This window comes from Streptomyces sp. NPDC032745 (genome assembly GCF_055579465.1).
Genome location: NZ_JBVING010000012.1, coordinates 115,150 through 172,820 on the forward strand (window position 1 = coordinate 115,150; position 57,671 = coordinate 172,820).

At 71.5% G+C, this 57,671-nt stretch carries 42 protein-coding genes, 2 pseudogenes and 1 riboswitch (1 of these 45 running past the window's edge); of the genes and pseudogenes, 27 read left to right on the forward strand and 17 right to left on the reverse strand.

The features are described 5' to 3' along the window. From ACZ5WG_RS28215 to ACZ5WG_RS28235, 5 genes and pseudogenes are all read right to left on the reverse strand, one after another. Positions 1 to 694 (reverse strand): annotated as a pseudogene (locus ACZ5WG_RS28215) (hypothetical protein); the annotation flags it as partial. Between the two features lie 199 nt (positions 695 to 893). Continuing rightward, positions 894 to 1,052 (reverse strand): DUF6760 family protein, encoded by a 159-nt coding sequence (locus ACZ5WG_RS28220; RefSeq protein WP_376011571.1) that lies wholly within the window; start codon positions 1,050 to 1,052, stop codon positions 894 to 896. Beyond that, a complete protein-coding gene (locus ACZ5WG_RS28225) occupies positions 1,049 to 1,555 on the reverse strand; it encodes a hypothetical protein (RefSeq protein ID WP_468726775.1) in 507 nt (168 codons plus the stop codon). Before ACZ5WG_RS28225 ends, ACZ5WG_RS28220 begins: the two co-directional genes overlap by 4 nt. Continuing rightward, the gene (locus ACZ5WG_RS28230) at positions 1,555 to 1,998 is read right to left on the reverse strand and encodes a phage tail protein (RefSeq protein ID WP_468726777.1); all 444 of its coding nucleotides are present in this window, start codon (positions 1,996 to 1,998) and stop codon (positions 1,555 to 1,557) included. Before ACZ5WG_RS28230 ends, ACZ5WG_RS28225 begins: the two co-directional genes overlap by 1 nt. An 80-nt stretch (positions 1,999 to 2,078) precedes the next feature. Further along, entirely contained in the window at positions 2,079 to 3,665 is a 1,587-nt protein-coding gene (locus ACZ5WG_RS28235; protein ID WP_468726778.1) for a phage tail sheath subtilisin-like domain-containing protein, read from the reverse strand. Positions 3,666 to 3,835: 170 nt separating this feature from the next. Here ACZ5WG_RS28235 and ACZ5WG_RS28240 point away from each other — a divergent pair, with 170 nt between their 5' ends. Next, the gene (locus ACZ5WG_RS28240) at positions 3,836 to 5,284 is read left to right on the forward strand and encodes an RICIN domain-containing protein (protein WP_468726780.1); all 1,449 of its coding nucleotides are present in this window, start codon (positions 3,836 to 3,838) and stop codon (positions 5,282 to 5,284) included. 80 nt (positions 5,285 to 5,364) lie between these two features. On the opposite strand, the gene ACZ5WG_RS28245 is transcribed toward ACZ5WG_RS28240, so the two are convergent. From ACZ5WG_RS28245 to ACZ5WG_RS28255, 3 genes are all read right to left on the reverse strand, one after another. Next, positions 5,365 to 7,440, reverse strand: coding sequence for an ATP-binding protein (locus ACZ5WG_RS28245; protein WP_468726781.1), 2,076 nt, complete (start codon positions 7,438 to 7,440; stop codon positions 5,365 to 5,367). Next, entirely contained in the window at positions 7,437 to 8,111 is a 675-nt protein-coding gene (locus tag ACZ5WG_RS28250) for a Pvc16 family protein (RefSeq protein ID WP_468726782.1), read from the reverse strand. The genes ACZ5WG_RS28245 and ACZ5WG_RS28250 overlap by 4 nt, the downstream gene beginning before the upstream one ends. 238 nt (positions 8,112 to 8,349) lie before the next feature. Further along, positions 8,350 to 9,027 (reverse strand): helix-turn-helix transcriptional regulator, encoded by a 678-nt coding sequence (locus ACZ5WG_RS28255; protein ID WP_468726783.1) that lies wholly within the window; start codon positions 9,025 to 9,027, stop codon positions 8,350 to 8,352. Between the two features lie 176 nt (positions 9,028 to 9,203). On the opposite strand from ACZ5WG_RS28255, the gene ACZ5WG_RS28260 reads away from it, so the two are divergent. The 8 genes from ACZ5WG_RS28260 to ACZ5WG_RS28295 all read left to right on the forward strand — a co-directional run bounded on the left by ACZ5WG_RS28260 (position 9,204) and on the right by ACZ5WG_RS28295 (position 22,997). Next, a complete protein-coding gene (locus ACZ5WG_RS28260; protein WP_468726784.1) occupies positions 9,204 to 12,047 on the forward strand; it encodes an AAA family ATPase in 2,844 nt (947 codons plus the stop codon). A gap of 153 nt (positions 12,048 to 12,200) precedes the next feature. Beyond that, on the forward strand, positions 12,201 to 13,466 hold the full coding sequence (locus tag ACZ5WG_RS28265; protein WP_468726786.1) for a DUF4192 domain-containing protein: 1,266 nt from the start codon (positions 12,201 to 12,203) through the stop codon (positions 13,464 to 13,466). Positions 13,467 to 13,759: 293 nt separating this feature from the next. Further along, positions 13,760 to 15,727, forward strand: a complete 1,968-nt coding sequence (locus tag ACZ5WG_RS28270; protein WP_468726787.1) for a glycogen debranching N-terminal domain-containing protein — start codon at positions 13,760 to 13,762, stop codon at positions 15,725 to 15,727. A 257-nt stretch (positions 15,728 to 15,984) separates the two neighbouring features. Then, positions 15,985 to 16,731, forward strand: coding sequence for an NUDIX hydrolase (locus ACZ5WG_RS28275; protein ID WP_468726788.1), 747 nt, complete (start codon positions 15,985 to 15,987; stop codon positions 16,729 to 16,731). A gap of 194 nt (positions 16,732 to 16,925) precedes the next feature. Further along, the gene (locus tag ACZ5WG_RS28280; protein ID WP_468726789.1) at positions 16,926 to 18,731 is read left to right on the forward strand and encodes an ATP-binding cassette domain-containing protein; all 1,806 of its coding nucleotides are present in this window, start codon (positions 16,926 to 16,928) and stop codon (positions 18,729 to 18,731) included. A 151-nt stretch (positions 18,732 to 18,882) separates the two neighbouring features. Continuing rightward, positions 18,883 to 19,824, forward strand: coding sequence for a FadR/GntR family transcriptional regulator (locus ACZ5WG_RS28285; protein ID WP_468726790.1), 942 nt, complete (start codon positions 18,883 to 18,885; stop codon positions 19,822 to 19,824). Positions 19,825 to 20,341: 517 nt separating this feature from the next. Continuing rightward, complete coding sequence (locus ACZ5WG_RS28290; protein ID WP_468726791.1) at positions 20,342 to 21,916, forward strand: RNA polymerase sigma factor; 1,575 nt, start codon at positions 20,342 to 20,344, stop codon at positions 21,914 to 21,916. A gap of 100 nt (positions 21,917 to 22,016) precedes the next feature. After that, on the forward strand, positions 22,017 to 22,997 hold the full coding sequence (locus tag ACZ5WG_RS28295; RefSeq protein WP_468726793.1) for a S1 family peptidase: 981 nt from the start codon (positions 22,017 to 22,019) through the stop codon (positions 22,995 to 22,997). A gap of 132 nt (positions 22,998 to 23,129) precedes the next feature. Here the strand turns inward: ACZ5WG_RS28295 and ACZ5WG_RS28300 are convergent, their stop codons facing one another. Continuing rightward, entirely contained in the window at positions 23,130 to 23,363 is a 234-nt protein-coding gene (locus ACZ5WG_RS28300) for a DUF7455 domain-containing protein (protein WP_030154305.1), read from the reverse strand. A 444-nt stretch (positions 23,364 to 23,807) separates the two neighbouring features. Here ACZ5WG_RS28300 and ACZ5WG_RS28305 point away from each other — a divergent pair, with 444 nt between their 5' ends. From ACZ5WG_RS28305 to ACZ5WG_RS28315, 3 genes are all read left to right on the forward strand, one after another. Further along, positions 23,808 to 25,928: a DNA gyrase/topoisomerase IV subunit B gene (locus tag ACZ5WG_RS28305; protein WP_468726795.1), complete on the forward strand. Its 2,121-nt coding sequence runs from the start codon at positions 23,808 to 23,810 to the stop codon at positions 25,926 to 25,928. A gap of 137 nt (positions 25,929 to 26,065) precedes the next feature. After that, complete coding sequence (locus ACZ5WG_RS28310) at positions 26,066 to 26,557, forward strand: DUF485 domain-containing protein (protein WP_468726796.1); 492 nt, start codon at positions 26,066 to 26,068, stop codon at positions 26,555 to 26,557. Continuing rightward, on the forward strand, positions 26,554 to 28,146 hold the full coding sequence (locus tag ACZ5WG_RS28315) for a solute symporter family protein (RefSeq protein WP_468726798.1): 1,593 nt from the start codon (positions 26,554 to 26,556) through the stop codon (positions 28,144 to 28,146). Before ACZ5WG_RS28310 ends, ACZ5WG_RS28315 begins: the two co-directional genes overlap by 4 nt. A 19-nt stretch (positions 28,147 to 28,165) precedes the next feature. Here the strand turns inward: ACZ5WG_RS28315 and ACZ5WG_RS28320 are convergent, their stop codons facing one another. The 3 genes from ACZ5WG_RS28320 to ACZ5WG_RS28330 form a co-directional block, all read right to left on the reverse strand. Continuing rightward, positions 28,166 to 28,873 carry a DUF7342 family protein gene (locus tag ACZ5WG_RS28320; RefSeq protein ID WP_468726799.1) on the reverse strand — a complete coding sequence of 236 codons (708 nt, stop codon included), beginning with the start codon at positions 28,871 to 28,873 and terminating at the stop codon, positions 28,166 to 28,168. Then, positions 28,870 to 30,486 carry a sensor histidine kinase gene (locus ACZ5WG_RS28325; protein ID WP_468726801.1) on the reverse strand — a complete coding sequence of 539 codons (1,617 nt, stop codon included), beginning with the start codon at positions 30,484 to 30,486 and terminating at the stop codon, positions 28,870 to 28,872. Before ACZ5WG_RS28325 ends, ACZ5WG_RS28320 begins: the two co-directional genes overlap by 4 nt. 175 nt (positions 30,487 to 30,661) lie before the next feature. Next, entirely contained in the window at positions 30,662 to 31,903 is a 1,242-nt protein-coding gene (locus ACZ5WG_RS28330; protein WP_468726802.1) for a citrate synthase, read from the reverse strand. A 55-nt stretch (positions 31,904 to 31,958) separates the two neighbouring features. Here ACZ5WG_RS28330 and ACZ5WG_RS28335 point away from each other — a divergent pair, with 55 nt between their 5' ends. Then, complete coding sequence (locus ACZ5WG_RS28335) at positions 31,959 to 33,125, forward strand: citrate synthase/methylcitrate synthase (protein ID WP_468726804.1); 1,167 nt, start codon at positions 31,959 to 31,961, stop codon at positions 33,123 to 33,125. A gap of 80 nt (positions 33,126 to 33,205) precedes the next feature. Beyond that, a complete protein-coding gene (locus ACZ5WG_RS28340; protein WP_468726910.1) occupies positions 33,206 to 34,372 on the forward strand; it encodes a CobW family GTP-binding protein in 1,167 nt (388 codons plus the stop codon). A 24-nt stretch (positions 34,373 to 34,396) separates the two neighbouring features. Here the strand turns inward: ACZ5WG_RS28340 and ACZ5WG_RS28345 are convergent, their stop codons facing one another. Next, complete coding sequence (locus ACZ5WG_RS28345) at positions 34,397 to 36,478, reverse strand: restriction endonuclease (protein WP_468726806.1); 2,082 nt, start codon at positions 36,476 to 36,478, stop codon at positions 34,397 to 34,399. 101 nt (positions 36,479 to 36,579) lie between these two features. Next, on the reverse strand, positions 36,580 to 39,036 hold the full coding sequence (locus tag ACZ5WG_RS28350) for a DNA gyrase/topoisomerase IV subunit A (protein WP_468726808.1): 2,457 nt from the start codon (positions 39,034 to 39,036) through the stop codon (positions 36,580 to 36,582). Between the two features lie 266 nt (positions 39,037 to 39,302). Between ACZ5WG_RS28350 and ACZ5WG_RS28355 the strand changes: the two genes are divergently transcribed. The 4 genes from ACZ5WG_RS28355 to ACZ5WG_RS28370 all read left to right on the forward strand — a co-directional run bounded on the left by ACZ5WG_RS28355 (position 39,303) and on the right by ACZ5WG_RS28370 (position 44,057). Then, the gene (locus ACZ5WG_RS28355; RefSeq protein WP_468726809.1) at positions 39,303 to 40,652 is read left to right on the forward strand and encodes a M16 family metallopeptidase; all 1,350 of its coding nucleotides are present in this window, start codon (positions 39,303 to 39,305) and stop codon (positions 40,650 to 40,652) included. A 20-nt stretch (positions 40,653 to 40,672) separates the two neighbouring features. Beyond that, positions 40,673 to 42,040, forward strand: coding sequence for a M16 family metallopeptidase (locus tag ACZ5WG_RS28360; RefSeq protein ID WP_468726912.1), 1,368 nt, complete (start codon positions 40,673 to 40,675; stop codon positions 42,038 to 42,040). A 183-nt stretch (positions 42,041 to 42,223) separates the two neighbouring features. After that, positions 42,224 to 42,382, forward strand: a riboswitch (cyclic di-AMP (ydaO/yuaA leader). 13 nt (positions 42,383 to 42,395) lie between these two features. Further along, the gene (locus ACZ5WG_RS28365; RefSeq protein WP_468726811.1) at positions 42,396 to 43,190 is read left to right on the forward strand and encodes a M23 family metallopeptidase; all 795 of its coding nucleotides are present in this window, start codon (positions 42,396 to 42,398) and stop codon (positions 43,188 to 43,190) included. A 201-nt stretch (positions 43,191 to 43,391) separates the two neighbouring features. After that, positions 43,392 to 44,057 carry a GntR family transcriptional regulator gene (locus ACZ5WG_RS28370; protein ID WP_468726813.1) on the forward strand — a complete coding sequence of 222 codons (666 nt, stop codon included), beginning with the start codon at positions 43,392 to 43,394 and terminating at the stop codon, positions 44,055 to 44,057. A gap of 168 nt (positions 44,058 to 44,225) precedes the next feature. On the opposite strand, the gene ACZ5WG_RS28375 is transcribed toward ACZ5WG_RS28370, so the two are convergent. Further along, the gene (locus ACZ5WG_RS28375) at positions 44,226 to 44,507 is read right to left on the reverse strand and encodes an HPr family phosphocarrier protein (protein ID WP_266635998.1); all 282 of its coding nucleotides are present in this window, start codon (positions 44,505 to 44,507) and stop codon (positions 44,226 to 44,228) included. Positions 44,508 to 44,691: 184 nt separating this feature from the next. Here ACZ5WG_RS28375 and ACZ5WG_RS28380 point away from each other — a divergent pair, with 184 nt between their 5' ends. The 4 genes from ACZ5WG_RS28380 (at position 44,692) to ACZ5WG_RS28395 (ending at position 50,228) form a co-directional block, all read left to right on the forward strand. After that, positions 44,692 to 47,517 carry a bifunctional acetate--CoA ligase family protein/GNAT family N-acetyltransferase gene (locus ACZ5WG_RS28380; RefSeq protein ID WP_468726815.1) on the forward strand — a complete coding sequence of 942 codons (2,826 nt, stop codon included), beginning with the start codon at positions 44,692 to 44,694 and terminating at the stop codon, positions 47,515 to 47,517. A 55-nt stretch (positions 47,518 to 47,572) separates the two neighbouring features. Beyond that, entirely contained in the window at positions 47,573 to 48,178 is a 606-nt protein-coding gene (locus ACZ5WG_RS28385; protein WP_078864899.1) for a DUF5998 family protein, read from the forward strand. After that, positions 48,178 to 49,380: an alkaline phosphatase family protein gene (locus ACZ5WG_RS28390; protein ID WP_468726816.1), complete on the forward strand. Its 1,203-nt coding sequence runs from the start codon at positions 48,178 to 48,180 to the stop codon at positions 49,378 to 49,380. The genes ACZ5WG_RS28385 and ACZ5WG_RS28390 overlap by 1 nt, the downstream gene beginning before the upstream one ends. Before the next feature lie 197 nt (positions 49,381 to 49,577). Next, a complete protein-coding gene (locus ACZ5WG_RS28395) occupies positions 49,578 to 50,228 on the forward strand; it encodes a thymidine kinase (protein ID WP_468726817.1) in 651 nt (216 codons plus the stop codon). Positions 50,229 to 50,841: 613 nt separating this feature from the next. Here the strand turns inward: ACZ5WG_RS28395 and ACZ5WG_RS28400 are convergent. Both ACZ5WG_RS28400 and ACZ5WG_RS28405 read right to left on the reverse strand, forming a co-directional pair. Further along, positions 50,842 to 51,822, reverse strand: coding sequence for a response regulator transcription factor (locus ACZ5WG_RS28400; RefSeq protein ID WP_468726819.1), 981 nt, complete (start codon positions 51,820 to 51,822; stop codon positions 50,842 to 50,844). Between the two features lie 6 nt (positions 51,823 to 51,828). After that, positions 51,829 to 52,815: a sensor histidine kinase gene (locus ACZ5WG_RS28405; protein ID WP_468726821.1), complete on the reverse strand. Its 987-nt coding sequence runs from the start codon at positions 52,813 to 52,815 to the stop codon at positions 51,829 to 51,831. Positions 52,816 to 53,205: 390 nt separating this feature from the next. Between ACZ5WG_RS28405 and ACZ5WG_RS28410 the strand changes: the two genes are divergently transcribed. The 5 genes and pseudogenes from ACZ5WG_RS28410 to afsR form a co-directional block, all read left to right on the forward strand. After that, complete coding sequence (locus tag ACZ5WG_RS28410) at positions 53,206 to 53,712, forward strand: GntR family transcriptional regulator (protein ID WP_468726822.1); 507 nt, start codon at positions 53,206 to 53,208, stop codon at positions 53,710 to 53,712. Further along, positions 53,684 to 54,220 (forward strand): annotated as a pseudogene (locus ACZ5WG_RS28415) (HD domain-containing protein). Before ACZ5WG_RS28410 ends, ACZ5WG_RS28415 begins: the two are co-directional and overlap by 29 nt. A 256-nt stretch (positions 54,221 to 54,476) precedes the next feature. Next, positions 54,477 to 54,788 carry a CU044_2847 family protein gene (locus ACZ5WG_RS28420; protein ID WP_031149171.1) on the forward strand — a complete coding sequence of 104 codons (312 nt, stop codon included), beginning with the start codon at positions 54,477 to 54,479 and terminating at the stop codon, positions 54,786 to 54,788. Further along, positions 54,785 to 55,630, forward strand: coding sequence for a S1 family peptidase (locus tag ACZ5WG_RS28425; protein ID WP_468726823.1), 846 nt, complete (start codon positions 54,785 to 54,787; stop codon positions 55,628 to 55,630). The genes ACZ5WG_RS28420 and ACZ5WG_RS28425 overlap by 4 nt, the downstream gene beginning before the upstream one ends. Positions 55,631 to 56,574: 944 nt before the next feature. Further along, positions 56,575 to 57,671, forward strand: the beginning of a protein-coding gene (gene afsR / locus ACZ5WG_RS28430) for an SARP-family global regulator AfsR (RefSeq protein WP_468726914.1). 1,837 nt of this gene lie beyond the right edge of the window; the window shows 1,097 of its 2,934 coding nt (coding positions 1–1,097); its start codon is at positions 56,575 to 56,577; its stop codon lies off the right edge, out of view.

The window sequence follows — 57,671 nt, forward strand, 5'->3', positions numbered from 1 at the left end:
TGTCCCCGGCGGGGCGCGGGCCGGTGGAGGGTGCTCGGCCCGCACCGGAGGCGGGGGCCGTGGGCCTGCTCGGGGTGTGCAGCGGCTTGTCGGCGGCGCTCCGCTGAACCGGAGTTGCCTGAGCGGCCGATGGCGTGTTCGGGGACGGGGGCGCGTCGGCGGCCCGGGCCGGTGCCGGGCGCGGGCCGCCGCCCGTGGACTCCCGGGCCGGACTCGGGGCCGGAGAACCCGAAGCGGCCGGCGCACCCGGAGCGGGAGCGGAGGATGCGGCGGTGGCGGCCGCCGCGTCCTCGGGTGGCACCCGGGGTGTCACCGGAAGGGCTCGCCGCTGCACCGCAGGGGTGTGCGGGGACCTGGTCAGGGAGGTCGAAGACCTGGGTGCCTGCCTGACCGGGGTCACGTCGACGCCCGCCGGGCGGGAGACCGGCACCGGCAGGGCCGCCCGCTGTACCGGCAGCCCCTCGAAGCCCCCGGCGCCCTGGTCCCCGTACGACACGACGGGCAGGGTGAGTGAGGGCAGCTCAAGCCCCGAGCCGGGTCGCGTCGGCGCGCTGAGCACACCCTTGACGAGCCCACCCGGCGCACCGTCGAGCACGGCGTGCGACAGGTTCCCCCGGAAGGAAGGGTTCTGCCACGTGCTCAGGCGTCCGCCGAACCCGGCGTCCGCGACGGGCCCGGCCGCGCCGGCGGTCACGCGCTGAATCGGGGGCAGCGCGGACCACCCGGCGGGCCGGACCCCTGCGGATGCAGGCCGGACCGCACCGGCATCCGATGCGGCACCCGCACCGGCATCCGATGCGGCACCCGCACCGGCATCCGGCTCCGTGGCGGCCGCCCCCTGTCCGCGGCCGCCCGTCAGACCACCCATCAGCCTGCCAAGAAGTCCCATGCCCTCACCCCTCCGCCGCGGCACGGGCGACGAACCCGGCGATCTGTTCGGTGTACCGGCGGCGGTCACGGTGCTCGAGGTCCAGGATTTCCTCCTGGCTCCAGTGGAAGTGGTAGGCGATGTACGCGATCTCCTCGTGCAGACGGTCGTTCGCGTACGTCACGATTCCCCCAGGCGGCTCCCGCCGAGTTCGACCTCGAACGGCTGCTCGCAGTGGGGACAGGTCACGCCCGCGCGGGTGTGCCCCTCGGCGTTGATCTGCCGGTAGAAGTCCTGGAGGAACGCCAGGTCGGAGGCGAACATGTTCTCCACCACCCCGTCGTGCACCAGCGGCAGGCTGCCCAGCCGGGTGATCACCCGGCCGAGCAGCACCACCGACAGATAGGCCGGGTTCTCCTGCACCCGCATGTCCCGCAGCGGGATCAGCTCGTCCCGGGCGGTCGCGAGCCGCATGGTCCCGTCCCGGTGCACGGCTCCGGCTTCGTCGACGTAGCCGCGCGGCAGTTCGAAGGAGAACTCCGTGCGCAGCGGCTGGGCCGCCGGGGCGGCGGCCGGAGCACCGGCGTGCAGCCCCGGTACCGCAGCCCCGGCCTCCGCCGTGGCGTTGCCGATCGCGTCGCCCGCGGCCACCGCCGCTGCGCCCGCCCTGAGAGCCGTACGGCGCATTATTCGATGACCAGTTCTTCGAACGTGATGGTCACGGTCTCGGTGAGCGCGGCGGCCTCGCCGGCCTTCACCGTGCTGGTGTCGACCTTGCTGCACCACGCGTTGCGCATGTTGTAGCGCTTGATCGGGTTGTCCTGGTAGTCCATCACCATGATCGTGGCGTTCTTGCGGGCGCTGCCCATGTTGCCCGCGACCGACTCGCTGATCCACTGGTTGAAGGCGGCGGACTGCGTCATACCGCGGACGACCGTGCAGGTGCCGGCCTTCTTCACGCCCGGCAGCTTCTTCGTCACGGCCTTGCCCTGCGAGGAGACCTGCTGGTACTCGATGACGTCCTGTTCGAGGCTGAGGCCGCTGACCTCCGCGAGGTACTCGACCATCACGCCGTCGATCTGGAGGCCGAAATTATGTGAGGTGAGGGCGTCACCCGGCTGAAGACTCATGTGTGCTGCGTCCTTCCAAGAAGTGTCGACTGGTACGAAGAAGCGGAGAAGCGGAGAAACGGAGAAGGGGGAGGGGAGGACTACTCCTCCAGCTCGCCGCTGCCGCTGGAGAACTGGGCCAGCCGGAAGATCACGAACTCGGCGGGCTTGACCGGCGCGATGCCGATCTCGCAGATGACGCGTCCGAGGTCCACGGACTCCGGCGGGTTGGTCTCCTCGTTGCACTTGACGTAGTACGCCTCTTCGGGCCGGGCGCCGAACAGGGCCCCGTTGCGCCACTCGTTGACCAGGAAGGCCGAGACGTTGCGCCGGATCCGCGCCCACAGGTGGTGGTCGTTCGGCTCGAACACCACCCACTGGGTGCCGATCAGGATCGACTCCTCCAGGTAGTTGAAGTAGCGGCGCACGTTCAGGTAGCGCCACGCCGGGTCGGAGGACATCGTGCGGGCACCCCAGACGCGGATGCCGCGGCCCGGGAAGGCGCGGATGCAGTTGACGCCGATCGGGTTGAGCAGGTCCTGCTCGCCGCGGGTGATCTGGAGCTCCAGGTCGACCGCGCCGCGTACGACCTCGTTGGCGGGCGCCTTGTGCACGCCGCGCTCGGAGTCGTTGCGGGCCCAGATGCCGGCGATGTGGCCGCTCGGCGGGACCAGCCGCGACTGGCCGGTGGCCGGGTCGAAGGCCTTGATCCAGGGGTAGTACAGGGCCGCGTACTTGGAGTCGTAGCCCGCGGTCTCCTGCCGCCAGACCCGGATCTGGCGGGCGTTCATGCCGGGCGGCGGATCGATGACGGCGACGCGGTCGCCCATCAGCTCGCAGTGCGCGATCAGCCCGAGCTGTACGGCCTTGACGGCCTCCAGGTCGATCGCGCCGCGCTGGTAGGCGGCCATCAGGTCGGGTACCGCGACCATCGAGATCTCGTCGACGGCCTCCAGGCCGCCGAAGCCGGTGCGGTCGGCGGAGTCGCCGAGGTACTGGGCGGGGCCGGGGTGGGACGCGTCCGCACCGGACGGAACGGCCGGCACGGGGGCCTGGGCCGGGGCTGCCAGCGCCACGGTCTGGTTCTCGGGGCGCGCCAGCTGCCCGGCGGGGGCGGACTCCTGCAGCGTGATGAGCTTGGAGTGCTCCTTGACCTGCGTCACGACGTAGTTGCGGCCGCCCTTCTTGGCGGTCACGTCGAACGTCTCGGCGACCTTGTCGCCGTCCTTGACGATCAGCTTGAACCGCTCGGGGGGTCCGTCGCCCTCCGGGTCGGCGACCTCCACGCGCAGGGAGCCGGGCGCAGCGGCGGCCACCGTGAAGGTGCCCAGCTGCTTCGGCTCGCCGGGCGGCAGCGCGGCGGGGGCCGCGGCGCCCTTCACCGCGGCGGAGGGGGAGGCGGAATCGGCGGACGCGCCCTCGGCGGCGCCGCCGACCCGGACGACGTAGGCGGCCGAACCGCCGTTGTTGAAGAAGCCGTAGACGCTGTGCGCCAGGTAGTACCCATCGGTGAAGTCACCGAAGGACGCGACGTACTGGGTCCAGTTGGTCACCAGAGTCGGCTCGTTCAGCGGGCCGGTCGGCGCGAGACCGACGAAGGCGGCCACGGAGGTGCCCACCCCCTCGATGGGGCGGGAGCCGCTGGCCACCTCCTCGACATATACGCCCGGCGACAGGTAGGACGGCATGCTCTGCTCTCCTCGGGGTGCGAGACAGTTGCCCCTACCCTCGGCGGAGAACCGGTCCGGCGTAACGGCCTCGGGTACCTGTTCGAGGGCAGCGCTGTTGCCCGCGCGGACAGGAAGGGCTGCCTCGCGGCCTCTGACCCGGCCGCCGGGGGCCGTCGTAGCGTCGTGGCGTGAGCCTTTGGACTTCTTTGGAGCCTGCCTCCGCGACCGTGGACCCCGGCAGCAGTACCACCGTTCGGCTGCGGCTGCGCAACACCGGCGACGTCGTCGACGAGTACCGCTTCGAGCCGGTCGGCGACATCGCACCGTGGACCGTCGTGGAGCCGCCCACGCTCCGGCTCTACCCAGGGACCACGGGCACGGTGGAGCTGACGTTCTCGCCGCCGCGCACCCCCGACGCGACCGCCGGGCCGAACCCGTACGCCGTACGCATCACGCCGACCGAGCATCCCGAGGCGGTGACCGTCCCCGAGGGCAACCTCACCATCACGCCGTTCAGCGAGATGCGCACGGAGCTGGTGCCGCCCACCGTCAAGGGCCGCTTCCGCGGCCGCCCCAAGCTCGCCATCGACAACATCGGCAACACCACGCTCACCGCGTCCATCAGCGGCAGCGACAACGGCGACCAGCTGTCGTACGACATCACCCCGAGCAACGTCCAGATCGCGCCGGGCCGCGCCGCATTCGTGAAGACGAAGCTCAAGCCGCGCGAGATCATCTGGTTCGGCTCGAAGCAGCAGCGGCCGTACACGCTGGCCGTACACCGGTCGGGGACGGCCCCGGTCGACGTCGAAGGCAGGTACGTCCAGCGCGGGTTCCTGCCCGGCTGGCTCGCCACCTTCCTCGGCATACTCCTGGCCCTGATCGTCACGTTCGTGATGCTCTGGATCGCGTACAAGCCCCAGGTCCGCAGCGCGGCGGTGGAGAAGATCCAGGAGGCCGGCGCGACCACGCTCCCGTCGCCGGGTCCGAGCCTGGCCCCGCCGCCCGTCGAGCCCTCCTCCGCGGCCCCGGGCGGCGACCCGATGCCGTCCAAGGCTCCGCAGGGCGGTGGAGGCGGAGGCGGCGGTGGGGGTGGTGGCGGAGCAGGAGCCTCACAGCCCCCCGCGAAGAAGCCCGAGCCGCACTCCGTGAACAACATCCTGCTCAGGCTCAGGGAGGCCAAGGCCTGCGCCGACGTTCCGGGCCGCGACGCGGCCGAGCGGGGCGCCCCCGTCAACACGGGCACCTGCAACCCGAGCCCCGACGAGAACGAGCGGTGGAACCTGGAGCTGGCCGACCCCAAGGCGGGTCCCGGAGGCACGGCCCTCTTCCTGATCCGCGCGGTCAAGGGCGGGCTCTGCATGGACCTTCCGGGGCGGGGCGCCAAGCCCACCGACACCCCGGTGTCCACGTACGGCTGCAACAGCAAGACCGACAACCAGCTGTGGTGGCTGGAGAAGCAGGACAGCGACACCTACTGGATCCGCAACGCCTCCAGCAACAACACCTGCCTGGACAAGGCGCGCACGGGCAGCACGCCGCTGCGGCTCGTCGTCCACGACTGCGTCAAGGGCGAGACCCAGAACTGGCAGCTCGTCAACCCCATCCTGCCCAACTGGCAGATCGTCCACCCGTGAACACCTCGTACGGGTGAGACCCCGGTGCCCCGGCACTCGATGACCGCCGGGGCACCGGGGTCTCACCCGTACGGCGACCGCTACCAGCCGCCCTCGCCCGGCACCAGGCGGCCGGCCTTGCGGTACTCGCGGCGGGCACCCTCCAGCAGATCGGCGGTCGTGACGGCCTCGCCCCGGCCGGCTGCGGCGTAGGCGGCGGTGACGACGGCGCTTCGGATCGACCCGCCGGCCAGTTCGAAGTCGCGGGCGCACGCGCCCGGGTCGGTGTCGTCCGCGCACGGCACGAGGGCGAGGGCGTGCCGCCACAGCGCGAGGCGCTGCTTCGTGTCGGGGAACGGGAAGTCGATCACGAGGTCCAGCCGCCGGGTGAACGCCTCGTCGATGTTGGCCCGCAGATTCGTCGTGAGCAGCGCGATGCCGTCGAAGGACTCCAGGCGCTGGAGCAGGTACGCGCTCTCCATGTTGGCGTACCGGTCGTGCGAGTCCTTGACCTCGGAGCGCTTGCCGAAGACGGCGTCGGCCTCGTCGAACAGGAGCACGGCATCGGTCCGGCCGGCCTCGGTGAAGATCCGTTCCAGGTTCTTCTCGGTCTCGCCCACGTATTTGTCGACGATCGAGGAGAGCTGCACGACGTAGAGGTCGAGGCCCAGTTCGGCGGCGACGACCTCGGCCGACAGTGTCTTTCCGGTACCGGACTCGCCGGCGAAGAGCCCCAGGACGCCATGGCCCCGGCCGCCGCCGGCGCTGAGCCGCCAGTCGCCGAGGACCCGGTCGCGGTGGCGGGCCCGCAGGGCGAGTTCGTGCAGCTGGGCCAGCGGTTCGTCCGGCAGGACCAGGTCCCCCCAGCCCACGTCGGGCCGGATCCGGCGGGCATGGCGCTCCAGGCCGGACGCGGACTGCTGACGGGCGGCGAGCCGCAGATGGGCGGCGGTCGTCGGGATGCCGTCGAAGGCGGCGAGCTCCCGTGCGGCGCGCGCGGCGCGGACGATCCGGTCGGCGCCGAGGTGGTACGGGGCCACGGTCGCCGCCAGGTCGAACCCCGGTGCCCCGCCGAGCGCGGCCGACCAGGCCGGCTCGGCGTCCGCCGGCAGCCGCGGCGCTTCCAGGACCAGCGGGTCCCGGTCGCACCACTGGGGGTCATAGGGCCGCTCGCCGATGAACACCACGGGGACGTCCGCCGTGGCCAGCGCCCGGATCAGCGGGCCCGCCTCGTCCGGCACCTGTGACACGACGAGCGCGCAGCCGCGCAGCCGGGCCTCGCGCAGGAGTTCCGGGTACGGTACGTCGCCGCTCGGGGAGGTGACGTGCAGGGCCTCGAGACCCGCCGCGCGCATGGCCGCCGCGGCGACGGCCAGCCCGTCGCCCTCGCGCTGTTCGCGCAGGTAGACGCAGAGCCGGGAGGCGGCGACCAGCCGTTCGGCGAGCCTGCGGGTGAAGTCCTCGTCGTACGGTCCCGGGGGCGCGGCGAGCGGGCGTACGCGGTGCGCGAGCGCGGCGTCCGGGGCGTCGTCGCCGAGCAGATGGGCGATGAGCCGGTCCGGGACGCGCAGCGGGCGGCTGAGGAAGGGCCGTTCGGGCTCCTCGACCTCGATCAGACCGAGCGCGCACAGGGGCGCCGACGGATGGAACCTGGCCCGTGCCCGCGCCAGGTGTACGGGGAGTCCGCACAGGTCGAGAGCGAGGCCGGTAGTGGCCCTGCGCCGGCTGACGTCGTCGTTCAGGTAGCCGTACAGCGGCTCGAAGGTGCGGTCGACGTCGGGCGCGAGGGCGACGAGGAGCAGGCGGGCGTCCAGCTCGGTGAGTCCGTGCCGGTGCGCGAGTCGCGCCAGGCGGTCGCCGCCTTCCGGCGCCGTGGCCTCGTCGAGGGCCCGCCCCGTTGCCTCCGGCTCGTGGGGCTCGGCGTACGGATCCGGCACCGCGGAGTCCAGCAGGTGCCGTACGGCGTCGGCGGACAGGTACAGCCCCCGCAGCGGGTCGGCGGCCGTGGGATCGGTGGCGCTGCGCTGCTCGACGAGCAGGGCGACCCGCTCGCGGACCCGGTCCAGCCGGGCGAGGAGCGCGGGGGCCGCGTCGGAATCGGTTGTTCCGGGCGCGGGTCCGGGGCCTGGGGAGAGGGGCATCGTGTGTTCCCGGTGGGCGGAGGCGTACGGGCTCATCGCGGCTCACCTGCGACGACGGCGGCGCGGGCCGCGGCAGCCGCGGCCGCCGCCGCGTGCCGTGGCTGGTGCCGCCGCTCCGGAGAGTCCTCCAGGCTGCCGTCGAGCGCCCGTACGCGCACCGCGCCCTCCGATACCGGCGGGCCGACGTCGTACTCGGGGTACGCGGGGAACGGCGCGGTCACCACCACGTCCAGGGACGGCTTGAGTTCACCGCCGAGGGCGGACCAGATCTCGGCCAGGGACCGCGACTCCGTCTGGATGCCGGCGACCGTGATGGGTACCGACAGTCCCAACGCGCGCAGCGATCCGGGAAGTTCCTCGGCGGACAGGATCTCGCGGGGCAGCAGGGTGGCCAGTACCGCGGACAGCAGTCGGTGTTCGTCCTTGGGCTGTTTCGTCCAGGCCGTGACGAGATAGGACAGCCGGAACCAGCGGGGCGGCTGGCGGCGCTTGAGGATCGCTCCGCGGTCGTCACCGACCGGGACGGTGCCGCGGTGACGCCGGTTCACGTCCTCGCGGATGTCGTACAGGTAGGCGTTGACGGCGGTGGCGTTGCGCCTGGCGGACCAGTCGCGGGTCGGGGCATCGAAGGAGACGCCGATGCCGGAACCGGCCAGCGCGCCACCCGTCAGCAGCCGTTCGAGGACTTCGTCCACCTCGTGGATCATCGTCGTGCTCCCGCCTTGCCTGAGGTGCCGCCGCCTGCCGTGATCGCCTGACGGGCGCCGTCGAATTCTTCTTCTCGCCGCATCCGGCCCGCAAGCACTCGGGGGCGGACCGCGGTGTCCGGGCGGCCCTGCGGCGTTGCCCTCGGAGTCGGGTGCGGCCGTCGGGTGCAGCGCTCAGACGCGGCGGTCGGAGGCGGCGGCCGGAGGCAGCGCTCAGACGCAGCCGTCGGAGGCGGGCTCAGATATAGCCCTCGCGCAGGGCGTAGGCCACGGCATGCGCCCGGTTGCGCAGGTGGAGACGGGTGGTCAGCCCGTGCATGACGTTCTTGACGGTGCGTTCGGAGTACGAGAGCTTGTCGGCTATCTCGGCGGTGTCCAGCCCCTCCGCGATCAGCCGCAGCACATCCGCTTCGCGGGTCGTCAGCCCCGTGACAGGCGCACCGGTCCGTCCGGCGGCGGACCGCTGGAGCATGCGCACCTGGCCCAGGAGCCGGCCGAGCAGGTCGGTGGGGAGGTCGCCATCGCCGCGCGAGGCCGCGAGCACGGCCTGCAGCAGACGGTGCGTGGTGGCCTCGTGGCGCCAGATGACGGCTCCGACACCGCACTCGATGACATCGAGGAGTTCGGCCTCCCGCACGGTGTTCACCACGAGGACGGCGCGCGCGCCTTCGCCCCGTACGAGTCGGCGCAGGCGGGCGAAGGTGGCCTCGTCCGGCGTCTCCTCGATCAGCACCGCCACGGTCCCGGGCCCGGTCTCCGCCTCGTCGCGGAGGTCGATCACGGGGTGCTGGCGCAGCTGGCTGACCGCTCCCGCCCGGGAGATCGGATCCGGAGCGTGGACCACGACCCGGATCCGGTGCCCCGGTGCCGCCGCCTGGCCGTCGACCGCTCCGGCCGATCCGGTCTTTGCGGTCACGAATGAGGTGGTCAAAAGGTCCCCTAAGTCGGCGTGACGCCTGCCCTCTTTGTGAGATGCGTGACAGACGGACGGCCATCACACTCGTGCACTCGCGGTACGTCGGACAATCGTGGAGAACCACGAGCCACACCACAGGGCCGACCACGAGATGTCCACGAGATCGGGAGTCAGCCATGTCCGTACCGGGACCGCTCCACGAGCGTCACCGGGCCATGGCGATGATCGCTTCCGAGTGCGAGCGCGCCCGGTCGGGCTCCGGCGGCCTGGTGTTGCTGAAGGGGACCACGGGCAGCGGGCGCACCGCGCTCCTGGAGGCCGTCGCCGAGCAGGCGGCGGCGCACGGCATGTGGGTGCTGCGGGCACGTTGTTCACCCGGGCCTGTTACGCCGTTCGCTGCCGTTAAACAACTGTTCGACGACGGACCGGAGTTGGCGTGTCCCACGGTGGAGGTCCCGACCGAGGCCGACCCCACCGCCGCTGTCCATCGCGAACGGGCTGCGTGGTTGTGGCGCGCGCTGCTCGAATGGACGGAAGAGGCCCCGCTGTTCCTGGCCGTGGACGACGTCCACCTCGCCGATCCGCTCTCGCGCGGCTGGCTCGTCGAGGCCGCGCGGCTGGTGGCCCGCCTGCCGGTGCTGCTCGTGGCAACCGAGCGCAGTCAGTACGACGTCGAGCCGCCGGAGCCGGGCTTGGCCCACGCGCTCCCGCCGCACCTCGTCCGCACCCACACCCTGAGCCCGCTCAGCCCGGCCGGGTCGGTGGAGCTGGTCCGTTCGGTCATCGGTGAGGTGCCCTCGCAGGCATGGGTGGACGAGGTGGTGCGGGCCGGGGGCGGCCATCCGCTGCTCCTGCGCGCCCTGCTGGACGACCTGGGGGCGCAGGCGCAGGATCCGGGCCCTGCGGGCACCTCGGCGGTGCCGGACAGCTGCGCGGCGCTGTACCCGGGGGCCTATCCGGCCGCCGTCTCGTGGTGGCTGGACGGCGCGGGGACCGCCACCGTCGAGGTCGCCCGCGCGCTCGCCGTGGTGAGCGACGGCCGCGGCGGCGCCGCCGCCGGGGGCGGGCATCGGGAGGTCCGCGAGGACGGCGACGCCGGACTGCTCGCCGACATGACGGGCGCCGATCCCGCACGGGTGCACGGCTGGCTCACCGCCATGACCGGCCTGGGGCTGCTGCGCCCGGGCCCGGACGGCCGCCACGGCTACGCCCATCCGCTGCTGCGCGACGCCGTGGTGAGCGGCTGGTCCGGCGACCGGAGGAAGACAGCCCACGGCAGGGCGGCCGAGGTGATGCTGCGCCGCGGCGCGGGCGCCGAGGCCGTGGCCGGACAACTGCTGCGCGCACCCGCGCCCTTCGGGACGTGGGCCGCCGACGTCCTGCTCGACGCCGCGGCCCGCGCGGTCGGGGCGGGCCGTACCGAGCACGGGGCCGCGTTCCTGCGGCGCGCGCTGGACGAGGCGATGCCACCCGCCCGCCGGGCTGCGGTCCTGACCGAACTGGGCTCCCTGGAATTCACCGGCGGCCGGTCGGCGGCCGGCCTGCCCCGGCTCGCCGAGGCCGTGCAGGCGGCGGACACGCCCGGGGACCGGGTGCGCTCGGCGCTGGCGCTCGGTACGGCACTGGCCGGACGGGGCGAGGTACGGGCGGCCGTAGGCGCACTGTGCTCTCTGGAGGAGCAGCTGACGGACCGCCAAGACCTGGTGCGCACGCTGTGGTCCGCCTCGGCACTGCTGTCGGACCACGACCAGTCCGTACGGCGTGAGGTGTACGGGCGGCTGCGCGAGACGGCCGGGCGCTCGCCGGACCTGGTCGGCACGGCCGGGCAGGCGCTGCTCGTGCGGTACGAGGCGACGGCCGGCCTGGTCTCGGCCCAGGCGGCGATCGGCCGCATCCGGGCCCTGCTGGAGGCCCCCGCCGACCCGCTCGCGGAATCGATTCTTCTTGGTGCGTCCGCGGCCGTAGCCCTGTGGGCCGACGAACTGGACGAGGCCGAGCGCCTGGCCGGGCGAGGTCTGGCCGGGCAGCACGCCTCGCTGCTGCATCCCATGCACACGGAGCTGCGGAACGTGCGGGCGGATCTCGCCGCCGCGCGCGGCGGCTACGCCGAGATGCTCGCCGAACCCGACGTGCGTCAGGCCCTCGACGCCGTCGGCAGTGCGCGCCCGCCGATGAACGCGGCTGCCGCCGCTGTCTTCGCGCTGGTCGAAACCGGCCGTACGGAGCAGGCCGCGGTGCTCGCGGACCGCAGCGACCCGCGGGACGCGCACGACTCCTGCGAGCTGCCCCGCTTCCTGTACGCGCGCGGCCGTCTGCGTGCCGCGTGCGGCGATCCGGCCGGTGCGCTCGACGACTTCCTGGAGTGCGGGCGGCGCCAGGCGGAACGGGACGTGGTCAGCCCGGTCGCCACTCCGTGGCGGACGGCCGCGGCCGAGTGCCGGCTGGTCCTGGGCCGGCCGGAGGAGGCCCTCGGCCTGGCCCAGGAAGAGTTGCGGCTGGCCGCCGTCTGGAACACGCCGCGCCTGGTGGGGCGTTGTCTGCGCGTCCTGGGCACGGCGACGGGCGGCTTGCGCGGCCTCGGACTGGCAGAGGAGGCCGTAGGGCTGCTGCGGGACACCCCGGCCGAGACGGAACTGATCCCGGCGCTCATTGCCCAGGGCCGGCAGCTCGTCGCCGCCGGAGACCGGACACTCGCCCGCGATCCGCTGCGGGAGGCGGCCGAACGCGCCGAGCGCATCGGTGCGGTCCGCCTGCGCGCCATGGCCGAGCACGTACTGCGCGAGGGCGGTGCCCGCCGCTCCGCGACGCCGCACACCGGGCCGGCCGCGCTGACCGGCAGTGAGCGGCGCATCGCGGAACTCGCCGCGGGCGGCCGGACGAACGCCGAGATCGGCGATCTCCTGCACCTCGCTCGGCGTACCGTCGAAACCCACCTGACCAACGCGTACCGCAAGCTCGGCATCCGCCGGCGCGCGGAACTCCCGGCGGCGCTGGACCGGCTGTTGGTCGGTGGGAAGTAGGGCGCGGCGGACATGACGTAGCTGTGTTCACGGGTCCATGGAACCCGACGGTTCTGACATCGCGTCAAGGGTGCCCTGAACCTGTGGATGTTGAACGATCAAGAGTTATCCACAGGGGTTTCGGGATCCGATCGTCCGCGGGACCGTCGGGGCATGACGAACGACCGCGAATCACGCACCCCGTCCGACCGACCCTCCATCAACCCGTCCGGACCCGCCCTCGACCCTCGGATCACCCTGCGCAGCCCGGCCGAACTGGCCGACGCGTTGCCCTACATGCTCGGTTTCCATCCCACCGACTCCCTCGTCATGGTCACCGTGCACGGCGAGGGCGGCCGCTTCGGCGGACGGCTCCGCGTCGGCATCCCCTCGGCCCCCGCGGAATGGGAGGACACCGCCAGGCAGGTCGCCGACTGTCTGGTCCGGGGCAGCGAGCGGCGCGGCGACAAGCCCGACGGCATCGTCGTCTTCCTCTGTCAGGACCCGGCCGACGGCGAGAGCGGCCAGCGGGTGATGACCCGGCTGCGGCCGCTGGCCCAACGCATCCGGCTGGCCTGCGGCGCGCTCGACGTGCCCGTGATGGAAGCGCTCTGCATCTCCGGAGGCCGGTACTGGTCCTACTGCTGCCCCGACGAGCGGTGCTGCCCGGCCGAGGGCAGCCCACTGGCCGCGACCGGCACCTCGGTGATGGCGGCGACGGCCACCTTCGCCGGGCTCCAGGTCAGGGGCTCCCTCCGGGAGATCGAAGGCCGGCTGGCACCACTGCGCGGCGGTGCGGCGGTGGAGATGGAGGGGGCCCTGGACAGGGCGGCCGCCGCCCTCGTGCCGAAGATCCTCGACGGGGCCACCCGGCAGGAGGTCGGTGCGGAGACCGTCACGCTGGCCCGCACCCTGATGCGGCGGATGACCCTCGCCCCGCCCGTCGAGGGCGGCCCCGGAGCAGACGAGTGGGACGACGCCCTGCTCGGCCACGACGAGGCCGCCACCGTGATCCTCGGGCTCCAGGACCGCGAGATCCGGGACGTCGCGGCCGAGTGGATGGAGGGCGAGGAAGCGGCCCCCGCCCTGCGGCTGTGGCGGGCGCTGGCCCGCCGATGCGTCGGGGCCTACGGGGAGCATGCGGCGGCCCCTCTCACCCTCGCCGGCTGGGTCTCGTGGTCCACCGGCGACGAGCCGACCGCCCGGATCGCCCTCGGGCTGGCCCTGCGGGCCGACGCCGAGTACCGCTTCGCCCAGCTGCTCCACCACGCCTGCAACGAGGGCATCGACCCGGAGGGGCTGCGGGCCTGCCTGCGGGAGGAGCGGCGGCGCCGGGAACCCCGCCGCAAGCGTGCAGCGGCCACCACCCGCCCTCCGGGTCGTCGCCGGGAGGCGCAGTCCGGCCGCGAGACCCGCCGCGCCGCGGGGAGCGAACAGTGAGCCGGGACCGGGACTGGGACTGGGACCGGGACCGGGACCGAGGCAGGGGCAGGGGCAGTGGTGCGGGCCCGGGCAGGAGCGGAGGGCATCCCGTGGGGCGGATCCGGAACGCTGCGATCACTGCCCTGCGGCGGCGACTGCGTCACCGGCACGGCCCAGTACGGGCGCAGCCGCCCCCGGGGCCCGTGACCCGGGCGGGGGCGGGGGCGTTCAGCTGGAGGGTGGCGGGGGCCCGGCCGCGCCGCCGCCCAGCGAAACCGGCCGGAGCGCAGACAGCCCAGACAAGGCGACCCATGGCCCACTCCGTACCGCCCGCCCGCAGGACCGAGTTGCCGCCCGTGCACGGCGCCGTCATCTGCGTCGCCGCGCCCTGCCTGGTCATCTCGCCGGAACACGGTCAGCTGACAGGACGGGGGATCGACGGGATCTACCGCTCCGGACGGAGGCTGCTGTCCCGCTGCGTGCTCCGGGTCGGCGGCCGGGAGCCGGTAGCCGTCCAGGGGCGCAGCCTCGGCTCCGACCGGGCTGCCTTCACCGCGACCGTCCGTACCGGGGCCGAAGCCGGCCCCGACCCCGACATCGGGGTGGAACGGGTCCGGCACGCGGACGGCACCGAGCGGATCACCCTGCGCAGTTTCACGGCCCGGCCGATGCGCCTTCCGGTGGAGGTGGCGCTCGGCACCGACCTGGCGGAGCTGGCAGCGGTGGCCGCCGGCCGGACCGGACCCGAACTGCCGGCCGGGGTGCACGCCGCCGGGCTGCGCTGGAGCAGCGGGGAGGCGCAGGCCGTCACCGCGGCCGAGCCGGCCCCGGACGACGCCCTCGCCTCGGCGGGACTGCTGCGCTGGCAGCTCGAGCTGGGGCCGGGGGAGTCCCGCACCATCGAGCTGCGGACCACGCAGGACCGCACGACGCGGGCACCGGCCGGGCAGGTGGCCAATCCGCTGGCCGACGCCCGGGCCGAGGGGGACGACCCGCGGGTCGAGGCCTGGTTCCGCACCAGCGTCGAGGACCTCGGCGCGTTGCTGATGCGGGATCGAGAGGAGCCGGCCGACGCCTTCGCCGCGGCGGGGGTGCCATGGCGGCTCGGACTGGCCCCGGCGGAGTCCCTCTGGGCCGCCCGGATGGCGCTGCCGCTCGGGACCGGGCTCGCCGCGGCCACCCTGCGCACCCTCGCCCGGACCCAGACCGGAGGCAGCGGCCCCGACGCCGGGAAGATCCCGGGGCCGCTGCGCGGGGCGGGTCCGCAGCTGCCGCCGGGGTGCACCGGCACCGAGGCGACCCTCGCCTTCCCGGCGGTGCTCGCCGAGGCCCGGCGGTGGGGGATGCCCGAGGAGGAGGTGGCACGGCTCCTCCCCGCGGCCGAGGGGTGCCTCGAGTGGCTCCGCGGCGCCCTGGGGCAGGACGGCTTCCTGGCCGATCCCGATCCCGGTCCGCGCCGCTGCGAGACCCAGGCCCACGCCCACCGGGCCGCGCTGCTCGGGGCCGACCTGCTCGCCGGATGCGGGCGGCCCGCAGCCGAGGAATGGCGGGAGTGGGCGGCCGCGCTGCGGGAGCGGTTCCGGGAGGCGTTCTGGATCGACGGCCCGGACGGCGGACGGCCCGCGGCGGCCCTGCACCCCGACGGGCGGCCGCTGCCACGGCTGACGGGGGCCGCCGCCCACCTCCTGGACACCGGCCTGCTGGGTGGCGGCCGGCTCGCCCCGGGGCTGCTGGACCGGGTCCGTACCGAACAGCTCGCCCGCCTCCTCGGGGCCCCCGCCATGGATTCCGGATGGGGGCTGCGCAGCATGGCGTTCCGGGAGCCGGGTCACAACCCCTTCGGTCACCGCTCGGGCGCGGTGCGGGCGTACGAGAGCGCCGTGGCCGTCGCCGGGCTGGCCCAGGCCGGCTTCGAGAAGGAGGCCGCCGGACTGCTGCGCGGCCTGCTGGATGCCGCGGAGAGCTTCGGGTACCGGCTGCCGGAGATGTACGCCGCCGAGCAGCGCACGGTGGGCAGCGCCCCGCTTCCGCACCCGGCGGCCTGCCGCCCCGCGGCGGTGGCCGCTGCCGCAGGGGTCCATGCCCTGGCCGCCCTCGGTGGGATCCGTCCCGACGCCCCCGCGGGCACGGTCGCCCTCGTCCCGCTGCCCGGTGCTCCCCTCGGCGCCCTCCGGTTCTCCGGCCTGCGGGTCTCGGGGGAGCCGTTCGCCGTCCGGATCAGCCGGCTCGGCCTGGCCATGGTGGAGGAGGCGGCCGATGCGCTCCAACTGGGCGGTTAGGGGTGTCCGGCGGATCATGGCCGGGCCCGGGGCGTCTGGCACCGTGCCTTGCCGCGTTGTCGTCGGTCGCCGATGTCCCCCGGCTACCGCTGGGAGTTGTTCCCGCCGCAGTGGCTCTCTCCTCCGCCGTGCAATTCACGGCACAGCCGGCCCGGGCCGTCCGACCCTGACCCGCCGGACACCCCCGGCTCGTCGATCGCCGCCTTCGGGATCACGAAAGCTCTGTTTATCGTCAGGCAGACGACTATGATCGCGGCATGTCGCCCTACGACCCGTCGGCCTATCCGCCCTTCGCTGTCACCGTCGACCTGGTCGTGCTCACCGTGCGGCGTCACGCGCTCTGTGCGCTGGTCGTCCGGCGGGGTGAGCAGCCGTTCCAGGGACGCTGGGCCCTGCCCGGCGGCTTCGTGCGCGGAGACGAGGACCTGGCCGCGGCCGCGGCCAGGGAGCTCTCCGAGGAAACCGGCCTGTGCGCCCACGATCCGGCCGAGCCGGGCGCGGGCAACGGGGCGCACCTCGAACAGCTGGCCACGTACGGGGATCCGAAGCGGGATCCGCGCATGCGTGTCGTCAGCGTCGCGCATCTGGTCCTGGCTCCGGACCTGCCCGCACCCCGGGCCGGTGGAGACGCCAACAGCGCGCGCTGGGCCTCCGTCGACGAGCTCCTGGCCGTCGAGGACGAGGCGGCCTCGGGGCTGGCCTTCGACCACGCCCGGATTCTCGCCGACGGCGTGGAGCGGGCCCGCTCCAAGATCGAGTACTCCTCGCTGGCCACCGCGTTCTGCCCGCCCGCGTTCACCGTCGGCGAGCTGCGCCGGGTCTACGAGGCCGTGTGGGGTGTGGCCCTCGACCCCCGCAACTTCCACCGCAAGGTCACCGGGACCCCTGGGTTCCTGGTGCCGGCCGGAGGGACGACGACCCGTCAGGGCGGTCGGCCCGCCCAGCTGTTCCGGGCCGGCGGGGCGAACCTGCTCAACCCGCCCATGCTGCGCCCGGAAGTCTGAGGCCCCGCCGCCCGCGCTCCCGTCGCCCGCGCTCCCGCCACCGTCGCCCCCGCCTCCCGCGCCCCCGCGGCCCGGGCCGTCGTCGACACGGCCGCGAACGCACCCTGGTTGCGCCGAAAATCGGACATATCGCGTTATCTTGCTTGCGGTATTCACGCTGCCGCAGAGCGGTCTCACCCCCCGCGAGAGAAGCGATGCTCCAGGCCATCGGACTCACCAGCACACCCCGTCGAGACCTCCCGCCCCTCGTGGACGACCTCACCTTCGAGGCCCGCCCGGGGACCGTGACCGCCCTCCTCGGCGAACCGGGATCGGGCAAGACCACCGCACTGCGGCTCATGCTCGAACTCGAACCGGGACGCGGCGTCACCTACTTCCGCGGTCGTCCGCTGCACCGGATCCCGCATCCCGGCCGTGAGGTCGGCGTGCTGCTCGGCGACGTCCCCGGCAACCCGGCGCGCACCGTCCGGGGTCAGCTGCGGATGCTGTGTGCCGCCGCCGGGGTGCCGGCCTCCCGGGCCGACACCATGCTCGAGGTGGTCGGTATCGCGGGCCTGCGCGACCAGCGACTCGGCTCGCTCTCGCTCGGCATGGACCGCCGGGTGGCGCTGGCCGCGGCGCTGCTCGCCGATCCGTGCACGCTGCTCCTCGACGAGCCCGCCGCCGGACTCTCGCCGCGCGAACACGGCTGGCTGCACGGGCTGCTGCGCGGCCACGCCTCCCTCGGCGGCGCGGTGCTCTTCACCACCGACGACGCGAAGGAGGCCGCCCGCAGCGCGGACCGGGTCGTGAGCATCGAGGCGGGCCGGCTCGTCGCCGACCAGGACGCGGCCGAGTTCGCCCGTACCCGGCTCCGGCCGCGGGTCGCCGTGCGCAGCCCGCACGCCGCCCGGCTGGCCGACGTACTCGGCCGGGAGGCCCGGGACGCCCAGCGTGCCGTGGAGATCGTCGAGGAGTCCGGCAGCCGCTTGTCGGTGTACGGCAGCAGCTGCGCGGAGGTCGGCGAAGCGGCGTTCCGGCACGGCGTGCTGGTCCACCAGCTCGCCGACGAGACCGGGGACACCGGCGCACCCTGCCCGTCCGTACCGCCGGTGCCGCAGGCGCGCACCGAGCCCGGCTCGGACCCGGCGGGTACTGCCGCCCCGGCCGGAGCCGGGCCCCTGCCCGCCCAAGGCGGCAGCCGGTCGGCTGCCCGAGGCGGGGCCCCCGCCTCGGCGGTGCGCCGGGTCGGCGGGCCGCTGCGGCCGCTGCGCTACGAGCTGCGCCGGGTCTTCGGTACCGCCATGCCCGTCCTCACCGCGGCCGTCGTCGTCGCCGTCTCCGCCGTCACCGCCCTCGTACTGGCCCGGGCCGGCGGCACCCCGCAGAACCGGCTGCTCGCCGCCTGGCCGGAGCTGCTGCCCCTGCCCCCCGCAGCCCTCGGCGCAGGGCTGCTCGGAGCCCTGGCCTTCGGTGAGGAGTACCGCTACCCCGCGCTCGCCGCGGACCGCGGCACCGTGCCACGCCGGATGGGCCTGCTCGCCGCCAAACTGGCTGTCTGTGCGGGCCTCGCCCTGGTGTTCGGTGCACTCGCCGTCACCGCCGACGCCGCCGCCCTGAAGCTCGTCTTCGACCGCGGCCCGCTGCGCACCCCCGCGGAATGGGTCTCCCCGGCCGCGAGTTGGGCCGGACTGCTCATCGGCTGCGCCTGGGCCGGCGTGCTCGCCTCCGGCGTCTTCCGGTCGGCCACCGCGGGCCTGGCCGCCGTGCTCGCCGTCCCGGTCATGGTCGTTCCGCTCGTCCGCAAGGCGCTGGACGGTCCGTCCGCCTACCCGGCGAGCGGACTCGCGGCCCGGCTGCGCGGACTGGCCTGGGCGCAATGGCCCCCGGAGGCGGACCGCCTGGTCCTGGGGGCCTTGCGGGTGATGGCCCAACCCGTCGGCACAGCACTGGTGTTGTCGCTGATGGTCCTGTTGTGCGCCTATGGGTTCACAGGACTGCGCAGCCGCGTCCGTTGGTAAGGGACCGTTCGTGATCGTTCCGGTGCCGGAGAATGTCTCGACGGGACCGATCCGGTCCACATCACGCGAACCGGACCACAACTCACCCCAAAGGGCCCGGTTCTTTACGATAAGTCGTCAATTGCGTAGGTGGCACCGATCACCCTTTCGTGTGCTTTTCACCAAAGACCTCAAGGGTCATCGAGGCAAGGCCGACAAAGGATTCGTGAGTACCCTTGCGCACACCATGATGACCGCCGCCCGCCATGCCGACTCCGGCCTCGCCGGCCCGGGCGAACTCGACCGCTACCCCTACGCGGAAGCCTCCGGGACCGACCGCGTCGCAGCGCCCCACTGGGACGGCGCCGACGTCGAGTTGAGCCGGGTCGGCCGCCGCGCGGCAGGCAGCCGCGGCCGCGGACTGCACGGCCAACTCGTCCAGCAGCTCGGCCAGATGATCGTCTCCGGCGACCTCGGCGCAGACCGCCCGCTGGTCCCCGAGGAGATCGGCCAGCGCTTCGAGGTCTCCCGCACGGTGGTCCGCGAATCGCTGCGCGTGCTGGAGGCCAAGGGTCTCGTCAGCGCCCGCCCCAACGTCGGCACCCGCGTCCGGCCCGTCGCCGACTGGAACCTGCTCGACCCCGACATCATCGAGTGGCGCGCCTTCGGCCCCCAGCGCGACGACCAGCGCCGCGAGCTCAACGAGCTCCGCTGGACCATCGAGCCGCTCGCCGCCCGCCTCGCCGCCGGCCACGGCCGCCCGGACATCCAGCAGCGCCTCGCCGACATGGTCGAGATCATGGGCCACGCCCTCGGCCAGGGCGACGCGATCACCTTCGCACGCGCCGACAACGAGTTCCACGCGCTCCTCATCCAGATCGCGGGCAACCGCATGCTGGAGCACCTCTCCGGCATCGTCTCCTCCGCACTCCAGGTCTCGGGAAGCCCCGTCACCGCCTGCGACCGCCCCAGCGAGGCGTGCGTCGCGCACCACGCGCGGATCGTCGAGGCCCTCGCCGCCGGGGACGCGACGGGTGCCGAGAACGCCATGCGCCAGCTCCTGATGGTGCATCCGGAGGTCGAGCGCGTGGTCCCCGCCCCGCGCGAGCACTGACGGGCGGACGGGCGGCGGCGCCGGAGTGCTCGCACGGGCCGCCGGGGGCGTGGGCGGTGGCGCCGACGCCCTGGAGGTACCCGGGACACGGTCCGGTAGGGGTACCTCCCGGCGGAGGCCGGGGGAGACCGCCCGGCGACACCGGCGTGCGCAGGCCTTCGACATCGGGCCGGCGGACACGGGGCCCCGGCGGGGACCGACCGCGCACCACCGTCTGCGACCTCGCACGACGGCATCCGGCCGCGTCCGGCCCGCGTGTACGACCGTATGACCGGGATCGTGGCAATCGGGGTGTGACTCGGGCCACCAAGAATTGGGCGTAACACTCCGCGAGGTCAAGCGATGACCTAGAGAGGTGATGGCCGACGGAGGGAAGACAGCAGCCCTTGCGGGTGCTGTGCAGCTCCCCGGCCCCTGCCCGCGCCCCCGGCCCATTCCCAGTCGGTGGTCGTCGGCTCCGGTCCAGCACCACCCGGCCGGGGTCGGAAGCCGTTTCCATCGTTCCGAGAGGTTGTTCGTGTCGGCCAGCACATCCCGTACGCTCCCGCCGGAGATCGCCGATTCCGAGTCTGTGATGGCGCTCATCGAGCGGGGCAAGGCCGAGGGGCAGATCGCCGGCGATGACGTGCGTCGGGCCTTCGAGGCTGACCAGATTCCTGCGACCCAGTGGAAGAATGTTCTGCGCAGCCTCAACCAGATCCTCGAGGAAGAGGGTGTGACGCTGATGGTCAGTGCCGCGGAGTCGCCCAAGCGCACCACCCGCAAGAGCGTCGCAGCGAAGACCCCGGCCAAGCGGACGGCCACCAAGACCGTCGCGGCGAAGACGACGGCTGCGCGGACCGTCGCCGCCGCGGCACCGGCGGCCGAGACGGTGGACCCGGAGCCCGTGGACGCTCTCGCGGAGGAGCCCGGAACCGAGCCCGCCGCGAAGAAGACGGCGGCGAAGAAGACGGCGGCCAAGAAGGCCGCGCCCGCCAAGAAGACCGCTGCCAAGAAGACGGCGGCGAAGAAGACCGCCTCCAAGAAGGACGCCGACGAGGCCGGCGAGGAGGAGCCCGGCGAGGAGGGCCCCGGCGCGGTCAAGGCGGAGGCCGAGGAGGAAGAGGACGGCGGCGAGAGCAAGGGCTTCGTCATCTCCGACGACGAGGACGACGCCCCCGCCCAGCAGGTCGCCGTGGCCGGCGCCACCGCAGACCCGGTCAAGGACTACCTCAAGCAGATCGGCAAGGTCCCCCTCCTCAACGCCGAGCAGGAGGTCGAGCTCGCCAAGCGGATCGAGGCGGGCCTGTTCGCCGAGGACAAGCTGGCCAACTCCGACAAGCTGGCACCCAAGCTCAAGCGCGAGCTGGAGATCATCGCCGAGGACGGCCGCCGCGCGAAGAACCACCTGCTGGAGGCCAACCTCCGCCTCGTGGTCTCCCTGGCCAAGCGCTACACCGGCCGCGGCATGCTCTTCCTGGACCTGATCCAGGAGGGCAACCTCGGTCTGATCCGTGCGGTCGAGAAGTTCGACTACACCAAGGGCTACAAGTTCTCCACGTACGCGACCTGGTGGATCCGCCAGGCGATCACGCGCGCCATGGCCGACCAGGCCCGCACCATCCGCATCCCGGTGCACATGGTCGAGGTCATCAACAAGCTCGCCCGCGTGCAGCGCCAGATGCTCCAGGATCTGGGCCGTGAGCCCACCCCGGAGGAACTGGCCAAGGAACTCGACATGACCCCCGAGAAGGTCATCGAGGTCCAGAAGTACGGCCGCGAGCCGATCTCCCTGCACACACCGCTCGGCGAGGACGGCGACAGCGAGTTCGGCGACCTCATCGAGGACTCCGAGGCGGTCGTCCCCGCGGACGCCGTGAGCTTCACGCTGCTGCAGGAGCAGCTGCACTCGGTGCTCGACACGCTGAGCGAGCGCGAGGCCGGCGTGGTCTCGATGCGCTTCGGCCTCACCGACGGACAGCCGAAGACCCTCGACGAGATCGGCAAGGTCTACGGAGTCACGCGCGAGCGCATCCGCCAGATCGAGTCCAAGACCATGTCGAAGCTGCGCCACCCGTCCCGCTCCCAGGTCCTGCGCGACTACCTGGACTGACCGGGCCGGGGACCGTACGAGGTGGCCGCGCGCGGGTGCGCTCGGCCACCGGGCGTCCCACTCTGGGTGGAGTCATGCACACTCAGAGTCAGGAGGCCTCATGCGTCGTCCCTTTTCCCGTGCTCTGGCGGGCGCGCTGGCCCTGGTGGCGGGAGCGGCCGCGGCGCCGCTGGCCCAGGCACCGCACGCGGCTGCGGACAGTGTGGTGATCGGCGGGAAGCCGGTGAAGGCGGCCGACAGCCCGTGGGTGGTGGCCCTCGCCAGCCGTGACCGGTTCGGGGGTACGCGGGGCGGCCAGTTCTGTGGGGGAGTCATCGTGGGCCCGACGAAGGTGCTGACCGCGGCCCACTGCCTGGGCCGCCAGGTGCTGGGCGGCCCGATCGAGTCCGTCCCCGACTTCCGGGTGATCACCGGGCGTACGCAGCTGCGGGCGGCCGAGGGCCGGGAGATCGCGGTCCGCTCGGCCTGGGTGAACCCGGGCTACGACACGCGGAGCAACGCCGGCGACCTGGCCGTGCTGGAGCTCGACGAGGCCGTACCCGCGCACTACGTGCTCCCCATGGCCGACGACGGGCATCCCGGCTACGCGCCGGGCGGCGAAGCGGCCGTGTACGGCTGGGGCGACACGAGCGGATTCGGTGACTACGCGTACGCACTGCGCGCTGCGCGGGTGACGGTCCTGGCGGACGAGGTCTGCAGACGTGCCTACCCGGGGGACGCGGACGGACAGTACCGGCCGGAGTCCATGGTGTGCGCGGGGCACCGCGACGGCGGGAGGGACGCCTGCCAGGGGGACAGCGGCGGGCCGCTGGTCGCCCAGGGCCGGCTCATCGGGCTGGTGTCCTGGGGGCGGGGCTGCGGACGCCCCGACAGTCCGGGGGTGTACACGAAGATCGCGCCGCTCACCGGGTTCGTGACAGCCCCCGAGACGGCCGCGCGGCAAAGCGTCGGCCAGGACGTCGCGTGGGGTGCCCAAAGGGGCTCCGGACCCGCTGCACGGCCCGTACGGGGGCATATGGCCGGGGAACCGCAGGGAGCCCCGGGAGCACCCGGGACCCGGCACCGGCGCGCGAGCCGGTAGCCGAGCCCGCAAACCGTGGGCCCCGGGAAGGCTCCGGACGTGAGGACGGGCGGTACCTCTGGGTCTCAGAGGTGCCGCCCGTCGACCGGCCTGGCCGGTCCTGGCTCGTCGGATGCGAGGTATAGGCCTGTGTCAGCGGTCCTCGGTGTCGGCATTGGCCGTCGGAGCGGACGTGAGCCGCTCGGTCTCATCCTGTATATCCGCGGCGATCTTCTTGAGTTCCGGCTCGAACTTACGCCCGTGGTGGGCGCAGAACAGCAGTTCACCGCCGCTCAGCAGGACGACGCGCAGATATGCCTGGGCGCCGCAACGGTCGCATCGGTCAGCGGCCGTCAGCGGGGTCGCGGGTGTCAGAACAGTAGTCACGTCGCCTCTTCTCTAGCTCGACGAGCTGTCGTACCAGGGTCAACATCCAACCAGGCCGAAAACGTTCCCGCTCGCGGCTTTTCCTCGAAACTTCCTTCCGAAGCTGGCCGGCTGCTGCCGGTTGGCGGCGAAGGAGCCGTATTGCGTTGCTTTACGGTTTCGCGTTGTCAGTCGTTCGTTTGTAGCAGTTCCGTCCTCCCCGGCGTGAGTGCCGGTTGTTCATGAGGACGTGCCCGAACCCTAAATGGTTCATGCCTGGAAGGGAACGTGATGTTTGCTTCACTCCCCCGGGGGATCGAACACCCGTGCGGTCCTGCACTAGGCTGATGAAGCACGAGGGTGGCGTTGCATCGGCTCTACCAGGCCTCGGTACCCTTCGAGCGGCAACCGAGCCACCCTGAGCCCGACGGGCCAGAAAAAGAAATTCAGCGAGGAGCGAACTGCGTGACCGCCGACACGTCCGTGCCTTCCAGCGCGCTGCTGTCCGGAGCAGACCGGGACGGCTCCAACTACACCGCGCGGCACCTGCTCGTCCTCGAAGGCCTCGAGGCCGTCCGCAAGCGCCCCGGCATGTATATCGGTTCCACCGACTCCCGAGGCCTCATGCACTGCCTCTGGGAGATCATCGACAACGCCGTCGACGAGTCCCTGGGCGGCTACTGCGACCACATCGAGGTGATCCTCCATGAGGACGCCTCGGTCGAGGTCCGCGACAACGGCCGCGGCATCCCCGTCGACGTCGAGCCCAAGACCGGGCTGTCCGGCGTCGAGGTCGTCATGACCAAGCTGCACGCCGGCGGCAAGTTCGGCGGCGGCTCGTACGCGGCCTCCGGCGGCCTGCACGGCGTCGGCGCCTCCGTGGTCAACGCCCTCTCCGCCCGGCTGGACGTCGAGGTGGACCGCAACAGCTCCACCCACGCGATCAGCTTCCGCCGCGGCGTCCCGGGCATGTTCACCGAGCAGGGCCCCGACAGCCCGTTCGACCCGGCCAACGGCCTGCGCAAGGTCAAGCGGGTCGCCAAGGGCAAGACCGGCACCCGGGTCCGCTACTGGGCCGACCGGCAGATCTTCCTCAAGGACGCCCGGCTCTCGCTGGAGACGCTCTACCAGCGCGCCCGCCAGACCGCCTTCCTCGTCCCCGGCCTGACCATCGTCGTCCGCGACGAGCGCGCCATAGACGGGGCCGGCAAGACGGAGGAGACCTTCCGCTTCGACGGGGGCATCAGCGAGTTCTGCGACTACCTCGCGCAGGACAAGGCCGTCTGCGACGTGCTGCGCCTGACCGGCCAGGGCACCTTCAAGGAGACCGTCCCCGTCCTCGACGAGCGCGGCCACATGACCCCCACCGAGGTCACCCGCGAGCTCGGCGTGGACATCGCCCTGCGATGGGGCACCGGGTACGAGACGCAGGTCAAGTCCTTCGTCAACATCATCGCCACGCCCAAGGGCGGCACCCACATCACCGGCTTCGAGCGCTCGGTCGCCAAGACCGTGAACGAGGTGCTGCGCTCGGCGAAGCTGCTCCGCGTCGCCGAGGACGACGTGGTCAAGGACGACGCGATGGAGGGAATGACGGCGGTCGTCACCGTCCGGCTGGCCGAGCCGCAGTTCGAGGGCCAGACCAAGGAGGTGCTCGGCACCTCGGCGGCCGCCCGGATCGTCGCGGCCGTGGTCGCCAAGGAGCTCAAGGCCTTCCTGACCAGCACGAAGCGCGACGACAAGCAGCAGGCCCGCGCCGTGATGGAGAAGATCGTCGCGGCCGCCCGGACCCGGATCGCCGCCCGCCAGCACAAGGAGGCGCAGCGCCGCAAGACGGCTCTGGAGACCTCCTCGCTGCCCGCGAAGCTGGCCGACTGCCGCAGCGACGACGTGGAGCGCAGCGAGCTCTTCATCGTCGAGGGAGACTCCGCCCTCGGCACCGCCAAGCTCGCGCGGAACTCGGAGTTCCAGGCACTGCTGCCCATCCGCGGCAAGATCCTGAACGTCCAGAAGTCGTCGGTCTCGGACATGCTCAAGAACGCTGAGTGCGGAGCGATCATCCAGGTCATAGGAGCCGGCTCGGGCCGTACCTTCGACATCGACGCCGCGCGTTACGGGAAGATCGTCCTGCTCGTCGACGCCGACGTGGACGGCGCGCACATCCGCTGCCTGCTGCTGACGCTCTTCCAGCGGTACATGCGGCCGATGGTCGAGTCGGGCCGGGTGTTCGCCGCGGTGCCTCCGCTCCACCGGATCGAACTCGTCCAGCCCAAGAAGGGCCAGGACAAGTACGTGTACACGTATTCGGACAACGAGCTGCGCCAGACGCTGCTCGAATTCCAGCGCAAGAACGTCCGGTACAAGGATTCGATCCAGCGCTACAAGGGTCTGGGCGAGATGGACGCGGACCAGCTGGCGGAGACCACCATGGACCCCCGCTTCCGTACGCTGCGCCGGATCAACATCGGCGACCTGGACTCGGCCGAGCAGGTCTTCGACCTGCTCATGGGCAACGAGGTCGCGCCGCGCAAGGAGTTCATCACGAGCTCCGCGGCGACCCTGGACCGCTCGCGCATCGACGCCTGACGGGCGCACCGGCGCACCGGTGTTCTTCGCTCCATCACCTGTTGGAGTGAAGAGCACCGGGACACCAGTCCGGAAATCGTCCATACCGCACATCCTTGTGGGACGCAGCCAATGCGGCAGCGGACAAGGAGAGTTCGGTGGACAAGCACGAAGGTCCCGACGCCGGAACGATCCGGCTCGACGACCCCTGGTACGACGCGCTCGCCGTCGGCTGGGGGGAGGGCGAGGGCGAGGACCCGGCGCCCCCGCGTCCCGCTGCCGGCGGCCGGGCCGCGCCCGGGGCGTCCGACATCTACCTCGAAGTGCAGCGCAGTGCCGCCTTCCAGGAGGTCCGCAGCCGCTACCGCGGCTTCGTCATCCCCGCGACCGCCGGATTCTTCCTCTGGTACGTCGCCTACGTGGTCGCGGCCACCATGGCACCGGGGATCATGGCCCGGCCCGTCGTCGGCGCGGTCAACGTCGCCCTGCTGGCGGGGCTCGGCCAGTTCCTCAGCACCTTCCTGCTGACCTGGGCGTACGCCCGGCACGCCCGGCTGCGCCGCGACCGGGCCGCGCTGGACCTGCGCTGGACGGTCTTCGAGCAGGAGCGCGGCCAGGAGCGGATCCGTGCCCGGGAGGCCGGCCGGTGACCACCGAGCACCAGACCCTCGCGCTGATCCTGTTCAGCCTCTTCATCGCGGTCACCCTGGGCATCACCACCTGGGTCAGCCGCAACCGGCACGGCTCGGCCGAGGAGTTCTACGCCGGCGGGCGGCTGTTCTCCCCTCTGGAGAACGGTTTCGCCATCGCCGGCGACTACATGTCCGCAGCCTCCTTCCTCGGCATCTCCGGCCTGATCGCGCTGTTCGGCTACGACGGTCTGCTGTACTCGGTGGGCTTCCTCGTCGCCTGGCTCGTCGTGTTGTTCCTCGTCGCCGAACTCGTCCGCAACTGCGGGCGTTTCACCCTCGCGGACGTGGTCGCGGCCCGGATGAGCGAGCGGCCCGTCCGGATCGCCGCCGGCATCTCCTCCGTCACCGTCTCGGTGCTGTACCTGGTCGCACAGATGGTCGGCGCGGGCAGCCTCGTGGGCCTGCTGCTCGGCGATTCGGGCACCGCGGCCCGGACGCTGACCGTGATCGGGGTCGGGGCGCTGATGGTGGTCTACGTGTCCTTCGGCGGCATGCGGGCCACCACCTGGATCCAGATCGTGAAGGCCGTGCTGCTCATGGGCGGGGCCGTCACCCTCACCGTGCTCGTACTCCTGCGCTTCCACGGGAACTTCGACCAGCTGCTCACCAGCGCAGCCGAGCGCAGCGGGCACGGGCAGCGGTTCCTGAGCCCGGGGCTCAAGTACGGCGGCGACTGGACCGCCCGCTTCGACTTCATGAGCCTCGGCCTCGCGCTGATCCTCGGGACGGCCGGGCTGCCGCACATCCTGTCGCGCTTCTACACGGTGCCGACCGCGCGCGCGGCCCGCCGGTCGGTGGTGTGGGCGATCGCGCTGATCGGCGGGTTCTACCTGATGACCATCGTGCTCGGGTTCGGGGCGGCCGCGCTGGTGGGTCCGGACGCGGTGCGGGCCTCCAACGCCTCGGGGAACACGGCGGTTCCGCTGCTCGCGGCCTTCCTGGGCGGCGGGGCCGGCTCGACCGGGGGCGCGGTGCTGTTCGCCTTCGTGGCGGCGATCGCCTTCGCCACGATCCTGGCCGTGGTAGCCGGGATCACGCTGGCGTCCTCGGCCTCGGTGGCGCACGACCTGTACGCCTCGCTCAAGCGGCGCCATGCGCGCCAGCGCAGCGAGGTCGCGGTGGCCAGGGTCGCGGCCGTCGGGATCGGGGCGGTGGCGATCGCCCTGGGGCTGCTCGCCCAGGACCTGAACGTGGCGTTCCTGGTGGGGCTGGCCTTCGCGGTGTCGGCTTCGGCCAATCTGCCGGTGCTGCTGTACTCGCTGTTCTGGCGCTCCTTCACCACGCGGGGCGCCGTCTGGTCGGTGTACGGGGGCCTGATTCCGGCGGTGGTGCTGGTCGTCCTGTCGCCGGTGGTCTCCGGCAGCCCGGATTCCCTCTTCCCGGGGGTGAGCTTCCAGTTCTTCCCGCTGCAGAACCCGGGCCTGGTCTCGATCCCGCTGGGCTTCCTGGCGGGCTGGCTGGGCACGGTCACCTCGGCGGAGGAGCCGGACGAGGCGAAGCACGCGGAGACGGAGGTCCGGTCCCTGACCGGTGCCGGGGCCGTCTGAGGGCGGTCCCGTCCGTCGGTTACGCGCCCTCGGACGGAAGCCAGGAGTAGCGGTGTTCGGGGCGGCCCGTCTCGCCGTAGCGCAGGGCCAGGGTGACCCGGGCGGTGCGCTCCAGGAGCTTCAGGTAGCGCTGGGCGGTCTGGCGGCTGATGCCGGCGCGGTCGGCGATCTGCTGGGTGGAGAGCGGGCCCTCGGCGGAGCGCAGGACCTGGCGGACCAGTTCGGCGGTGGTGGCGGAGTGGCCCTTGGGCAGTTCGTTCGGGGAGCCGGCCGCGGCGAGGGCGCCGAAGATCCGGTCCACCTCGGCCTGTTCGGCCTCGCCGCCGGTCTCCAGGGTGCGGCGCAGGGAGCCGTACGCCTCCAGCCGGGTGCGCAGGCCGGCGAAGGTGAAGGGCTTGACCAGGTACTGGAGGGCGCCGAGGCGCATGGCGGACTGGACGGTGGCCAGGTCGCGGGCGGCCGTGACCATGATCACGTCGGTGCGGTGGCCGAGCTGGCGCAGCCGGCGGACCAGGTCCAGGCCGTTCTCGTCCGGGAGGTAGTGGTCGAGAAGGATCAGGTCGACGGAGTGGGTGCCGAGGTACGCGAGGGCCTCGGCCGCCGAATGGGCCTGGGCGCAGACGCGGAAGCCGGGAACCTTCGCCACGTACGCCGCGTTGATCCGGGCAACACGCATGTCGTCGTCGACGACCAATACGTGGATGTCGTGGATCGGGGTCTCGTTCATCGCAGGGCCTCCGGGAGTACGACGGAGAACTCCGCCCCTCCGTCCGCTGCTTCACCGGCCCGGACCGTGCCACCCTGCCGCTCCGCGAGGCGGCGCACGAGTGCGAGACCCAGCCCGCGCTCGCGGTGGGCCTTGGGCTGCTTGGTCGACCAGCCCTCGGTGAAGATCTCCTCGCGGCGGGCTGCCGGGACGCCGGGCCCGCTGTCCCGCACCAGGAGGATCGCCGTACGGCCCTCGGCGCGCAGCTCGACCTCGACCAGGGGTGCGCCGGAGCCCGCTGCTGCGTCCAGGGCGTTGTCCACCAGATTGCCGGTGATGGTGACGAGGCCGCCGGGGTCGACGAGGCAGTCGGGCAGGAACGTGGTGTCGGCGAGGCGCAGCGGGACGCCGCGCTCGGCGGCGACGGTCGCCTTGCCCACCAGAAGGGCGGCCAGCAGGGGGTCGCGGACTTTCTCGGTGACCTGTTCGGCGGTGCTGCGGTGCACTCCGACGACCTCGGTGACGAACTCCACCGCCTCCTCGTGCAGGCCCAGCTCCAGCAGGCCGAGGAGGGTGTGGAGGCGGTTGGCGTGCTCGTGGTCCTGAGCGCGCAGTGCGTCGATGAGGCCCTTGGTGGAGTCGAGCTCGCGGCCGAGGTGTTCCAGCTCGGTGCGGTCGCGCAGGGTGGCGACGGCGCCGCCGTCCTCGGTGGGCATCCGGTTGGCGACCAGTACCCGGGGCCCCTGGACGGTGAGCAGGTCGCGGCCGGTGACGCGGCCGGCGAGGACGTCGGTGGTGCGGCCTTTGCCCAGGACGTCGTCCAGCGGGCGCCCGGCGAGGGTGGCGGCCGTCTCCGGTGCGAGGCCCAGCAGTCGGGCCGCCTCGTCGTTGACGAGCCGGACCCGGCCGTCGCGGTCGAGGGCGATCACGCCCTCGCGGATGGAGTGGAGCATCGCCTCGCGCTCGGCGAGCAGTCCGGCGATGTCGGAGAAGGCCAGGTCGCGGGTCTGGCGCTGGATCCGGCGGGACAGCAGGTAGGCGGCGAGTGCGGCTGCCGCGAGGGCGCCGCCCGCGTAGGCGAGCAGGCCCGGGATGGCGCCGAGCAGCCGGTCGCGGACGCTGTCGTAGGCGATACCGACGGAGACGGCGCCGACGATCTCCCCGTCGGCCGCGAGGAGCGGGACCTTGCCGCGGGCGGAGCGGCCGAGCGTGCCCTCGTCGATCTCCATGACCTCGCGGCCGGCGAGGGCGTCGCTCGGGTCGGTGGAGACGGGCAGCCCGATCCGGTCGGTGCCGGGGTGCGAGCGGCGGATCCCGTCCAGGTCCATGACGACGACGTACTCGGCACCCGTGGCGCGGCGGATCCGCTCGGCCGAGGCCTGCACGGGGCTGTCGGCCGTCGGCCCGGAGTCGAGGAGGTCGGCGGCCAGTGAGGGGTCGGCCGCCGCGCTCTGGGCGATGGCCAGGGCGCGCCGCATGGCCTGGTCGTCGAGCTGCGCGCTGAGCGGGGCCAGGAAGAGCCCGGTGGCCAGCACGGCGACCCCGGCGGCGATGGCCAGCTGGGTCAGCAGGATCTGCGAGACGGCCCGTCTGGGCAGCCCGAGGCGCCGAGCGCTCATGTGGAGGAACCGCATGACCAGCAACGGTAGGTCGCCTTCGGCCTGAGTGGAACATCCCATGTGTACACACCTGCGGCTGATCTCCCGCTGCCCGCGGTCATCGCCGACCGGTGGTGCTCGGCCGCCACCCGCTACGGTCGCGCCGACCGGCCTGGCCCTCGGTGCCCGGCGGGCGCGGGCCGCGGGCCCGTCACGGCATCGGCTGTGGCGGGCGGGGCCCCTGGTACTGGCCGCTCGGGCGCATCCGGAGCGGTCGCTCCTGGTACTCCTCCAGCGCGTGCGCGATCCAGCCCGCCGTCCGGGACACCGCGAACACCGTCTCCCCGGCCTCCGCGGGCATCCCGCAGGACACGGTCAGCACCGCCAGTGCCAGGTCGACATTGGCGTGCAGGCCGCCGCGCCGGGCCGCCGTCGTGGCGACGACCTCCCGGGCGGCCGCCAGCGCGGGCCCTGCCTGCGGCACGTTCTCCAGCCGCGCGAACAGCGCCGTCGCCCGCGGGTCCTCGCCCTCGTACAGCCGGTGTCCGAGTCCGGGAACCCGCCTTCCCGCCCGCAGATGGTCCGCGACCACCGGCGCGGCCCCGCCCCGCTCCAGGGCCTCCACCAGCATCCGGTGCGCGAGCCGTCCGGCCGCGCCGTGCAGCGGCCCCTCGAGCGCGCCCAGGCCGGCCGACACCGCCGCGTACGGATGGGCCCGCGCCGAGGCGGCCACCCGTACGGCCAGGGTCGAGGCGGCCAGGTCGTGGTCGATGAGCAGCGCGAGGGCCAGGTCCAGCGTGGCCAGCGCCTCCGGGTCCGGCTCGCGCGCCGTCAGCCGGGTCCACAGCTGCCGAGCCAGCCGGCCGTCCCCGCGCCAGCCGGGCGTGCCCACCTCGGGCAGCGCGCCGACCAGCGTCGGGATCAGGCAGCGCGCGGAGCCCAGTACGGCCTCCGCGGACAGGTCGAAGCGCAGCGGATCCGCCACCGCGGCGGCCGCGGTGGCCACCCGCAGCCGGTCGATCGGACCGCTGTGCTCGGGCAGTGCGGCCACCGCGCGCCGGGCCGCGGCCAGCACCTGCGGGGGAGCGGTGAACCGTACGCCGCTCGGCAGCCTCCCGGTCCAGAGCCACTCGGCGACCTCCTCGTAGCGGTGCCGCGATGCCAGCTCGACGGCGTCCACGCCCCGGAAGTAGTACCGGTCGGGCTCGATGAGCGTGAGCGAGGTGCGTACGGAGAGCTCCGCGCCGGGGGGCGCCGCCGCTTCGCGCCGGCTGCGCCGGGCCAGATCCGCCACCTCGCGCGCGTCGAAGCTGCTGCCACGGCCGACCGGGTCACGGCGGCTGGTGAGCTGACCGCGGCTGACGTACGCGTACACGGTCGCGGGCTTCACCCCCAGCAGTTCCGCCGCCTGCCGGGTGCTGATCCGGCGCTCGCCCTCCGCCTGGTCGTTCATGACGCCCACCCTACATATATTGATTCAATCAACATTGACAAGCATTCAATCCATCATGGATGGTCGATGCATGAACACCACCGTCGATGTACCCCGCGGTCTCGCGGGAGTCGTGGTCACCGAGACCGAGCTCGGTGACGTCCGAGGCCGCGAAGGCTTCTACCACTACCGCCAGTACTCGGCCGTCGAGCTCGCGGGGAGCCGCAGCTTCGAGGACGTGTGGCACCTGATGTTCCGCGGCGCCCTTCCGGCCGACGCCGCCGAGCGGTCCGCGTTCGCCGCCGAGATCGCCCCGCTGCGCCGGCTGCCCGACGCGGTGCGCGATGCGCTGCCCGCCCTGGCCCGGGCCACCGCTCTCTCCGGCCCGCTCGCCGGACTGCGGACCGCCCTCTCGCTGCTCGGCGCCTCCGCCGGGTTCCGCCCGGTGTACGACCTCGACCCCGGGCGCAGGTCCGCCGACGCGCTGGCCGCCTGCGCGGCCGTACCGACCCTGCTCACCGCGCTGCACCGGCTGGGGCAGGGCCTGGAACCGGTCGAGCCGCGCGCGGATCTCCCGTACGCCGCGAACTACCTGTACATGCTCACCGGGCAGGAGCCCGACCCGGTCAAGGCGCGGGCGGTCGAGCAGTACCTGATCTCCACCGTCGACCACGGATTCAACGCCTCGACCTTCACCGCCCGCGTGATCGCCTCCACCGGCGCGGACGTGGCGGCCTGCCTCACCGGGGCGATCGGCGCTCTCTCCGGGCCGCTGCACGGGGGTGCTCCCAGCCGGGCCCTGGACACCCTGGACGCCATCGGCACGGCGGACCGCATCGACCCGTGGATCCGCGAGCGGGTGCTCGCCGGGGACCGGATCATGGGCTTCGGGCATCCCGTCTACCGGACCGAGGACCCGCGTTCGCGGATGCTGCGGGACATCGCGCTGCAGTTCGGCGGCCCGCTCGTGGACTTCGCCGTCGAGGTCGAGCGGCACGTCGAGGAGATCCTCGCCGAGCTCAAGCCGGGGCGGGAGCTGCACACCAACGTGGAGTTCTACGCAGGCGTGGTCATGGAGCTGTGCGGGCTGCCGCGCGAGATGTTCACCCCGACGTTCTGCGCGGCCCGTGTGGTCGGCTGGAGCGCGAACATCCTGGAGCAGGCCGCTGACTCGAAGATCATCCGTCCGGCCGCCCGGTACGTCGGCCCGAACCCGCCGGAGCCGGTTCCGGTGCTCGGCTGACTACGATCGGCCGGGTGAACAGCAGTCAGCCCGCCCAGCAGTCCGCTCAGCCGCCTGTCCGGCCGCCCGCGCAGCCGTCCGTGCAGCCGATTCCCGTCGTCGTGCTGTCCGGATTCCTCGGATCCGGCAAGACGACGCTGCTCAACCACCTCCTCGGCAACCGGGGAGGCACCCGGATCGGGGTCGTCGTCAACGACTTCGGCTCGATCGAGATCGACGCGATGGCCGTGGCGGGCCAGGTCGGCGACTCGATGGTCTCGCTCGGCGGCGGCTGCCTGTGCTGTGCGGTCGACGGCAGCGAGCTGGACGCGTACCTGGAGAAGCTCTCCGCTCCGGTCCACCGGATCGACGTGATCGTCATCGAGGCGAGCGGGCTCGCCGAGCCCCAGGAGATGGTCCGGATGATGGTGGCGAACGAGAACCCGGCGATCCGGTACGGCGGCATGGTGCAGGTCGTGGACGCGGCGGAGTTCGACGCGACCCGGGCCGGGCACCCGGAGACCGACCGCCACCTCGCTGTCGCGGACCTGGTGGTCCTCAACAAGACCGACCGGGTCGACACCGCCGAGCGGGCCCGGATCGAGGGCGAGCTGGGCGCGCTCTGCCCCGGGACGCCGGTGGTGGCCGCCGACCACGGGCGCATCGACCCGGAGCTGCTCTTCGACCGCCGCCCGTGGACCGAGACCCAGGGCCAGCTGTCGTTCGAGGACCTGATCGCGCAGGCCCGGGACGCGGACGACGCCGACGACGTGGAGCACGAGGGGCACGGGGAGCACACCGGGCACGCCCACACGGTGTACGAGAGCACGGAGTTCGTGTCCGAGCAGGCCATGAACCCGCGCCGGTTCGTCGACTTCCTCGACCGGCGGCCGGCCGGGCTGTACCGGATCAAGGGCTATGCGTACTTCGGCGTCCCCGGTCACGAGGAGCGCTACGAGGTCCACGCGGTCGGCCGTTTCCTCCGGTTCGCCCCGCAGCCCTGGGGCCGGGGCGAGGCCAGGCTGACGCAACTGGTCCTGATCGGCGCCGGTACGGACGGCCCCGCCCTGCTCCGCGAGCTGGAGGCCTGCCGCGAACCGGCCCCGCAGCACGCGCCCCCGGAGAGCATGTGGGGCGTCCTGCGCTACGTCGACCGCCCCGCGCAGGAGGAGGGCGACGAGCCGGAACCGTACGAGCCGGAACCGTACGAGCCCGAGCCGTACGGCGATCTCGACACCGCACCCGATCCCGCAGAGGACGACCTGTAGGGGCCCGGCCAGGGGCGGCCCTGCTCAGGCGACCTCGACGCCGTACTCGCCCAGCAGGTCCTCCAGACCGCCGCGGTAGCCCTTGCCGCCGATCACGAAGTCCCAGTCGCCGTTGGAGCGGCGCCGGAAGGAGCCGAGGACGAGGGCGGTCTCGCCGGCGCGCCCGTCGGAGACGTCCAGCCGGCCGAGTTCCTCGCCGCCGGCGGACAGCAGGCGGATGTGGGCGTCGGTGAACCCGGCGAGGTCGGCGTGCGGATCGGCCTCCGGGTCGATCGCGGCCACGAGGACCAGGCGGTCGGCGGGCTCGGGCAGGGCGTCGAAGGAGACCTCCAGCGCCGCCTTGTCGGGGGCCGGCCGGGTGCGGGCCCGTACCGAACCGTCCGGGGTCCGCGGGTTGTTGTAGAAGACGAAGTGGTCCTCGCTCAGCACCCGGCCGCCCTCGCAGACGAGCGCGCACACGTCGAGCGCGACGCGGCCGGACCAGGACATGCCGAGCACGTTGTGGTCCGCCGAAGGGGCAGCGGGCTCCGGAGCGCGCTGCGTCGGACCGCCGCCGAGCCGGCCGCGCAGCCCGTACTGGTGGAGCAGCTCGACCAGGTCCGCTCCGGGAACCAACTCCAGCGGCTTGCCGTTGGCAAAGGTGTACGACCCGGGCCCGAAGGACGCGGTGGTGACCAGCACCCCCTTGTTCGCCCCCTTGTCCTGGACCGTGCCGTACAGATCACGTACGGCCGTCGGCGGCACCGTGTTCCGGTAGCGCTTGACCTGCACCACGATCCGCCCGCCCCGGATCGGCGCCGGGTCCAGCGCCTCGACGTCCACCCCGCCGTCGCCCGACCGCTGCGTGGTGACCGCCTCCATGCCCATCGCCCGGAACAGCTCCGCCACCAGGTTCTCGAAGGCGATCGGGTCCATCACGAACAGATCCGGCTCGTCCTCGTCTGCGTCGCCCGCCTGCCCGCCGTGGCTGACGACGCCCCCGCCGACCTCGTCCGGCCGGCGCCCGGGGCGTACCGCCGTCAGCTGGTCGGGGCGCGCGGACAGCTGCCCGCCCAACCCCGACACCAGACAGTCCACCGCGTTGACCTGCTCCAGCCGCAGCCCCTCGAAGTCGGAGCGCGCCGCCGATACCGTGGCGAGGACGATGTGTGCCTCCTGACCCGTCGCTGGATCGTGGTCGTCCACGAAGCCGTTGACGATCACCGAGTCCAGCGCGCCGAACTCGTCCGCGGCGTAGAGCTCGCGCACCACCAGGAGCACGCACTGAGCCAGGAGGTCCCGATACAGTGCCCGTCGCTGCGTGACCGGGCGAGGGGTCTCCCTGTCCTGGTCCGTGCTCGGCAGGTACCGCACGGACTTGGCCGCAGGCACCACCCCGTAGCGGGGCAGCTCCCAGTCGAGCACCAACTGCCGGAGTGCTTGGTCGTACGCTGCCGAGACCTGCCTCGGCAGCTCTTCGGGCCATGCGGTAGAGGCGTACAGGGCGGCCGAGAAGTACTCCACCACGGCCTCCGCCTCGCCCATACGCAGCCTCTCGGCCAGCTCGCTCAACCCGCGGTTGTGCGCGCGGATGACTGCGAGCTGCTCGGTCGCCCACCGGTCGTACTGCTGCCGGTGTTCAGCCAGCTGCTGTCGACGCCGTGTCTCCGCGGCCTGCGCCTTCTGATGAGCCCGCGTGTACTGGGCGTGCGCCTCGCGCTCCGCCTGGGCCCGCCGGTAGGAACCCAGTGCCATGCCACTGCTCTGCTGCAGGAACTGATCGATACGAGGTATCGCCACGGGATGTGCCAAGGGCCCCGGATTGAACGGTTCGATCTCCTCGGGCCGCACGAGCGACGCCATCCGGAATGCCGTCGCTCGGCAGCCCGTGACCAACAGGTTCTGCAGCGCCGCGACTTCGGCCTCTATGCCCTCCGTGCGTCGCCGGGCCTCGACCTCGCGGTGCTGCCGGTAAGCGGCCTGCTGTTCTCGCTCGCCGCGGGCCACGTCCCGATCCCAGGCCCGTCGGCGGCGCTCCGCCTCGCGCTGCTGGATCACCTGCGTCCGCTGCTGCCTGCGCTGAGCCTCGGCCCAGTCTCCGATCATCCCGCTCGACTGACGGCTCATCAGTTTTCCCCCGCCCCCACCACAAGCCCAACGGGAAAACACTAGTCGGCATTCGGGTGGTACGTCCCCCCGGTCGCACCACCCGAATGCCGCCGTACGTCCTACAGCGCGCCCCCCGCCAGAGCGGCGACGGACGCGGGCAGCGCGGCACCCGAGCCGTCGCGGCGCGGGTCCACGGGCGGCAGTTCGGCCGGGGTGCCGTTCGCCGCGGCCGCGCGGACCGGCGCGTTGCCGGCCCAGGCCAGTACCAGCAGGTCCTCGCCCTTCAGGAACCGCTGGCAGCGCACGCCGCCGGTGGCCCGGCCCTTGCGCGGGTACTGGTCGAACGGGGTGAGCTTTCCGGACAGCATCGAGTCGTCCAGCGTCCCGTGCGAGCCCGCCACGGTGAACACCACGGCGTCCCGAGCCGGGTCGACCGCCGAGAAGTGGATCACCTTCGCGTTCTCGGAGAGCTTGATGCCCGCCATGCCACCCGCCGGGCGGCCCTGCGGGCGCACCTGTCCCGCCGGGTAACGCAGCAGCTGGGCGTCGTCGGTGAGGAAGACCAGGTCCTCCTCGCCCGTGCGCAGTTCGACCGCGCCGACGATCCGGTCGCCCTCCTTGAGGGTGATGACCTCCAGCTCGTCCTTGTTCGCCGGGTAGTCCGGCACGACCCGCTTGACCACGCCCTGCTCGGTGCCCAGCGCCAGGCCCTGCGAGGACTCGTCCAGCGACGTCAGGCAGATCACCTTCTCGTCCGCCTCCAGTCCGGAGAGGAACTCCGCGACGGGGGCGCCGCCCGCCAGGTTCGGCGCGGCGTGGGTGTCCGGCAGCTGCGGCAGGTCGATCACCGACAGCCGCAGCAGGCGCCCGTACGAGGTGACCACGCCGACATCCGCCCGGGCGGTCGCGGCGACCTGGGAGACGATCAGGTCGTGCTTCGCGCGGGCGCCGCCCTCCTCCTCCGGCAGCGGCTCGCCGTTCGCGGTGCGCGCCAGCAGGCCCGTCGAGGACAGCAGGACCCGGCACGGGTCGTCCGCGACCTCCAGCGGAACCGCGGCGACCGCCGTGCCCGCCGACTCCAGCAGGACCGTGCGGCGCTCGGTGCCGAACTTCTTCGCGACCGCGGCCAGTTCCGTGGAGACCAGCTTGCGCAGCTCCGTGTCGGACTCCAGGATCCCGGTCAGCTCGTCGATCTCGCCGGTCAGGCGGTCGCGCTCGGACTCCAGCTCGATCCGGTCGAAGCGGGTGAGCCGGCGCAGCGGGGTGTCCAGGATGTACCGGGTCTGGATCTCACTCAGCGAGAAGCGCTCGATCAGCCGCTCCATCGCCTGCGCCGAGTTGTCGCTGTCCCGGATGATCCGGATGACCTCGTCGATGTCGACCAGGGCCACCAGCAGGCCCTCGACCAGGTGCAGCCGGTCGCGCCGCTTGGTGCGGCGGAACTCGCTGCGCCGCCGCACGACCTCGAAGCGGTGGTCGAGGTAGACCTCGAGCAGCTCCTTCAGGCCGAGGGTCAGCGGCTGGCCGTCGACCAGCGCGACGTTGTTGATGCCGAAGGACTCCTCCATCGGCGTCAGCTTGTACAGCTGCTCCAGCACGGCCTCCGGGTGGAAGCCGTTCTTGATCTCGATGACCAGGCGCAGGCCGTGCGAGCGGTCGGTGAGGTCCTTGACGTCCGCGATGCCCTGGAGCTTCTTGGAGCCGACCAGGTCCTTGATCTTCGCGATGACCTTCTCGGGGCCGACCGTGAAGGGCAGTTCGGTGACGACCAGGCCCTTGCGGCGCGCCGTCACGTTCTCCACCGCGACCGTGGCGCGGATCTTGAACGTGCCGCGACCGTTCTCGTAGGCGTCCTTGATCCCCGAGAGGCCCACGATCCGGCCGCCCGTGGGCAGGTCCGGACCCGGCACGAAGCGCATCAGCGCCTCCAGGTCCGCCTGCGGGTAGCGGATCAGGTGGCGGGCGGCCGCGATGACCTCGCCCAGGTTGTGCGGGGGCATGTTGGTGGCCATGCCGACCGCGATCCCGGAGGCACCGTTGACCAGCAGGTTCGGGTACGCCGCGGGCAGCGCGACCGGCTCCTGCTCCTGGCCGTCGTAATTGGCGGTGAAGTCGACGGTGTCCTCGTCGATCGACTCCGTCATCAGCGACGTGGCGTCCGCCATCTTGCACTCGGTGTAACGCATCGCGGCCGGCGGGTCGTCGTTGCCGAGCGAACCGAAGTTGCCGTGGCCGTCGACGAGCGGCAGCCGCATCGAGAAGGGCTGGGCCATGCGCACGAGGGCGTCGTAGATCGACGCGTCACCGTGCGGGTGCAGCTTGCCCATGACCTCGCCGACGACGCGGGCGCACTTCACGTAGCCGCGGTCGGGGCGCAGGCCCATCTCGTTCATCTGGTAGACGATGCGCCGGTGCACCGGCTTCATGCCGTCGCGGGCGTCGGGCAGGGCGCGGGAGTAGATCACCGAGTACGCGTACTCGAGGAAGGAGCCCTGCATTTCGTCGACGACGTCGATGTCGAGGATCTTCTCCTCGAAATCCTCCGGCGGCGGGGTCTTCGTGCTGCGGCGGGCCATCGCTGCGCGGCTCCTTAACCAAGAAAGAAAGTGTGCTGGGGGTCTTGCGGGTTGTCTGGCGGGTGGTGTGACAGGTGCTGACGGGGGTTGTCGCGGACCATTGTGGCCCGAGGCACCGACAACGCCGACTCCGACCCTGGGGGAACCCCCTGGACGGAGTCCTCGGGGGAGTCTGAGCCGGGAACTTCTCCGGTCCCCGACGCGCTTGCATACAGTGGCAGGTCTGACGGAAATCTCTGCATCGCGATCGAAGGGACCACATGCCCATGGGTCACACGGCCACAGCCCAGGCCGGCTCCGGCGGCCTCACAGCGACCGAGCACAGGCTGGCCAACGGCCTGCGCGTGGTGCTCTCCGAGGATCACCTGACCCCGGTCGCCGCGGTCTGCCTCTGGTACGACGTCGGATCGCGCCATGAAGTCAAGGGGCGAACCGGTCTGGCTCACCTCTTCGAGCACCTGATGTTCCAGGGCTCGGCGAGCGTACCCGGCAACGGCCACTTCGAGCTCGTCCAGGGTGCCGGGGGTTCGCTCAACGGCACGACCAGCTTCGAGCGGACCAACTATTTCGAGACCATGCCGGCCCACCAGCTGGAGCTCGCGCTCTGGCTCGAGGCGGACCGGATGGGCTCGCTGCTGGCGGCCCTGGACGACGAGTCCATGGAGAACCAGCGCGACGTCGTCAAGAACGAGCGCCGCCAGCGGTACGACAACGTCCCGTACGGCACGGCCTTCGAGAAGCTGACCGCCCTGGCGTACCCCGAGGGCCACCCGTACCACCACACCCCGATCGGCTCCATGGCCGACCTGGACGCGGCCTCCCTGGAGGACGCCCGCTCCTTCTTCCGTACGTACTACGCGCCCAACAACGCGGTGCTGTCGGTCGTCGGCGACATCGACCCCGAGCAGACGCTCGCCTGGATCGAGAAGTACTTCGGGACCATCCCCGGGCACGACGGCAAGCAGCCGCCGCGCGACGGCACGCTGCCCGAGATCATGGGCCGGGAGCTGCGCGAGGAGATCGTCGAGGAGGTCCCGGCCCGCGCGCTGATGGCCGCCTACCGGCTCCCGCACGACGGCACCCGCGAATGCGACGCCGCCGACGTGGCGCTGACCGTCCTGGGCGGCGGCGAGTCCTCCCGGCTGCACAACCGCCTGGTCCGCCGCGACCAGACGGCCGTGGCGGCCGGCTTCGGCATGCTGCGGCTGGCCGGCGCGCCCTCGCTGGGCTGGCTGGACGTGAAGACGTCCAGCGGGGTCGAGGTGCCCGACATCGAGGCGGCCGTCGACGAGGAGCTCGCGCGGTTCGCCGCCGAGGGCCCGACGGCCGAGGAGATGGAGCGCGCCCAGGCGCAGCTGGAGCGCGAGTGGCTGGACCGGCTGAGCACGGTGGCCGGCCGCGCCGACGAACTCTGCCGCTTCGCCGTACTGTTCGGCGACCCGCAGCTGGCGCTCAGCGCCGTCCAGCGGGTCCTCGACATCACCGCCGAGGAGGTGCAGGCCGTGGCCGCGGCCCGACTGCGCCCCGACAACCGCGCGGTGCTGGTGTACGAGCCGCTCCCGGCAGAGGCCGACGGGGCCGACGAGAACGACGAGAACGAGGGGGCGGAGCAGTGAGCGACACCGCAGCCGTCACGATGACCTTCCACCCGCAGCCGCAGGCCGGCCAGGCCCGCCCCTGGGCCTTCCCGGCGCCCGAGCGGGGCTCGCTGCCCAACGGGCTGACCCTGCTGCGCTGCCACCGCCCCGGCCAGCAGGTCGTCGCCGTCGAGGTCAACCTCGCCGCCCCGCTGGACGCCGAGCCCCAGGGCCTGGACGGCGTCGCGACCATCATGGCCCGCGCGCTCTCCGAGGGCACCGACAAGCACTCCGCCGAGGAGTTCGCGGCCGAGCTGGAGCGCTGCGGCGCCACGCTCGACGCGCACGCCGACCACCCGGGCGTGCGGGTCTCCCTGGAGGTGCCGGCCTCCCGGCTGGCCAAGGCGCTGGGCCTCCTCGCCGAGGCGCTGCGCGCGCCCGCCTTCGCCGACGCCGAGGTGGACCGCCTGGTGCGCAACCGCCTCGACGAGATCCCGCACGAGCTGGCCAACCCGCAGCGCCGCGCCGCCAAGGAACTCTCGAAGCAGCTCTTCCCGGCCACGCTGCGGATGTCCCGCCCGCGCCAGGGCACCGAGGAGACGGTCGCCCGGATCGACTCCGCGGCCGTGCGTGCCTTCTTCGAGACCCACGTACGCCCCGCCACCGCCACCGCGGTGGTCGTCGGCGACCTGACCGGCATCGACCTGGACGCCGTACTGGCGGACACCCTGGGCACCTGGACGGGCAACACCGCCGCTGCCCTCCCGGTGCCGCCGGTGACCGCCGACGACACCGGCCGCGTGGTCATCGTGGACCGGCCCGGCGCGGTCCAGACCCAGCTGCTGATCGGCCGGATCGGGGCGGACCGCCACGACCGGGTGTGGGCGGCCCAGGTGCTCGGCACGTACTGCCTGGGCGGCACCCTCACCTCGCGCCTGGACAAGGTGCTGCGCGAGGAGAAGGGCTACACGTACGGTGTGCGCGCCTTCGGCCAGGTGCTGCGCTCCACCGCCGACGGCAAGGGCGCCTCGATGCTCGCCATCAGCGGCTCCGTGGACACCCCCAACACGGGCCCGGCGCTCGACGACCTCTGGAAGGTGCTCCGCACCCTCGCGGAGGGCGGCCTGACCGATGCCGAACGGGACGTGGCGGTGCAGAACTTGGTGGGCGTGGCCCCGCTCAAGTTCGAGACGGCCGCAGCCGTCGCAGGCACGCTCGCCGACCAGGTCGAGCAGGAGCTCCCGGACGACTACCAGGCCCGGTTGTACGCGCAGCTGGCCCAAACGGGCACGGTGGAGGCGACTTCGGCCGTCCTGGCCGCCTTCCCGGTGGACCGCCTGGTCACCGTCCTGGTGGGCGACGCCTCGCAGATCGAGGCGCCGGTGCGGGCGCTCGGGATCGGCGAGGTCACCGTCGTCACCAACTGACGGACATCCCAAGGGCTCCGGTGGCTTGTCCACCGGGGCCCTTTTTGTCTGTTTAGCGGAGAGGTTGCTTGTATGTGGTGTGGCGTACGCAACAAAAAGGCGTGTCTGTTTGGCGATTGACTGATGATCCGCCTAGCGTCGGGCGTGCTGTCCGTCAGTTGTACGCGCCGCATCCGCGGCACCGGGCAGCGATCGCCGAGTCCCCGTCAGGCGCGAGCCTGGGGAGCCGGGGACCCACATGTGTCCCTGGGGTGAATCGGACCGCCTCGTCAGAGGGGGCCCGTAGGAGACCTTCCTGCTCCGAACCCGTCAGCTAACCCGGTAGGCGAGAAGGAAGGAAAGGATCAGCCCCTTCATGGCGTTTGGCAGTCGTGCCGCCGGTAAGCACCGTGGTTCCAGTCGTCTGAGCCGCAAGACCGCCGGCTACGCCGGCATAGCCGCCCTCGCCACCACCGGTGTCGTCGGCTCCCTCGCAGGCCCGGCGTTCGCCGCGTCGGACAAGGCCCCCTCCATGGAGGACACCGGCCTGAACGCCGTCGTGACGGCCGAGGACCTCCCGGTCCAGATCGAGGCCCAGGCCGAGGCCCAGGAGCACGCGGCAGAGGCCGCGGCCGCCAAGGCGAAGGCGGAGGCCGACGCGAAGGCGCGCGCCGCCGAGGCCAAGCAGAAGGCCGAGGAGAAGGCGAAGGCCGAGCGCGAGGCCGCCGAGCGCGCCGCCCGCGAGGAGGAGCGCAAGCGCCTCAACACCTTCGTCGCCCCCGTCGACGGCTCCTACATCAGCACCCAGTGGCACGCGGGCGGCGGCATGTGGTCCTCCGGCAGCCACACCGGCATCGACTTCCACGCGGCCTCCGGCACCTCGGTGCACGCGGTGGGCGCCGGAACCGTGGTCGAGGCCGGCTGGGGCGGCGCGTACGGCAACAACGTCGTCATCAAGCACAACGACGGCACCTACACCCAGTACGGCCACATGACCTCGCTGAGCGTCTCGGTGGGCGAGCAGGTCACCCCGGGCCAGCAGATCGGCCTGTCGGGCTCCACCGGCAACTCCAGCGGCCCGCACCTGCACTTCGAGGCCCGCACCGGCGCCCAGTACGGCTCGGACATCGACCCGGTCGCGTACCTGCGCAACCACGGCGTCGACGTCTGACCCGAAGCACTTCACCGAAGGCCCCGGCTCCCCGAGCCGGGGCCTTCGCGTTGTGGCCGCACGTGGCCGCATTGTGGCTGTAAATATTCGCGATTTCCGTCCGCGCTCGGAAAACATCGCGTGTTGCAATAGAGTCCCAGTACGATCCCAGCACGGTCGCGGCAATGACGTCGGCAGTCGGAAATAGGCGGAGGTCCGGACTTGCGTATTCCTGCGCACGCGGTATGCACGGCAATCCGCGACGACATCGTCTCCGGAGTCTTCGAGCCGGGCGGCCGGCTGACCGAGGAGCTGCTGGCCCGCCGGTACGGGGTCTCCCGCGTGCCGGTCCGCGAGGCACTGCGGACCCTGGAGTCCGAGGGCTTCGTCACCACCCGGCGGCATGCGGGAGCCTGCGTCGCCGAGCCCACCGAGCAGGAGGCGGCCGACCTCCTGGAACTGCGGATGCTGATCGAGCCGCTGGCCGCGGCCCGGGCCGCCCGCCGGCGCACCGAGGCCCACCTCAAGGTGCTGCGCGGGCTGGTCAGACTGGGCCAGGAGCGGGCCAGGCGGGGGCAGGGGGAGGACCTGCGGTCCCTGGGCGGCTGGTTCCACGAGACCCTCGCCCAGGCCTCCGGCAGCCCCGGGCTGATCGCGCTGCTCACGCAAATGCGGCACAAGGTCGCGTGGATGTACGCCGTGGAGGCGCCGGCCCGGCCCGTGGAGTCCTGGGCGGAGCACGGGGCGATCGTGGACGCGGTGGCGCGCGGGGACGCCGAGCGGGCGCGGGCGCTGACGGCGATCCACGCGGACCGGGCGGCCGGGGCGCACCGGCTGCGCGTGAGGACTTCGCAACATGCCGTAAACATGGCGGGCGGTCCGCATTAACAAATAGCGCGTATTAATGTGGGGGCGGCGTCCGAATTCGCGGCGCATTGGCGGCGCATTCGCGGTCACCCGGTGCGGGCGATGGAATTCCTGAAAACGACGAAGCCGCGGCCGCCGGAATTCCGGCGGCCGCGGCTTCGTCGCACGCCCGGGGGCGAACCCGAAGGGTCAGACGGTCTCGGGGAGCTCCTCGAGGCCCTCGGCGACCAGCTTCGCGAGGCGGTCCAGCGCCGCCTCGGCACCCTCGGCGTCGGACGCGAGGATGATCTCCTCGCCGCCCTGGGCGCCCAGGCCGAGCACCGCGAGCATGGACGCGGCGTTGACGGGGTTCCCGTCGGCCTTCGAGATGGTCACCGGGACGCCGGAAGCGGTCGTCGCGCGGACGAAGATCGAGGCGGGACGAGCGTGCAGGCCCTCGGCCCAGCCGACGTTGACGCGGCGCTCTGCCATGGTGATGCCCTTCAGGTTCTTACGGTTGTCTAGACCAGTCTCTCACGGCGCCTCGAATGCTCCGACCGACCTTCGGCTCGAATCCTCCGCGGTTCGACCTACCCCAGCTTGCACTCATTTGCCCCTGCTTGCCTCGCGCGCCGCGCAGGAGCTGTCCGGCCGGTCCTGGCCTTAAGATCGCCGCATGACCACCGCGTCGGACCCCTCGTACCCGGCCCACTGGGAAGCGGACGTCGTCCTGCGCGACGGCGGCACCGCCCGGATCAGGCCCATCACCACGGAGGACGCGGGCCGGCTGGTCAGCTTCTACGAGCAGGTCTCCGACGAGTCGAAGTACTACCGCTTCTTCGCGCCCTACCCCCGGCTGTCCGACCGCGACGTGCACCGCTTCACGCACCACGACTACGTGGACCGGGTCGGCCTCGCGGCGACCATCGGCGAGGAGTTCATCGGCACCGTCCGCTACGACCGGATCGGCCCCGACGGCCGGCCCGCCTCCGCCCCCGCCGACGAGGCCGAGGTGGCCTTCCTCGTCCAGGACGCCCACCAGGGCCGCGGGGTCGCCTCCGCGCTCCTCGAACACATCGGCGCGGTCGCCCGCGAGCGGGGCATCCGCCGGTTCGCGGCCGAGGTACTGCCCGCCAACGGCAAGATGATCAAGGTCTTCACCGACGCCGGCTACCAGCAGAAGCGCAGCTTCGAGGACGGCTCCGTCCACCTCACCCTCGACCTCGAACCCACCGCCGAATCCCTGGCCGTGCAGCGCGCCCGCGAGCAGCGCGCCGAGGCCCGCTCCGTGCAGCGGCTGCTCGCCCCCGGCTCGGTGGCGGTGATCGGAGTCAGCCGCTCCGGCGGGGGAGTCGGCGCGGCGGCCCTGCGGAACCTGCGCGACGGCGGCTTCCAAGGCCACCTCTACGCCGTGAACGAGGCCGTCACCACCGACCTGCTGGACGGCGTACGGGCCTACCGCGCGCTCGGCGACATCGACTCCCCGGTCGACCTCGCGGTGATCGCGATCCCCGCCGAGCGCGTCCCGGAGGCCGTGGCCGCGTGCGGCGAGCACGGGGTGCAGGGGCTGGTGGTGCTCTCCGCCGGTTACGGGGAGAGCGGTGCGGCCGGGCTCGACCGGCAGCGCGAACTGGTGCGCCAGGTGCGCTCGTACGGGATGCGGCTGATCGGGCCGAACGCGTACGGCGTGATCAACACCGCGCCGGAGGTCGGGCTCAACGCCTCCCTGACCCCGGCGCCCGCGCCGATCCGGGGCCGCATCGGGCTGTTCACCCAGTCCGGGGCGATCGGCATCTCGCTCCTGTCCGCACTGCTGCGGCGCGGCGAGGGCCTGTCGTCCTTCGTCTCGGCCGGCAACCGGGCGGACGTCTCCGGCAACGACATCCTGCAGTACTGGTACGAGGACGAGGCCACCGACGTCGCGCTGATGTACCTCGAAACCCTGGGCAACCCGCGGAAGTTCACGCGGCTCGCGCGGCGGACGGCGGCCGTGAAGCCGGTGGTCGTCGCGAAGGGCGGCCGGCACACCCCGGCCGGGCACGTGGTCCCCGGGACCAGGCTCCCGGACACCACGGTCTCGGCTCTGCTGCGGCAGGCCGGGGTGCTCCGCGTCGACACCGTGACGGAGCTGGTGGACGTCGGGCTGCTGCTGGCCTCGCAGCCGCTGCCGGCCGGGCCGCGCGTGGCGATCCTCGGCAATTCGGAGTCGCTGGGTGTCCTCACGTACGACGCCTGCCTCACGCAGGGGCTGCGGCCGGGGGCCCCGCTGGACCTGACCACGGCGGCGACGCCGGAGGACTTCCGGGAGGCGCTGGGCACGGCGCTGGGCTCCGCCGAGAACGATGCGGTGATCGTCACGGTGATCCCGTGGGTGAACGAGCAGGAGCCGCAGGACGATCTGGCCGAGGCCCTTCGGGACGCGGTGACCGGGCATCCCGGCAAGCCGGTGGCGGTGGTGCACGTGGAACTGGCGGAGCTGGTCGACGCCCTGTCCCCGGCGGGCCTGGGTGCGGCGCCGCGTCCGGGGGCCCTGCCCCCGCGCCCCCGCGCCTCGAACGCCGGCGGGGCCGGATCCGCGGGCCCGGGTGCCGGCGGGGCCGGATCGGCCGGGGCGGGCCCCGCCGAGCCCTCGGCCGTACGGATCCCGGCGTATCCGGCAGCCGAGCGGGCCGTACGGGCAGTCGCCGAGGCCGTCCGGTACGGGCAGTGGCGGCGGGCCAATGCCGAAGCCGGGCAGGTGCCCGAGTACGAGGACATCGACGAGGCCGGAGCCGCCGCCCAGCTCGCCGGCCTCCTGGCCGACGCCGGCGACACCGTCCTCACCCTCACCGAGGCCGACGCCGCCGCACTGCTCGCCCGGTACGGGATCAGGGTGCTCCCCACCCTGCCCGCGCCCACCGCGGACGACGCGGTCCGGGCCGCCCGGGCCCTGGGCTACCCCGTCGCCCTCAAGACCACCGCCCCGCACCTGCGCCACCGCGCGGACCTCGGCGGCGTACGCCTCGACCTCGCGACCGAGGCCGACCTGCGCCGCTCGTACGAGGAGCTCACCGACCTCCTCGGGACGCCCGGCGAGCTGCTCCCCGTCGTCCAGGCCATGGTGCCCCGCGGGGTCGACACCGTCGTGCGGTCCGTCATCGACCCGGCCGCCGGCGCCGTCCTCTCCTTCGGGCTCGCCGGCGTCGCCTCCGAGCTGCTCGGCGACACCGCCCACCGGCTCGTCCCGGCCACCGAGCGGGACGCCGCCGGGCTGATCCGGTCCATCCGGACCGCTCCCCTCCTCTTCGGCTGGCGCGGCAGCGACCCCGTCGACACCCCCGCCCTCGAGGAGCTCCTGCTGCGGCTGTCCCGGCTGGTGGACGACCACCCCGAAGTGGTGGGAGTCACCCTCGAGCCCGTCGTCGTCGCCACGGAGGGCCTCTCCGTGCTCAGTGCCGCGGTGCGGGTGGCCCACCCGCCCGCCCGCACCGATCTCGGCCCCCGGACACTGCCCAGCTACTGAGCGGGTCCGGAAGGCAGGCCCTCGGGCGCTCGGGGCGCCCCGTACGGGCCTTAAGATGGACCCCATGGCGAAATCCGGTACGACGACCCAGGGGCTGCGCACGGCGATCGAGCGCAGCGGCTACTACCCGGCCCTCGTGGCCGAGGCCGTGGAAGCCGCGGTGGGCGGTGAGCCGATCTCGTCGTACCTGGTCCACCAGGAGACGACCTTCGACTCCAACGAGGTGCGCCGGCACGTCACCGTCCTGGTCCTGACCGGCAACCGCTTCATCGTGAGCCACACCGACGAGCAGGCCGCCGACGCCGGGTCCCCCTCCCCGTACGCGACCACCTCCACCGAGTCGGTCAAGATCGGCGCGATCTCCTCCGTGGTGCTCAGCCGCGTCGTCGCCAACCCCGAGTCGTACACCCCCGGCACCCTGCCCCGCGAGGTCGTCCTGACCATCGGCTGGGGCGCGGTCTCGCGGATCGACCTGGAGCCCGCCGCCTGCGGCGACCCGAACTGCGACTCCGACCACGGCTACACCGGCAACTCCACCGCCGACGACCTCAGCCTGCGCGTCAGCGAGGCCGGCGACGGCCCGGAGGCGGTCCGCCAGACCCTCGTCTTCGCGCAGGCGCTCAGCGAAGCAACGGCAGCCACTTCCACCTCCGCCCGCTGATGGCCTATTCCGCACCGTCGAACTGGGACGAGCCGGAGCTGCTGGACCTCGTCGGCGCCCCCGTTCCGGAGTACGGCACCGGCTCGCTCGCCGACCTGCTGCCGACCCTCGTGGCCGGCCAGGGCGTCCCCGGGTTCACCGCCGCCATCGCCGAGCTGACCCCGGCCGACCGGAACTGCGTGTTCCTGGTCGACGGCATGGGCTGGGAGCAGATCAAGGCCCACCCGGACGAGGCCCCGTACCTGACCTCCCTCCTCGGCAGCTCGCGCGGCGGCACCGGCCGTCCGATCACCGCGGGCTTCCCCGCGACCACCGCCACCTCGCTGGCCTCCGTGGGCACCGGCCTGCCGCCCGCGCGGCACGGCCTGCCCGGCTACGCCGTGCGCAATCCGGCCACCGGCGAGCTGATGAACCAGCTCCGCTGGTACCCCTGGACCCAGCCGAAGCCCTGGCAGCCGTACCCGACCGTCTTCCAGCAGGCCGACAAGGCCGGGGTGGCCACGGCGCAGGTGTCCTCGCCCGCCTTCCAGACCACTCCGCTCACCAAGATCGCGCTGAGCGGCGGCACCTTCCTCGGCCGGATGACCGGCGAGGAGCGGATGGACCTCGCGGCCGAGCGCCTCGCGGCCGGCGACCGCTCGCTGGTGTACACGTACTTCAGCGAGCTCGACGGGGCCGGTCACCGGCACGGCGTGAACTCCGACGCCTGGCGCGGCCAGCTGATGTACGTCGACCGGCTGGTGCAGCGGCTCGCCGAGCAACTCCCGCCGCGTACCGCGCTGTACGTGACCGCCGACCACGGCATGGTGGACGTCCCCTTCGACGAGGAGTCGCGGATCGACTTCGACGAGGACTGGGAGCTGGGCGCGGGAGTGGCCCTGCTCGGCGGCGAGGGCCGGGCCCGGCACGTGTACGCAGTACCCGGCGCCGAGGCCGACGTCCTGACGGTGTGGCGCGAGGTGCTGGGCGACCGGTGCTGGATCGCGAGCCGTGAAGAGGCCCTGGAGCTGGGCTGGTTCGGCGCGCCGGGGGAGTGCGACGAGCGCGTGCTCGGCCGGATCGGCGACGTGGTCGCGGCGGCCCAGGCCGATGTGGCCATCACCGCCTCGCGCAAGGAGCCCAACGAGTCCGCCCTCGTCGGCATGCACGGGTCCATGACCGCCGCCGAGCAGCTCGTCCCGCTGCTCGAGATCCGCACCTGACCGACCGTTTCCTCCTCCGCCCCTGTAGCCCACGACCCGAAAGGTCCCGTACTTCCCATGCCCGAGCTGGTGTTCTTCTCCGGAACGATGGACTGCGGAAAGAGCACCAACTTGCTGGGGAATCCGCCACCTCGCGCGGGGGCCGCCGGCCACCGCTGTGCCACGGTCTGCACGCCCCGAAAGGTCACCCTCCTCTGATGTCCGAATTGGTATTTTTCTCCGGCACCATGGATTGCGGGAAGAGTACTTTGGCGCTCCAGATCGGGCACAACCGGTCGGCCCGCGGGCTCCAGGGCGTGATCTTCACGCGCGATGACCGCGCGGGCGAGGGCAAGCTCTCTTCCCGTCTGGGCTTGGTCACGGAGGCCGTCGAGGCTACCGAGGGCATGGACCTGTACGCGTACCTCGTGAACCAGATCTCCCGGGGCGGCAAGGCCGACTACGTCATCGTCGACGAGGCACAGTTCCTCGCTCCCGACCAGATCGATCAACTGGCGCGCATCGTGGACGACCTCGCCATGGACGTCTTCGCCTTCGGCATCACCACGGACTTCCGCACGAAGTTGTTCCCCGGCTCGCAGCGCTTGATCGAGCTGGCGGACCGCATCGAACAGCTCCAGGTCGAGGCCCTGTGCTGGTGCGGGGCCCGCGCTACGCACAACGCGCGCACGATAGACGGCGAGATGGTCGTCGAGGGCGCCCAGGTCGTCGTCGGCGATGTGAACCGCCCGGCCGGGGAGATCGGCTACGAGGTCCTCTGCCGCCGCCACCACCGGCGCCGCATGACGAGCGGTTCGGCCCAGGCCGGAGCCCTCTCCCCAGACGTCCTTCCGGTCAATCACACCTGATAGCCCGCGGCATGATCGTTCCCGGGGTGGTGTGCGTCGCCGGGGACGGCAGCATGTGGCCAAGTGCTTAGAAGAGACTGGCCTCATTCATGCTTCGAGCCGACCTGACCTGTGCCTTAGCTTGTCGCGACTGCCGTTCTCTGGGCGGCGTGCCGCGTATTCACCGGAGGCGCAGGTTCCGTTGCGTCTGAAGGCGGCAACTCCTGCCCGCGCAGCCTCTCGCTGTTTGTAAGCTCGCCCGGTCTCCTCTAAGCATGTACTGAGCCTAGGTGGCGACGCCTCTGAAGGACCGCCTGGCGCTGTCAGCTATTGATGTCGGCCGGGGGGTGTCAGCTGACCGCTCCCATGATGATCGCCTTGTTGCGACTACGGCCCCGTGGTGCGTCGTTACCCCACACCTCGACTGAGACACCGCTCCTCTCTTGCACGTCACTGAGAGTACTCAGTACATGATGAAGGAAGATCGGGAGAGTGGGTGAGGGTGCACTCGACTCTCAGTAGGAGCGTGAAGGGCGCAGATTCGCTCTGCGCGCATATCATGGCTGGTCGCCTATGAGCTGGGAATCGCCGATCCTGCCCGCGCCGTTCGGCCTGTGATCAGCGAAACGAGTCGCTAACCTTGAATAATGCCGGTATCGAATACAGCCTGAGTGTTATCGCTGAGATAGTCTATCTGGCGAGTGTGAAGATCTCCGGTTGGCAGCCTGGCGTATATGAAGTCATTCCTGGTCGAACCGCAGCACTCACACTGCGTCCGCAGCAGCAGTCGAATTCGGCGATAGATAGGGGCTGCCTGTAGATGGCGTGAGCGCACATGAAGCCCTTGATTGTTCGGGGCCGGGTCTAGCGTATACGTCTCTTCAGTAGCCTTTTCGATAGCCTGGGAGGTGCGCTGCTTGTAGTTCTTTCTGTGAGAATGTTCGACTGCCGCCACCAGTTTCGACATCAGTTCAAACTTGAATTCTGCATTGGAGCTCACTTTGCTTATGCTTTCCTGTTCGATCACTACTTCCGCTTCCTGGCGGATAGTGTTGAGCTCCCGTCGGGTTCCCCCTATGTCAACCTTCAAGAACGTACGGAAGTCGCTCTCTGACCAGCTGTCACCATCTCCGATCGATGCATCAGATATGGACAGCAATTCGAGGTGAACTTTGGGGCCCCTCCACGAGAATCCTAGTCTGTATTCAGACAACCGAGTCGGGTTTTCCGACCTGTGTTTCGCGATGTCTGCCAACGCTTCAAAATAATGCTCCCGAACGCGCTCAGAGAGATCTGAGACGGAATTCTTATTAATGAACTCGGCGAATCTATTTCTCATCGCCTCTTGAAGGTCTCCCGCCTCGGATCTTCCGCTAAATAGAATTCCTCGCAGGTCGGGCTCGATAGCCTTGAGCTCGATAAATAGGTCCGTCCCGAGCATCAGTGGCATGCGCTGGTCGAGCACGGCGACCTTCAGGGGATTCGACCGTGCTACTTCAATGGCTTCTGCCGGGTTGCTCGTATAGAACGTCTCAAGCCCAGTTTCTGCCTCGATCATTCTCGCAAACGATCGACCGGCCCTCTTGTTGTCGTCTACCACGAGAACCTCGACCATATCGCCCTACTTCCCGGGCAAGTGGACAGTCATGGTGAAGCGGCTATCAAAACTGCTGTCTGTGAGTTCCGCTTCCTCATATGCTGTGAGCAGATCCTTCACCATAACGACCCCGAGACCATCGTGCCCTGCCTTCGTTGTCAAGCCTGTCGCGTACAAGATATTGGTATCCACCGGAGCGTCCACACTATTCTCAACAGAGATTGCAATCTGTTTTCCAGGATCTCGCCGGAAAGACAGTCGCACCGTTTCGCCGTCAGGACTTGCCTCGATCGCATTCTCGATTAGCGGGAGTATCAAGGCGAGCAAGTAATTGTTTGAGTATTCTGGCACGGAGTCGGGAAGGTGATTTTCGACAGTGACGCTCTTGTTTACCCTAGTTGAGTAAACGGCTATCGCTCCCTGTGCTGATTCTCGGAGGGATGCCGGCGACCAAGAGTCGGCCGCCGACGAAACTTGTCTCAGCTCACGGAAAGCAGCAAGGCTAGCCTTGCAAAGATCGACGCTTGTCAAAATATCGTGGATCTCTTCAATTTCTGACGTAGTTGCGTTGGATTCCGCCCACCCCCGCGCCGTGGCTTCGATGTGCGCCAGTGGTGTCCTCAAAGCGTGAGCCAACTCGCCAAGCAAGTTGGAACCTCCAGCAACAGGAGGATCTTTGGTTTGAAATTCGCGCGTCAGGCGAGTCGAAGAAGATTGAATGGCCTCGCGAATTCCCTCGGCAACGAACCCGCGAACTTCCTGGGAGAAATCCGACTGAATGGATGTGAAAAGATTCTGCTGCTGCTCTAGCCGCCGCATTATCTCCTCTAGCCCTATCTCCATTCGCCTATTCCGGCGATCAATTCGCTCGTCATACTCTCTCTGTTCAAATTCAAGCATCCTACTCTGCTGAGTTTCGGATCGCTTGTTGTATGACCACAGCACGGCCAAGAGTATGACTGGAGCCCAAAAGCCTACGAGCATTAGGAGAAGTATGCTGCCGGTTTCCAACGTGATCTCCTGGGCCAGGAGTTTTGATGGAGCCGAGGCGCCCCAAGGGAGAGTTCGAGAGCGCCTCATGGTCCACTTCTCTAAATCCAAGTTACGACCATCGGGGAGAGCCTGCACGTCAAGCTGGGCGTGACCGGTACGCAGAGCCTGGCATGCTAGATCGCAGCTAAGCGACGTACGGTCCCGAGTCAGCGTCACCCGACGACGCCTGCTGTCGTCCAGACAGGGATGCTGGCGTGTGCTCTCGGCGAAGTGGCTTGGGCCGGTGTCCTGCCCCGGGGCAGGGTGGAGGCACGGGGCAGGACACCGGTACCGGTACCTGGCAGACGATGGCTCTCTAGCCGTTCATGCGAGTGTTAAGGCCGACGTCTGGAGCGGACAGGAGATCAAGTGCCGGAGCAAGCCAGCCCTCGCGGGACCTACTTGAGGGTCGCTGACGCGCTGAAGACCCAGATCGTGTCTACCGCCGAGATGACTGAGTTGCCGTCACTGTCGCAAGTGATGGACGCCGATAGCATCTCACGGGGCGTGGCGCTCAGGGCGTTTCAGGTGCTCCAGAAAGAGGGGGTAGCCGAGCCAGTGCCCGGTGCTCGGTGGCGCGTGGTCCGCGAAGGGGAGAGTGCGGACCGGCGGCCGTTGGTTGAGCGGGTGGCTGCACTCATCGTGTCTGAGCGGCTGGAAGTCGGGGCAGCGTTCCTGAGCGCAGGCGAGCTGTCTTCGCGACTCGGGGTGTCCCGCCCCACTATCAGCAAGGCGCTGACGCAGCTTGAGGCCGCCGGGGTGCTGAGTGAGGGTGGACAGGGCAAGCGGCGAACGGTTCGGGCTGTTCCGAACCAGGAGGAGACTCGAAGTCTTGACCACCACAGCGCTGAGGGAATGGGCATACCCGCTCGCTGAGTCGCTGCTGGCTGAATAGCTCCCGCGCCGGTGGCAGCACTCCCTCGGGGTCGCGGAGAGGGCTCGCAAGTTGGTGCCGATTCTGGGTGCGGATGCTGAGCTGCTGGAGGCCGCGGCGGTATCACACGACATCGGTTACGCCTCCGCCCTCGCCAAGACGGGGTTCCATCCGCTCGACGGTGCGCGGTATCTCCGGGATACTGCCGGCGCGGACGAACGGGTGGTGCGACTGGTCGCTCACCACTCCTGCGCGTGGATGGAGGCAGAAGCCCGCGGGCTCCGCGAGGAGCTCGAGGACGAGTTCCCGCGCGAGGCCCCTGAACTGGCCGATGCGCTCTGCTTCTGCGATATGAACACCACCCCGGACGGCGTTCTCACCAACCCCGTGGACAGGGTGGACGAGATCGCTGGCCGGTATGGCCCGGACAGCCTGATCGGAATGTTCATCCGTCGCGCGGAGCCCGAGATAGCGCTGTTGCCGGATGGGCTGCCGGCTACTTCCGTCTGACCTCTGCTTCGATGAGGTGAGTTCCGGTGTGGTCGGTCGAAGGGGCCGCGGCTCCCCGCGCCCGCGAGGGCGACCCCAGGGGTGACGGCGGTCTCGCCGGGCCGTGTGCCTTTGAGCAGGCGTGGCCGGATCCGTACGGCAGTCCCAGATCTTGTACGTGATTCCGTCGCCTCTCGGCATCGGGCTGGCTAGGCTTCTTGTACGGGGGCGGGGGCGCCGCTGCACTTTGAGCACCTAGAGACAGGAACGCACTCTCATGCCCGAGGTCAGGGTCGAAACGGTCGCTGTCGATGCGTCAGGCAGCCGCCAGATCGCCAGCAGAACGCGTACCAGCGCTGCCCTCGGAGAGCGTGCCGAGGAATTGGAGCAGGCGATAGTCGAGGCCTCCACCATCGCCCAGCAGTCACTCGCCAGGGTGCCACGGCACAACGGCTGGCAGGTATCTGGCATGGAGGTGACCTTCGGACTGACCCTGGCGGCGGAAGCCGGAGTCATCCTGTCCAAGGCATCGGCCGAGGCGTCGTTCGAGGTCACCTTGACCGTGGAGCGGGCTCCGGAATCCGAATGATCGGCGGCGCGAGCTACTGGGTGGAGCTGTTCCAGGACCGGCAGCGCCTCGGCGGCGGATTTCTGCTGACGCCCCGCTACGTCCTGACGGCGCTGCACTGCTTGCGCGGCCTGACCTCGCCTGACGAGCGCGTGGACATCGTCTTGGCGGACGGCTCTCGGCTGGCGGGGCAGGTCTGCCGCCAGGACAAGGAGGCGGACCTCGCTCTGATCACGGTCTCGGCCGCCTTCGAGGTCCGATTGCCCATCCCCCGTGCTGGTATCGCGCACGGGGGTGACGACTGGCACGGACCGTACCGGCCTGCGGCCGCCGAGGTACATCTTCGGGGACAGGTCGACAGCGGATCCGCCGAGTATCCGTGCGAGGGCGGAGCGGTCATCGAGGCCCTGCAGCTGACGACACACCAACACCTGGGCGACTACTCGGGGTACTCGGGAGGCCCGGTGGTCAAAGGGCTGCCCGAGGATCGGGCGCCATTGATCGTGGGCATCCTCCTGGAGCAGGCACCGGACCGGGCGGAGCCGCACCGTGCCGCCAATGTGCTGTTCGCAGCGACCATCGGTGAAGCGATGCGCCGCTTCGACCAGTTCGACGTGGAGCACCTGATCGACGTACTGCGCCCGGCCAAGCCCGCACCGGAGCAAGCCGTTCAGCGCCGTGTGGAGGAGAGCGGTGAGAGCGGTACGGGCCTGGGGGCGGCGGCCGCCGTTACGGATCTGCTGCTCGACCAGATAGAGAAGTGGACACAGCGCGGGGTGCTGGACGCCTCGCAGAGCAGCGAACTCAAGTTCCTCACCGCGAAGACGTTCATCGAGCGGCAGTCACCCGGGGGTGAGGCATGACCACTGCCTGGCAGGAAGCCGCCACCCAGGCCGAGCGGGCCCTGCGCGGGGACCTCGCGGCCAGGCGGCTCGCCCAAGCCGCCGTCGCCGAGCTGCGCACCCAACCGCCGCCGCTGCACCGTCCCCAGTTCGGCAGGGACCTCGGCTACCTTGCCGCCCTGCTCGACACGCTCGACCTGCTGGAGGAGTCACACCGGCTGATCGAGCACGTGGTGGGGCGGATCTTCTTGGATCCTGCGTCCGCCGACCTCTCCCACGAGGGCCGCAACAACCTCGCGGTCGCGCTGGCAGACCGCGGCGAGCTCACCGCCGCGGCCGCCTTGCTGTCGACCATGGTGGTCTTCCCCCGGCCGGGCGGGAACGGATCGTCTCTGGAGACGGCACGCACGCTGGCCAATGTCGCGGCGATCAAGCTACGCCAGGGCGCGTCGACCGGAGCCGGCCAGACAGCCGGGCAGGCTCTTCAGCTCCTGCCCCGTGGTGAGCAGTCCGAGGACGGTCTCGACGTGCGGTTGCTGACCGAGTCGGTACTGGCCGCGGTCGCGCGACTGGAACGACGGCACGAGGACGCGGACCGCTGGGTGGACGCGATCGCCGAAACAGCCCGGCAGCTCACCCGTCTTCTCGGCGGCGATCACCCGAAGGGCCTGGCGGCGCTGATCACCCTGGCTCGGGCCGAGTTCGAGTCGGCCAAAGCTGTCAATGACAGCGAGAGAATGGAACGTGCCACCGACGTCCTGGCCGTCACCGCCCAGAAGGCATCCGCGACTCTGGGGCCCCGTCATCCGCTCGCGTTGTCCGCCCTGGCCAACCTGGCGACCACCGAGTTCGAGTCCGCCCGTACGAACCAGGACGAACCCCGCCTCCAAGGCGCACGCGCTCTGGTCGCGGCCGCGGTCAGGCCGTCGGCCGACGAGCGGCGCGACATCACCCGGAAGCGAGGACTGGCGGACGTTTCCCGCGGACCTCGGTCCACCACCAACATGCTGCGCTTCAGCGTGCTCGGACCGGTGCGGATCTGGCGCGACAACGAGCCGCTCCCCTCCGGCAGCCCCCAGCAGCGCGCCCTGCTCGCCGCGCTCCTGCTCCGCCAAGGACGCACCGCCACCGCGCCCGAACTCATCGACGCCATCTGGGGCGAGGACCCGCCGCAGCAGGCACTCGCCACCATCCGTACTTACGCCGCCCGGCTACGAAAGACGCTCGATCCCGGACTCCTCGTCTCCGAATCCGGCGGTTACGCCATCCGCACCCCCGCTGATTCCCTCGACCTCGGCATCGCCCGCCACCTCGCCGCCGATGCCGACCGCGCCCGCGCCGCCGGAGATCACGCCCTCGCCCGTACGCTGATCGCCCGCGCACTCGACCTCTGGGACGGTGAGCCGCTCACCGGGGTCCCGGGCCCGCACGCCGACACCGAGCGCACCCGGCTCGTCGAATGGCGCCTCCAACTGCTCGAGATCCGCATCGACCTGGACCTGCAAGCCGGACGCCACGCCGAGACCGTTTCCGAGCTCATCGCGCTCACCTCCGTCCACCCGTTGCGCGAACGACTCCGTGAGCTGCTCATGCTCGCCCTCTACCGCAGCGGCCGGCAGCCCGAGGCCCTTGCCGTCTACGCCGACACCCGACGGCTCCTCGCCGACGAACTCGGCGTCGACCCGACCCCTGAGCTCATCACCCTCCACGGGCGCATCCTGCGCGACGACCCCGAACTCGCCTCGCCGATGGCATCGCACACGGCGATCACCACCACTCTGGTGATCGCTCCCCCCGCGCAGCTGCCGGCCACCGTCCCCGATTTCACGGGCCGCGACGCCCTCATTGCCGAACTCAGGGGGATCCTGTCCGGTGCGGGCGGCTCAAAGCGTGTGCTCGCCCTGTCGGCCTTCGCCGGCGTCGGCAAGACCACCCTCGCCGTGCACGTCGCGCACGCGGCCCGCCCGGACTTCCCCGACGGCCAGCTCTACGTCGACCTGCAGGGCAATGCGCCCCGGCCCGCCGAGCCCGGGACCGTACTCGCCGCCTTCCTGCGCGCCCT

Bases quoted from the DNA above. Each gene is read 5' to 3' on its own strand.
- ACZ5WG_RS28425 (WP_468726823.1), top strand. From the start codon at position 54,785: ATGATCGGCGGCGCGAGCTACTGGGTGGAGCTGTTCCAGGACCGGCAG.
- ACZ5WG_RS28320 (WP_468726799.1), bottom strand. From the start codon at position 28,873: ATGAACGAGACCCCGATCCACGACATCCACGTATTGGTCGTCGACGAC.
- ACZ5WG_RS28230 (WP_468726777.1), bottom strand. From the start codon at position 1,998: ATGAGTCTTCAGCCGGGTGACGCCCTCACCTCACATAATTTCGGCCTC.
- ACZ5WG_RS28280 (WP_468726789.1), top strand. From the start codon at position 16,926: ATGCTCCAGGCCATCGGACTCACCAGCACACCCCGTCGAGACCTCCCG.
- ACZ5WG_RS28390 (WP_468726816.1), top strand. From the start codon at position 48,178: ATGGCCTATTCCGCACCGTCGAACTGGGACGAGCCGGAGCTGCTGGAC.
- ACZ5WG_RS28275 (WP_468726788.1), top strand. From the start codon at position 15,985: ATGTCGCCCTACGACCCGTCGGCCTATCCGCCCTTCGCTGTCACCGTC.
- ACZ5WG_RS28265 (WP_468726786.1), top strand. From the start codon at position 12,201: ATGACGAACGACCGCGAATCACGCACCCCGTCCGACCGACCCTCCATC.
- ACZ5WG_RS28345 (WP_468726806.1), bottom strand. From the start codon at position 36,478: ATGAGCCGTCAGTCGAGCGGGATGATCGGAGACTGGGCCGAGGCTCAG.
- ACZ5WG_RS28395 (WP_468726817.1), top strand. From the start codon at position 49,578: ATGTCCGAATTGGTATTTTTCTCCGGCACCATGGATTGCGGGAAGAGT.
- ACZ5WG_RS28295 (WP_468726793.1), top strand. From the start codon at position 22,017: ATGCGTCGTCCCTTTTCCCGTGCTCTGGCGGGCGCGCTGGCCCTGGTG.
- ACZ5WG_RS28250 (WP_468726782.1), bottom strand. From the start codon at position 8,111: ATGATCCACGAGGTGGACGAAGTCCTCGAACGGCTGCTGACGGGTGGC.
- ACZ5WG_RS28375 (WP_266635998.1), bottom strand. From the start codon at position 44,507: ATGGCAGAGCGCCGCGTCAACGTCGGCTGGGCCGAGGGCCTGCACGCT.
- ACZ5WG_RS28420 (WP_031149171.1), top strand. From the start codon at position 54,477: ATGCCCGAGGTCAGGGTCGAAACGGTCGCTGTCGATGCGTCAGGCAGC.
- ACZ5WG_RS28270 (WP_468726787.1), top strand. From the start codon at position 13,760: ATGGCCCACTCCGTACCGCCCGCCCGCAGGACCGAGTTGCCGCCCGTG.
- ACZ5WG_RS28400 (WP_468726819.1), bottom strand. From the start codon at position 51,822: ATGGTCGAGGTTCTCGTGGTAGACGACAACAAGAGGGCCGGTCGATCG.
- ACZ5WG_RS28225 (WP_468726775.1), bottom strand. From the start codon at position 1,555: ATGCGCCGTACGGCTCTCAGGGCGGGCGCAGCGGCGGTGGCCGCGGGC.
- ACZ5WG_RS28360 (WP_468726912.1), top strand. From the start codon at position 40,673: ATGACCTTCCACCCGCAGCCGCAGGCCGGCCAGGCCCGCCCCTGGGCC.
- ACZ5WG_RS28245 (WP_468726781.1), bottom strand. From the start codon at position 7,440: ATGAGCCCGTACGCCTCCGCCCACCGGGAACACACGATGCCCCTCTCC.
- ACZ5WG_RS28335 (WP_468726804.1), top strand. From the start codon at position 31,959: ATGGATGGTCGATGCATGAACACCACCGTCGATGTACCCCGCGGTCTC.
- ACZ5WG_RS28325 (WP_468726801.1), bottom strand. From the start codon at position 30,486: ATGCGGTTCCTCCACATGAGCGCTCGGCGCCTCGGGCTGCCCAGACGG.
- ACZ5WG_RS28350 (WP_468726808.1), bottom strand. From the start codon at position 39,036: ATGGCCCGCCGCAGCACGAAGACCCCGCCGCCGGAGGATTTCGAGGAG.
- ACZ5WG_RS28385 (WP_078864899.1), top strand. From the start codon at position 47,573: ATGGACCCCATGGCGAAATCCGGTACGACGACCCAGGGGCTGCGCACG.
- ACZ5WG_RS28260 (WP_468726784.1), top strand. From the start codon at position 9,204: ATGTCCGTACCGGGACCGCTCCACGAGCGTCACCGGGCCATGGCGATG.
- ACZ5WG_RS28330 (WP_468726802.1), bottom strand. From the start codon at position 31,903: ATGAACGACCAGGCGGAGGGCGAGCGCCGGATCAGCACCCGGCAGGCG.
- ACZ5WG_RS28365 (WP_468726811.1), top strand. From the start codon at position 42,396: ATGGCGTTTGGCAGTCGTGCCGCCGGTAAGCACCGTGGTTCCAGTCGT.
- ACZ5WG_RS28380 (WP_468726815.1), top strand. From the start codon at position 44,692: ATGACCACCGCGTCGGACCCCTCGTACCCGGCCCACTGGGAAGCGGAC.
- ACZ5WG_RS28235 (WP_468726778.1), bottom strand. From the start codon at position 3,665: ATGCCGTCCTACCTGTCGCCGGGCGTATATGTCGAGGAGGTGGCCAGC.
- ACZ5WG_RS28355 (WP_468726809.1), top strand. From the start codon at position 39,303: ATGGGTCACACGGCCACAGCCCAGGCCGGCTCCGGCGGCCTCACAGCG.